The organism is Cytophaga sp. FL35 (assembly GCF_014349235.1).
In the GTDB taxonomy this organism is placed as follows: Bacteria; Bacteroidota; Bacteroidia; order Flavobacteriales; family Flavobacteriaceae; genus Euzebyella.
This window is the reverse complement of the sequence record NZ_JACSOH010000003.1, coordinates 173,015-230,685: the sequence shown is the minus strand read 5'-3', so window position 1 is coordinate 230,685 and position 57,671 is coordinate 173,015. Positions and strand designations below refer to the sequence as shown.

The following is a 57,671-nucleotide window of genomic DNA, read 5'->3' as shown; positions in this document are numbered from 1 at the left end:
GAATCCACTTTTTTACTTTTACCATCAAACCAAAGCCAATTATTCGTTCATATAAAAGTTTATGAAAAAACTTACAAGTATAATAATTATAATTTTAAAGCAAATTGAATTGTACATTTGAGTCATAAAAATCCCTAAAGAATAAAATTTGGGTTTTAAACCGGTATTAATTTCCGGTTTTAATTTGATATAGTAACGTTTTACAATGCTTCTCTATGACAGAAAAGGCAGGGATTAAAGATTCATTTTTAACACTTTCTAAGGATGTTGTTATACTATCATTGGGAATTATTGCGGCAAGTGCCATACCACTTGCTTTGCAACCGTATTTAAAACGCACTTTTACTCCTGAAGAGTTTGGTGCTTATGATGTGTTTTTAAAATGTTTTTCCATTTTGGTTGCCCTATCTTGTTTTAAATATGAGAATGCTATTTTACTTCCAAAAAAAGACACCGATGCAAAACACGTTGTTTATCTCTGTCTTTTTTTAAGTTTACTGGTAGCTTTCGTATTGGGTCTTTTAATCTTATTTTTTGCGGATGAGTTTTTAGCTGGTCTTGAAGGCCTTACACTAGCCGCTTTATACCTTCTTCCATTAAGTTCTTTCTTCTACGCAGTTTTTAATGTTTTTAATTTATATCTGGTCCGTAGGCGCAAATTCATGCTTTCATCTACCAGTAAATTATCAAGAAGACTTACGGAAGGAGGCACTCAAGTAGCGCTAGGGGAATTAAGGAGCACTAATGGACTTGTGATAGGAGATGCTGTAGGAAATTTTGTTCAAGGATTATTCGCCTTTTGGAAGGCGAACAAGCTTAGCAGGTTTAAAATACTCAGCCAAAAAAAGTTGAGAAAGGTTTTTGTAGAATATAGGGAACTGCCCATATATACACTTATACCAAATGTTCTGAATACGTTTGTTACTGGGGCGTTAACCTTTTTGATATTAGACAACTTTGATATTGTTGAGGTGGGTTATCTAGAATTTACACAGCGAATTCTGTCCGTGCCTTCCGTCTTTGTTTCTGTAGCAATTTCACAAGTGGTATTTCAAAGGGTAAGCAATCTAGTGAATAGGAGAAAAAAAATTATGCCTCTAATTCTTTCCGTAATGGGGTTATTATTTTTTGTTTCAAGTTTGTTTATACTATTCATAGAGTTTTTTGGGGAGAGGGTATTTATTTTAATTGGTGGTGAAGGCTGGGAAAAATCGGGCCAATATGCTAAAACATTGGTTTATGCGTCGGCTGTAATATTAGTATTTTCTCCTTTGGGAAAGGTTTTAATTGCCTTAAAGAAATTTAAGGTAAATTCGCTCTGGGAGTTAGCAAAATTCGCGGCTATTCTTTACCTTTTCTTTTTAAAGGGTTTTTCAATTCAGCAATATTTGTGGATATACACTATAATTCTAATTTTCTTTTACGCCGTTTACGGAGTACTAATAATACATCAATCCTATAGATATCAAGTTGAAAATACCGCTCAAACATAACAAAAGGAGTGTTTTATTATTAGAATCAATAACCTTCATAATTATAACCAGCGTTTATGTTTTTATAATTAAGGACATGTATGGTTATATGGGGCATGACCATGATATACTTATCGGTAAAGTAATAATAGGTTGGTTCTTTTTTATCCCTATGGTTATAATAGGAACCAAGGTCAAAGGAGATTTTTTTTATACTATTTGGCATGTTATATTCATTCTCTATTTTTTTGGACAGATAATTTACTATCAGTTTAATGACGGTTTAATACAACCGATGGCCTCCAATGCAATTCTGTTGCTAGTACTTTTTTCGTGTTCTTTCTTTCGAATGGAATTTAAGATAATACGACTTAAGGGAGAAATGCTGACCATAGTATTACTGATCTCAGTTATTTTGTTTGTGCCAATCTTCATAAAGTATTTACCGCATGTAAATTATAGAAATTTAATGTTATCGGATGTTTATGAAACAAGATTGTATTTTAGAGGGATTCAAGATAGCTATTTCGGTTATTTGAGCGCTCCTCTTTCTAGAGTTATACTGCCGTCTTTATTGATTATCGGTCTTTTGAACAAAAACTGGTGGCTAGTTTTATTGGGGGTGTTTATGATTAGTTTTATCTTCTTGGTGGGCGCATTAAAAAGTATATTTATCGGTATGATTGCTGCCATATTTTTCTTTAAAGGAAGAAACTACCTAGATAAACTCCATAATTTGCTTTATCTCTTTTTCGGATTGTGTTTTTTAGGTTTGATAGTTTTCTTAGTTTCGGATAATACATTCTTAGTCAACTCTTTTGTTAGAAGAGTTTTATTTACGCCAGCAAGGATGGATAATACCTTTTATTCGTATTTTGGCAGTAACCCTACGTTTTGGAGCCATAATTCAATAGGCGGTTTGTTTTTCAAATATCCTTTAGAGCAGACTCCTAACTATTATGTGGGAGAGGTTCTTTTGCAGAAGGAAGGATTGAACGCCAATGTGGGGTTGATAACCGAGGGTTATTTTTCAATGGGTTACATAGGGGTTTTGTTGCATTCGCTGTTTATTGGATTTGTTTTTCTTCTTTTGAAACAAATAAAAATGAATCCTATATTTTTTGGGCTAGTGTTTGTATACATATACTACATGAACACGTCATTTTTTACTACACTATTGTTAACTCATGGGTTGGTGTTCTTTGTTATTTTTGCTTATCTTTTTCTGAATAGAAGTTATGCGAGATAAACTATTACAAATTTCCAGTGCTTTTTCAATACAGAAGATATACGTAAACTTGGTCAGTAAGCTGTCGGAGCGGGGATATAGACAAATTATATATGTGCCAGTTAGAAATGCAGATCAAATCAATGGAAATAGGGATGAAAGTATAGAGAATAGTGAATACCATTACTCGCACATACTAAAAAATAACCTTCTGTTTAAGCTGAGGTTCAGAAGAAAAATACAAATCATTTATAAAGATTTATTATCGAAGGTAGACATAGAATCTGTTGGTTTGGTTCATGCCCATTTTTTGTTTAGCGATGGAGGGGTTGCGTACTTGCTTAACAAAGAGTTTGGCATCCCATATGTTGTTAATGTTCGCGCAACGGACCTTTTTTACTTCTTTAGACTTATGGTCTACGAAAGAAGGTTTGGAAATAAAATAATGGAATCCGCGGAGAGAGTTATTTTTATCAACCCAACTTATGTAAACCTTCTTAAGGAGAAATATTTAAGTTCCTTTTTTAAAAATTTTGAGAGTAAAGTGGCCGTCATTCCCAATGCCATTGATGATAAATGGTTCAGTACTGAATCCAGGACCAAGGAATTGTCGCAACCTATTAAACTATTGTACGTTGGCCAAATTATCGAGAGAAAGAAATTGGATATTGTTATTAAGGCAATGAACCTATTTAATTCTAAATCGAAAACGTTGGCAACTTTGGATATAGTGGGGTCCGGACCTTTTCTAAAGAAGGTAGAGATTCTTTTCAATGAAAATGTGAAATATTGGGGCCGAATAAATGATTTTAATTCACTTTTTCAAATATTCAATGATTGCCATATTTTTCTCATGCCTTCTATAAAAGAAACCTTCGGTTTGGTATATATTGAGGCTCTTAGTCAAGGCTTACCAATTGTGTTCTGTAAAGACGAAGCGGTAGATGGCTTTTTTCCTAATTTAAGTACTGGAGTTGCCGTGCCTCCTAATGATGTAAACGAAACTAGTAGAGCAATTGAGTATATTATAGAAAACTATAATGAGATGAGTAAGTCTGCCGTGAAACTGTCAAGTTCTTTTAGGTGGGAAAATGTTGCAGGAAAACATCATGAAATATATGAGAAAATTATTGGTTAGAACAGGTAACGGTTCTCTTCCGGATTTTTTTTGGAATCTACTTTCCTTAGGCTTTTTATTGCTCCCCATAGGGGTGAACATTTCTACTCCCTTTTTTGTTGCTTCTGCTTTTTTAGGAATTGTTCAGATAATTTTAAAAAAAAATAGGTTAAAGAAAAAAGACTTAGTTTTTTTGTGTTTACCCTTACTGTATTTATTAACGGGGGTAAGTTTGGTCTATACGGAAAACTTAAAAACTGGAAGTGATTTAATTGTTAGAATGCTTCCTTTAATTATTTTTCCAATTATTTTTTTGTTTATTGAAGAAGAGAAAGGAATTGTACGTAGACTATTTATTATGCTCCTGTTTGGCATATTAATTTCCATGGCTATCAATTTATTTTATGCCTTTTCTAATTCTCTCAGTATTGTGGATGGATCTCTTGTTTTTGATTCTTCTTTTGAAGGAGGTTATTCTTTTTATGAGTCTTTTAACCATGGAGGCAACCACTTTTTCGGGACAAGATTTGCCAAAACTATACACCCCACTTATTTGTCTTTATATATCTTAACTAGTTTGCTTTATTTTTCTTATTCCCGCATTAGTTTTTTTTATGTCATAATAATATTTTTACTTTTTAGTTTGTTCCTCCTTTCTTCTAGGGCTGCACTAATGATTCTTGCGGTTTACATTTTCTTGTATATTATTCATTCAGGTAATGGAAGATGGAAGAATACAATGACCGCCCTTATTGTTTTTTCCGGAATTCTTATGGTACTTTTAAATCCTAGAGTTAAAACTTTTTATGAAAGAATTGTTGACTTTGGGAAAAAAGAGAACTTTAACTATACTACTTCGGAGCAATCTAGAATTTTAATTTATAAAAGCTGTTTAGAGTTAATTAAACATAGTCCCTTAGTTGGGTATGGGGTCGGAGATGCTAATAATGAGTTGTTCGAGGAATACAGGAAAAATTCTTATCTCGTTTTGGTTAAAAATAAGTACAATGCCCACAGCCAATATTTTCAAACATGGCTTCAGGCTGGAATTTTGACTTTTTTTATTTTAATTTTTCCTTTGGGGTATTTATTGTTTAAGGCTGTAGGGGAGCCTTTTGTCCTTGCTATGTTGTTGACTTTTGTGATTATTATGGCCTTTGAGTCACTACTTGTTAGGTACAATGGCATCATGTTTTATGCTATCTTAATGCCATTTATTTTAAGAAGAGAACGCCATTTATTTAAATGAGATCTATTGTTACTTAACCGAGACTAAATTATAATGAAGATACTTACAATTTTAGGTGCTAGGCCCCAATTTGTAAAAGCGGCCGTAGTAAGCAGGGCAATAGAGGAATATAATGCGCTAAATGAGGCGACGTAATGTACTATGCTTCCCTTTATTATACAGATAGGGCTGTACGACCTAATGATGTGGTAGAAACGGAAAGTTTTGTATTGTCTAGCATTCATCGGCAAGAGAATACGGACCATAAGGTTAAACTAACTGCGGTCTTTGAAGCCTTGGCGAAAATAGCCCAAAAACAAAAGGTGGTTTTGCCATTACATCCAAGAACCGTTAACAAGCTTCAGGATTTTAATATTGTTGTCAATAAAAATATCCAAATATTGGAGCCTGTAGGCTATTTTGAGATAATCTGGCTGTTGTTGAACTGCACTTGTGTCATTACCGATAGCGGAGGCTTGCAAAAGGAAGCTTTTTTCTTTAAAAAGCCCTGTATTACGGTTCGTGAGGAAACGGAATGGGTAGAGCTGGTGAAGAATGGGGTAAACTTTCTTGTAGGGCCAAATAAAAAAACCATTGTGAACACATATACTGATTTAAGGAATATTGTATTTGATTTTAAGGAAAACTTATATGGTATGGGAGAGACGGCGAAAAAAATAATAAATACGCTTGTAGACTATAAATAACGTAGTTCAACGCTTTTCAAGCTTGCTTTTGCTTTGATTTATGGGAAAAATTAAAAATAACATTTGGATTATCAATGAACACTTAACTTCGCCAGATCTAAGTGAAAATGGTCATAGCAGGCATTTTACCCTTGGTCAAGAATTTATTAAAAATGGTTATGATGTTACCATGATTACCTCTTCCTTTTCACATAACCCCAAAAGAAAAGTGCCGTTAAAGGGTTTAATGAGAATTGTTAAAGGTAAGATTAGAACGTTGGTTATAAAGGGTTTTTCACATGAGTCCTCTAGCAGTATAGTAAGGATTATTAACTGGGGACTTTTTTTTGTACTGCTTTTCTTTGCCCCTTTAATGAAGTTACCTAAACCCCATATTATTATTCTCTCCTCAACTCCCATGTTGCCTGTGTATAATGTGCTTTTCTTTAAATTACTTTTTAGAAAGACCCAATTTGTATTTGAAACTAGGGACTTATGGCCGCTAACTCCAAAGAGTATCGGTAATTATTCCGAAAACAGCCTGTTTATTCAACTACTTTCCCATCTAGAGCATAAATGTTATTCAAATGCGGATTACGTAGTATCGGTCTTAAAAAATTCTGACCAACACATCAGGTCCATTTTGGGTAACAAAAGTTTTAGGTTTAAATGGATTTCCAACGGAATTGACCTAAAGGGTTTTGCCAACAATCAAAAAAACAATGAGTGGGATTTTAATGGAACTAGGTTACAAGAAGGTGCTTTGGTGATTGGTTACGCGGGAACTTTAGGCAAGGCCAATGCCATGGAATACATAATAGAAACTTTTAATAAATGGTTTAAGGGGTCTAATTGTTATTTGGTAATGGTAGGTGAGGGAGGTGAAAAGCAAGCCTTGGTCCAGCAGGCAAAGGAAAATGGGAACATTCTGTTTTTAGATCCTGTAAAACGGGAGTATTTAATGTCTTTTTACCAAAAATGCGATATGCTTTATCTCAGCTGGAGAGATTTGGAACTTTATAAGTATGGGGTTTCGGCCAATAAATTGTTTGAGTATATGTATTCGCAAACCCCTATTTTAATGTCATGTAACATTCCTGGAAATATAATAGAGGAGGCTAAGTGTGGTTTGATTTCTAATGCGGAAGACCCAGAAGACATAAAAAATAAAATAGAACTTTTTAAAGAGCTTTTGATTTTAGACCGAAAACAGTTGGGAATCAATGGCCGGGAGTATGTTGTGGAAAACCTTACGTATGCCAAGTTGGCACAGGATTATATGGAGGTTTTTAAAGAACTTCTTCCATAGCTAGACTTATCTTGCCCTAAGCCCTTGTCTAGATACTAGGGGGATTAATGTTAAAAGAGTGTTTTGTTTTACTATTTTTGATTAAAATATAGACTCTTGTTTTTCCTAGAAACCGCCATATCAATTTTTATTGGGGCATTTTTGCTTACTTATTTAACTATTCCTAAAATTATTAAGGTAGTTGAACATAAGCGGTTAATGGATGATCCAAATCATCGAAGTTCTCACACCAATAAGACCCCGACCTTAGGAGGGGTTTCATTTTTTTACACATTAGTTTTTGCCTTGTTCTTCATAAAGAACCGTGATCAGTTTGATGAGGTGATGCATATAATACCTGGTCTAACCATTCTCTTTATTATGGGGCTGAAGGATGACTTGGTAGTTATTTCCCCAGGGTCCAAACTTTTGGCTCAAGTATTTGCCATAATTTTCGTTTTGACCAATCCCAGTTTCACCATACATTCCCTAAATGGCTTCCTTAACATCAATGAAATACCTTATTATCTATATCTAATTATTGGAGGTTTTATGATGTTGACCATTATCAACTCCTATAATTTAATTGATGGAATTGATGGATTAGCCTCTGTAGTAGGTATGGTTATTATGGTGATTTATACTACCATTTTTTACATGACAGAAGAGTATTTTTTTGCTTTGGTTAGTATTACCATGAACGCAAGTTTAATGGCTTTTTTAGGGTTTAACCTATCCTCGGATAAAAAGATATTTATGGGGGATACCGGCTCTTTGATAGTCGGTTTTATTATTAGTGTACTAACCCTAAAATTTTTGGCATTAAGACCAGTGGCATATACAGACCTTCCGTTCTTATTGGAAAATGCACCTTTGATTGCTATTAGTATCTTAATTGTTCCTTTATTTGATACGGCAAGGGTATTTGCAATTAGAATAGCCAACAAGAAAGGCCCATTTTCTCCCGACCGTAATCATACCCATCATGTTTTAATTGATTACTGGGGCCTCTCCCATAAACAGGCGAGTTTTATCATTGGCTGTTTTAATCTTCTTTTTGTGATGTTGTTTATCGTATTGGGAAGTACGGCCAAAAATTTAGGAATGGTAATTATGTTGGTCTCCGTCGTAATTATTCTCGGATATATTTTCTTTAAATACAATTACAATTTTGCGACTTTAAAGCAAAAGATTTTATTGAAGAGAAAGGTTGAAAAGCTTAAATCACGAGTTGACGATAAGAGTGGTAAGAAGAAAAAATCTCTTAAAAGTGAAAGCCAAAAAACCAATAGTTCAGGTATTCGTCCGGTAAATGGTGAAAATAGAAGGGAGGATAGAAAAGAAAAACACTCTATTGACAGTGAGTAAATCGTATACGAATGATTTGTACTTCCTTATAATGATTTCACAAGTATTTCATCGAATAGGTCTTCCAGTTAATTCTTAGAAAAGGTTTAGGTAAAATATATCACATAATCATTCCGGCTATTTTAGTTCCATACCTTATTTTTGCGCAAATCCCAACTAAATGAATATTCTAATACTTGGCTCCGGAGGTAGGGAGCATACCATTACTTGGAAATTAAGTGAGTCTTCTCAAGACGTCAATCTATTCGTAGCTCCTGGAAATGCTGGAACAAAAGAAATCGCAACTAATATACCGGTAAGTGTAAACGATTTCGAGGGTATCAAAGCCAGTTGTTTGGATAATAGAATTGACTTGGTGGTCGTGGGTCCTGAAGATCCCTTGGTAAACGGTGTTCACGATTTTTTCCTGAATGATGCTGAGATCAAGGATATTCCGGTAATCGGCCCACAAAAGGCTGCAGCCGAATTGGAGGGCAGTAAAGAATTTGCCAAGGAATTCATGATGCGCCACCATATTCCTACGGCTGCCTATAAAAGTTTTACCAAGGATAGCCTGGAAGAGGGTTTTGCTTTTTTAGAAAGCCTACAAGCCCCTTATGTGCTAAAGGCAGACGGACTAGCCGCAGGTAAGGGTGTTCTTATCTTAAATGACCTTGATGAGGCCAAGCAAGAACTTAAGAACATGATGGTGGACGCCAAGTTTGGTTCTGCGAGTACCACAGTTGTTATCGAGGAGTTTTTGGCGGGTATAGAACTTAGCGTTTTTGTGCTTACAGATGGCGAGGGCTACAAAGTGCTTCCTACTGCAAAGGACTACAAGAGAATTGGAGAAGGTGACACAGGATTGAATACAGGCGGTATGGGGGCCATTTCCCCTGTTCCTTTCGCCGATGAGGAATTCATGGGAAAGATACACGACCGAATTGTTAAACCGACCGTAGAAGGCCTTAAAAAAGATAAATTGCCTTATAAGGGCTTTATTTTTATTGGTTTGATAAAAGTGGGAGACAACCCTAAGGTAATTGAATACAATGTACGAATGGGCGACCCGGAAACAGAGGTAGTGATTCCACGAATCAAAACCGATTTAGTAGAGGTCTTTCAAGCCGTAGCCGAACAAAAACTAAACGATATTGAATTAGAGCTGGATGAAAGATCTGCCGCAACGGTGATGTTGGTTTCCGGAGGTTATCCAGAGGCTTATGAAAAGGGAAAGGTAATGACTGGCTTTGATACTGTAAGTGATTCTTTGGTGTTCCATGCAGGAACTACCAATAAAGACGATAAGGTAGTAACAAACGGAGGCAGAGTGATGGCCATTACTTCTTTTGGGGACGACTTTAAAGAGGCCTTGAAAAAGTCATACGAGAATGTTGATAAAATATCCTTTGAAGGAATGAACTACCGAAAAGATATTGGTTTTGACCTTTAAAAAATAGAATAGGTAGAAAGAAAAATGGCTTCCAATTTGGAAGCCATTTTTTATAAGTACGAGTGAGAACTGATTGATTTGTCCTCTTCGTTGTTTTCGTTGAATTGTTTCAATTGTAGCATCCAATATACAAAGGCCACAAAGCCAATGAGCATAAAGATCCAATTTAGGAAATTCGCTCCCCACCAACTTTCCATAAAGCGCAATTGGTCTAAGGGCCAAAACAGATAGTCTACAAATAATTCCTCTATTCCTTTAAAAAATGAAGTCATCTTATTACCTATATTTACCTGCAAAAGTATAAAAAGTCCGGATGATTTCAATCATTTTTGGTAAAACAAAGCCAATTAATTACATCATTGTACTCACCTTCCTGTTTATTTTCTATTGGATAGTGCATTTCATGCTATTCGGTAAAATTTATGGCCCTGAAGAAGTTATCGGGCAACTACTTGTGGTAAGTATACTTTTTTTCAGCTTCTTTTTGGTCAATTTTATAGTTAAACGAAATAAAATCACGGGTACCAATTCCTTTGCCATTTTGTTCTATGCACTCTTGATGGTTATTTTTCCTGAAACCTTGGCCGACTCTAACGCCATTTTTTCAAGTTTTTTTTTACTCTTGGCCTCTCGGCGCCTATTGAGCATGCGCTCACTAAAAAACATCAAATTCAAGGTTTTTGATGCAACATTGTGGATTTTGGTTTCTACCCTTTTTTACGATTGGGCAGTTCTTTTTCTCTTACTGGTTTTCATAGCCGTTTACTTTTACCAGCCCAAGATCAAAAAGAACTGGTTGGTTCCCTTTTCGGCCATTTTTGTTTTTTTGATGATTACCCAATGTGTGCTCATACTTTCCAATAACCAAGATTTTTTATTGAACCATTACGAGTTTAAGTTTTCGCCCAATATGGTGTATTTCTCGTACTGGGGCCATTCCACCAAACTAATTTGCTATGTATTGGGTGCCTTTGCCGTAGGTCTTATTTCTTTTGTCAAATTGGGAAAGGGAAATATTGGTCAGGTTGTAAACATGCGTTTGATAGCCATGGCATTTGTAATCGGTATTATCCTAAATATTTTGAAACTCTCCGATCACGTATATCCCATCATGGTCACCTTCTTTCCGGCTACCGTATTTTGTACAAAGTACATTGAATCTATACGGCGAGCGAATATCAAAGAAATGATATTAATGGCGAGTATTGTGGTGCCCTTTATCATTTTCTTCAGTAGTATGGCCCTAAAATAGCTTGCCCAATTAGTAATAAGTCAGGTTATTGGTAACTTTGCAAAAAATGTAATTATGTTCAGCGAGTTCGCGTTTAAAATTTTCGAAGAAAGTATTCAGAACTATCACATAAAAGATTCTGTCGATCAAGAGTTTGTAAATCCATACGACCATAATGATATTTCTCATCTGTTGTACCGAAAAAATTGGATTGACACGGTACAATGGCATTATGAAGATTTAATCCGTGACCCAGAAATTAATCCAGTTGCCGCTCTTAAATTGAAGCGTAAAATCGATGCCAGTAATCAAGATCGAACCGATTTGGTGGAGTATATCGATAGTTACTTTTTAGAAAAATACCGTTCGGTAGATGTTTCTAAGGATGCCACAATCAATACGGAAAGTCCCGCCTGGGCTATTGACCGGCTTTCCATTTTGGCCTTGAAGATATATCACATGCAGGAAGAAGTTGATCGCAAAGATGCCTCAGCTGAACATATTGAAAAGTGCAATGAAAAGCTGAATGTTTTGCTAGAGCAACGAAAAGACCTTTCTTCTGCCATAGACCAACTGCTGTACGATATTGAAGTAGGCAAAAAGTACATGAAAGTCTATAAACAGATGAAAATGTACAACGATGATGAAATGAATCCCGTTTTACGTGGACAAAAATAAACGGACACATATTCTGGTCATCCGTTTGTCCGCCATGGGCGACGTGGCAATGACAGTGCCTGTTTTGAACGCATTTGTTCAGAAGTATCCTGATGTAAAAATAACGGTGCTTACCCGAGGATTTTTCACTCCCCTCTTTTCACAATTACAGAATGTATCGGTTTATGAAGCGGATGTAAAAGGAAGGCACAAAGGCGTTTTCGGACTTTGGAAGCTGTATCAAGAGCTTAAATATGAACGAATAGATAAGGTAGCCGATGTACATAACGTACTCCGAAGTAATATTCTAAAAAAGTATTTCCGGTTTGGAAAAATTCCCGTAGCTCAAATAGATAAAGGCAGAAAGGATAAAAAAGCGCTGACTTCTAAGAAAATATTCCGGCAATTGAAAACCACCCATCAGCGGTATGCAGATGTGTTCGGTCAACTTGGTTATCCTATTGAATTAAGGGAAGCCATTCCCTTGAAAAAGGAGAAAATGCCTTCTGTTGACTTGCCTATTAAAGATGCTGATTTACTTATTGGCATAGCTCCTTTTGCAGCTTTTAAGGGTAAAATGTATCCCTTTCATCTAATGGAAAAGGTGGTACAAAAACTTTCTGAATCAGGCAGATATAAAATTTTACTTTTTGGAGGAGGGGAAAACGAAAAGCAGAAACTACAATCCTTAGTTGACCAATTCCCAAATTGTTATAATATGATTGGAAAACTACGATTTGCTGAGGAGTTATCCATCATCAGCAATTTGAAATTAATGCTATCCATGGATAGCGGGAACGGGCACTTGGCTGCCATGTACGGAATTCCAGTTGTTAATTTATGGGGCGTAACCCATCCGTTTGCTGGTTTTGCTCCTTTGGGGCAACCAGCCGATTACGTCATTACTTCGGATAGAAACCAGTTCCCTATGATCCCTACCTCTATTTACGGTAATAAAATGCCGGAAGGTTATGAACGGGCCATGGAAACTATCCAGCCGGAAATCGTTGTTGCTAAAATCAACGATATCCTACAAAAAATTAATTGACATTCCCGAAGACAGCATTCGGGTTCAAGCTGTTTTCTCCTTTTGGCTCAATTGATTTAAAATATTGTCTTAGCTGAGACATAAAACGATATTTTCTGGCACTCGGAGCGGTTTCCACCATTAGGGTTCTAATGCCCATATAGGAACTCATCAAGAATACAGCTACCCCTTCACTATCTACGTGCCTATCTATAAAACCATTGAATTTGCCTCTTTGTACCGCCGAAACAAGGTTGGCTTCCCAAATTCTTAAAATGTCATTCAGGTGCACCATAATTTTTTCGTTCTTGCCGTTGAACTCGTTCACGAAGTTACTTAACACAAAACCAAAATCAAGTTCGTTATGAACGGCTGTCTCCAAGGCTTCCTCAAAACAATTGGTAATCAGGTCCAAGGTGTTCTCATGTCCTTCTATAGGTTCAATAAGCATACTGTACATCTTACGAACCAAAAGGTTTTCTATAATTTGAATGAAGAAATCTTCCTTTGAATCAAAATGATAGTAAAAGGCGCCTTTTGAAAGGGAAAGTTCTTTTAGAATATCGTCAACACTGGTATTGTAATAGCCTTTTTTATAGAAAAGTTCCAATCCGGTTACTTGCATACGTTGCATGGTTGCCATGCGTTTTAAAGTCTTGTCCATTTTAATAAGATTTGGGTTTACAGACCGTTGAGTCTAATACAAAGAACCGCTGTATCTCATTTTGGTTGATTGTAATTGGTCAAAAGAACCATAATTATCGCCCAAAGGTCAAAAATCCGGTGAACAACAACTTTTTTAAAGATTTTTACAGACTGGCCGGTCGGTTAAAGTGTCTGTTTTTGAGGATGAAATTGAAGTAAATAAAGAGGATATTACGCCACCGTTCCTTGGCAACTACTCCCCGCACCTGCGGTACAACCATAACAATGCTGGGAAATGATGATATTTCTATCATTAATCAAATCCTCATTGTAATCTTTAATGTGCTTTATTTTATTGGCGACTTTTAAGCCCAACATCTGATTAAAATCACAATCGTATAGCCAACCATCCCAACTAACGGAAATAGTATTGGTACACATAACACTGCTTACCGCAGACGGGTTGTAAGCTTCTACCAAAGAATACATATAATCTTCGTAATTGTCAGATGCTATTAAATAATCCAAGAAACGGGAAATGGGCAAATTGGTAATGGCAAATAGATTATGAAATTGAATGCCAAAATCTTCGTCCAATGCCTTTTTAAAATCGCGCTCCAAGGCCATTTGGTCACCAGGTAAATAGGCTCCAGACGGGTTGTACACTAAATCTAATCGTAAATCACTATCGGGCATTCCATAACCCACTTCGTTCAATAGTTGTAACGCTTTAATCGATTTGTCAAAAACCCCGTCGCCACGCTGTTTATCTGTTTTTCCACGGGTATAATGCGGTAGGGAAGATACAACGTGTACATTGTGTTTTTTAAAGAATTCAGGTAGGTCATTGAATTTAGGATTTGCCAAAATGATGGACAAATTAGACCGCACGATAAAATCCTTAATACCAGCTTTGGAAGCCTCTTCTACAAACCATCTAAAATTAGGGTTCATCTCTGGTGCGCCACCGGTTAAATCCAAGGTATGCGCTCCAGTATTTCTTATCACCTCTAGGCATTGCTCCATGGTTTCCACCGTCATGATTTCCTTTCGGGTGGGGCCCGCATCTACATGGCAGTGTTCACAGGTAATGTTGCACATATACCCTACGTTTATCTGTAGAATTTCCAATTTATTTGGGCGAAGGGGAAATTGTCCTATCTCACTAATTTTATCCTTAAAATAAGGTAATTCACCATCGGCAAATAGACCTCCGTTTAATATCGCCAACTGCTTATTGGGTTGCGCAAGGTCGTTTTCCCGGGCTTGTAGCGTTTTTAGCTTCGGTTTTTTCGCCTTCTTCAGGTCATTCATGATACTCTTTTCCATTAGTGCGATAGTTTATTGTATTTGTTCATCATTTGTACACCATGTACCAAGGTGGCTCCACTTTCAATAGCAGCGCCAACATGCACGGCTTCCATCATTTCTTCTTTGGTAATTCCCTTTTGTAGGCCATCTTTGGTATACGCATCAATGCAATACGGACATTTAACCACGTGAGAAACGGCCAAGGCAATTAAAGACTTTTCTCTAGCAGTTAGTGCGCCTTCTTCAAAAACCTTACCGTAATAGTCAAAAAATTTGGTGCCAAGCTCCTCGCTCCATTCTGTTATTTTTCCAAATTTTCTTAAGTCTGCTGGGTCGTAATAGTTATTTGCCATGGTATTTTGTTTTGTGTTTTTATTTAAGTTTGAATTTGCATTAAAATCGATAGGAATGCCTTGCGCCATTTTTTCTAATTCGGGCAAGATTTCCATATTGTCCCAAAGTCCGGTCTGGAGGGTATCCGCGTAGGCTTCGGGTAAAAAGTTAATGTGCATTAGTTGCTTAGCCGTGTGGTAATCGTACTCAAAAGAACGATGGGTATATTTTAATTTGCCTTCTACCTCTTCTAGCAGCATATACCAAACACGCGGGGTACCGTCATTCGCCGGCATACCAATAACACCAGGATTTAACCACAATTTATTGTCAAATGCATGATGAAAGGGTAATCCGCAATGCCCAGCAAGAATAACATCGCTTTGCGATGCACTAAAACTGGCTTGTTTTTTATCTACTGAAGTGGACTCAAATATAAAGTCGGACACCTGTTCGTATGAACCGTGAACTACGGTAATTTTTTTACCAGCAAACGTGAATTGTAGATGTTCTGGAAGCGTCCCCATCCAATCTATGGAATCTTGAGACAATTGTTCTTTTGAAAATGGAAACCATGTTCTGGAAAAAACATCGCAACGGCTACCTTCGGTAAAATCACAGCCACAATCGTCGCTTCCGTCTGCCAACTGCTGTTCCACATTCCCAGAAATACTCAATGCGCCCCATTCTCTAAACAGTTGAACGGTTTCTTCTGGTTGCGCGCAATAACCCACAATATCTCCGGTACAAATGCAGTGTTCTGGCGCGATACCCTCTGCTTCTGCAATGCTTTTTAGCTCTTGCAAGGCCTGTAGGTTGCTGTAAACCCCACCGAATACCATTATGCGGTCGGTTTGGACATTTAGTTCCATTATTTTCTTCTCCATAGCGGTATTAAATATAAGAGGAAACACACGAGAATACCCCAAAAATTAACCCAAAGTAAATCGGCATATTTGCCATGGGTAAAAATGAGGGCATTTGGGAACACCCCAAAAACCAATAAAAATCCAAAGACTAGACCGCCAATAACACTCAAATAGTAATTGGTAGTAGAAACTTTCTTTTTCCACAATACAAAAACCGGAGTAAGGCCAATAACCATGGTACCACTTATGGTAGTGGCCGATAAAATTTCCGCATCCATAAAAATGGGCAACGTACCTAAAACAGCAATGATCACCATTGCCCATCTGCCAAAGCTTAAGCTTGTTCCCAAATTCAAATCTAAGGTGGCGAGTTTGGAAAAAGAAGAAAAGGTAGAATCCAGTGTTGAAGCTGCAGAGGTGATCATAATAAAGTTAATGACCAATAAGATAATAGCACCAAAAGCTTTAGCTACCTGCACGGCAGCTTGGCCTTCCATATTTTGATGTTGTGCATATATGCCAATTATACTAAAGAGTATAATGCATAATCCGCCAACCAATCCTGCCCACAAAAAGGCTTTTAAGGTTGTTTTTGGTTTACTAATAAAGCCACGGTCTGTTAGAACCGGGTCGTGAAACGGATAACTAAAGGATTGTAGCACGGCAGCTAGGAGAAGATTTAATCCCATCTCCCATTTCCACTCTCCAGAAGTAATTACCGTAGCTGTGGTAAAATTATTTTCCGATGAAAAAATGGTACCAAGAACTACAAAAAGCAAAACAGCAAATAAGACCATCTGAATTGCATCCGTAAAAATACTACTACTCAATCCTCCTTTCAAGGCATAGACCAAGGTTAACACCGTAAAAACTAGGATGGAACTGTAATAGGGCAGGCTACCTATTTCTCCAAAATAGGAACCAATGACCATGGTATTGCTCCATACCTCGTTAAAAAGCCGAATAGCGATAAGAACCGAAAACAAGAACATGGCGCCTTTACCAAAACGGGTAGTCAAAAATTGGTGTATACTGGTAAATCCGCCTTTGGTTCGCATTTGATAAATAACATAACCAGCAACTATAAAACTAAGGTAATAAGCCGCATAGGCAACACCGCCTACCAAACCATAGGCCAATCCCAAATTGGCCGCATTGGTAATGCTTTTGGCAAATATCCAAGAGATAACCAAGCTACCCATAAGCATAAAGGTATTGGGCGCTTTATGGTTGACCTGAGCCTTAAAAAACTGTTCGGTATTTTTTGCTAGTGGTGACAATAGGATGAATGCCAAGCTAGACAAAAGCACCAAACCCCATTGTAGTACACCAATACTACCGGGGTTAAGATTTAAAAGTGCTATGTCTAAATTGGGCCGCATGTTATTCGTTATCCCACCAAACGGGGGTATTTATACTGTTATCATTGGTATTGGCCGCCGCCGCCTCATAATTTTCTGCGTTTAGTGCCTGCTCTTCTGCTGGATAAGGCATACGAACGGGAATTACATCGTTATTTAAACTAGCGGATATTGTTCGTAACTGCGGAAACCCAGTTCTTCTAAACTCTATCCAACCTTCATACCCATTAATAGTATTGGCAATCCATTTTTGGGTGATGATTTGCTGCAGGGCATCGCCATTGGCTAAAGCGGCGGGTCCTGCTAGGTAGGTGTCGGGCAAATCGGTGCCCCAATAGGCAAAGGCTTGGGTAACGGCAGTGTTATACAATTCTGTACTATTGGCGGTAATCCACCCACGTTCGGCTGCTTCTGCCCATAAAAAATGGGTTTCCCATGCCGTCATAAAATTGGCGTCTAATCTGCCAGTTTCCTCCCTAAAAATAGTTCCTGCCAAAGAATAATCCGCTAGGTTAATAGAGGTTTGCGAAGCATCGATACCATTGAGTAACCCGTTAAAATCTGCGGAATCACTATTGGCAAAAGGTCTATAAAAAGTGGCTATGCGTGGGTCTTCCAAATCCTTTAAAATATCTTCCATAGTTTCGGAAAGCACAAAATTGTTAAAGTCGCCAATACGCAAGCGCGCCAACCTAAAATTATTGGGTTCTCCGTTGGTAAAATCGAACACTGCATTTTCTTCGTTCAGGGAAATAAAATTTCCCGCATCGAACAACGCTTGCAATTCCGTACTTGGGTCTTGTTGACTTCCAATACGTACCAAAGCTTTTAATTTTAAAGAATTCGCAAAGCGAATCCATCCCTCTAAATCGCCTTCAAATAAAATATCGCCTTCCAAAGCAATGGTACCCTCATAATTTTCTAAGGCGGCAAGACCTTTATCAATATTATCCAGAATGCCTTCTTCACCTAAGTAAATGGTTTCTTGTGCGTCATAGGCTGGGGTAACCGTAGCTGCATCGCCTCGAAAAGCCTCATAGTAAGGAACATCTCCAAACAAATCCGTCAGGGCCATCGCCATATAGGCTTTTAATATCCTAGATGGTCCTTCATAAACTTCATGGGTAGGGTTTTCCAGAGCCAGTTCTAAAATGGTCTCATTATCCCTTAGATTTTTGTAAATAATTGGCCAAGGATTACCCCCCAACTGAGGAGATTTTAAATCGTGACGGTCAAAAAGATTAAAATCTAAGGCGGTGCTATATTGCCCCAACAAATTACCAGCGGTAAAACCCTCATAAGACATTTGTTCGCCATAATCATAAATAACTTGGCGAAGCAACAAATTGGGTTCTACAGCAATGGGCTGATTGGGGTTGGTGTTGATGCCTTCAAAATCTTTGGTACAAGCTTGGAATAAAGCGGTAGAAAGCACCAAAGTAAATACTATACTAATTGTTTTATTTCTATAATTCATTTGGATACCTTCTTAAAAATTAAAACCTGCTTTAAAACCGATACTTCTTGTGGTGGCGTAAGACATGTCTTCTACACCACCTATGAACCCATTACCCTGTACGGCAAATTGCTCAGGGTCAAAATGTGGGTTTTCTGTAATAGCAAACAGATTACGACCAATTAACGATAGGCGCAAACTGGCATTTTGTTGTAAAAAACTCAAGTTTTTAAACGTATAGCCCAAGGCTACTTGGCGTAACTTTAAGAAGGAAGCATCATACACATTGTTTTCTTCATGGTTACGGTCATAAAACTGGCGGTAGTAACTTTCTGGGGTTACCGCTACCGTATTCTCTACATAAACAGGATTTTCTGCCGTACCGGTATTAACTACGCCTTGTGGCACAATACCTTCTTCTGGCCTAAATGCGGTTTCTGCCAACTGACCGCCCACATTGCCTAAAGCACGCGTACGGGATACGATAATACCCCCTTGACGCCAGTCTAACAGAAAGCCTAAATCCCAATTCTTATAACGGAATTGGTTGTTGAACCCTAGCATAAAATCTGGATTGTAATTACCCAGTTTTTGTAAGTTATTATCTGGGATGTAGCGGCCTTCTCCGGTTAGGATAAAATCGCCATTTTCATTTTTTAAATAACCCGTGCCGTACAAGTCGCCTATACGGCCGCCTTCTTCCACTTGTAAAAATACCGTTTGGTTTTGACTATCATAGATACGGGAATACGCCAAGGTTAAACGCCCATCTTCCTGTGGTAAATCTTCTACGGTAGTTCTAGAACGGCTAAAATTTAAGGTGCTGTTCCATTTAAAATTATCGGTAACTATTGGCGTAGCATTCAAAATAACTTCTAGCCCTTTGGCACGTACTTCACCACCATTTACTACTTGTTGGCTAAAGCCCGAGGCAATACCAATGGGCAGTGATAAAATCTGGTCTTTGGTCAATGCATCGTAATACGAAACATCAAAATTTAAACGGTCGCCAAAAAAACGAATATCGGCCCCAAATTCTACGGCCGAGGTTTGCTCCGGACGTAGGTTGGGATTGGCGATAAAATTCTGTTCACTAAACGTTGCTTGTCCTAAATAAGGGGTCTGTGCCACAAAAGCACCGGAAGTTTGGTAAGGATTGGTATCGTTACCTACTTGTGCCCAACTGGCCCTAAGTTTTAAAAAGGAAATAGCTGAAGGCAGTGCTGCAACCTCCGAAAGAATAAAACTAGAAGACACGGATGGATAGAAAAACGAAACATTGTCTACCGAAAATGGCGTAGCCAAGGCACTGGACCAATCATTACGACCGGTAATATCTAAAAACAGAAAATCTTTGTAACCTATTTTGGCCAAACCATACAAGCTGTTGATGCGTTTATTGGATTCAAATTCAAATACTTCAACTGGGGATGCTGCATTACTTAACCTAAAAATACCTGGTTGTGCCAAACTGGTGGTTTGGGACTGGCTCGTAAAGGCTTTTTGGTCCAATCGGTTACCACCTAAGGAAATAGCTACTTTTAAATCGTTAAAACGATTGGTATAATTTAAAAGAAAGTCCGTATTGATTTCCCTAAAAAACACATCGTGTTCCGCATAACCTCCGTTTTGAAATCGGTTAGAGCTATAAGCGCGCCGCAGTTGCCGGGTTTCATTGGAATAATCCATACCGCTGCGCACCGTAGCGGATAGTTGTGGAGTAATTTGATATTTTGCCGAAACATTCCCAAAAACTCGATCTCGGTTAAACGAGTTTCGATTCTCATGTAGAATAAAGAAGGGGTTATCAAAAAAAGTATAGTTAAAAGAATATTGCTGTCTGCCCTCTAGGCCGGGTTGCCAGTAATCCCTAAGACTATCAATGTTTAGGGAACGTGGACCCCATGCCACCAAAGAGTAATTTACATTTTCAGAACCGTAACCATTAGAGGGGCGGTTATCGCTTTGCGAATTTACATAGTTGATGGATGAATTAATTTGAAGCTTATCCGTAGGTCTAAAATTGAGTCGAGCAGCAACTGTTTGGCGGTCCAAGTTTACTCCCGGAATAATGCTTTCGCTACGCAAATCAGTAAACGATAAACGGTAACTGCCCTTATCAAATCCGGAAGAAATAGCCAAGTTGTTAATGAAAGTGGTACCAGTTTCATAAAAATCCTTGAGGTTATCTGGGTTAGAAACAAAAGGTGTTGCCGTAATGGGCAAACCATTGTAAAGTGCAGTATCACCACCGCGTACTACCGTGCCGTCCGCAAGGGTCACAGGACTATCGAACTGTGGAAGTAAAGTACCTTGGTCTAAGCGCGGTCCCCAACTGTAGGTAATATTGTCATTAATACCGCCGCCAAGACCATCTACGTATTCAAATTGGCCAGAATTTCCTTGGCCGTAGCTGTTCTGAAAGTCGGGCAACTGAAAAGCACTTTCCAAAAATAGGCTAGTGTTGTAGCTAATACCCAATCCTTTGCTTTGGCTACCGTTTTTAGTAGCTATTACCACCACGCCATTGGCTGCTCTTGTACCATACAATGCGGCGGCACTTGGGCCTTTTAAAACAGATACTTCTTCAATATCATCTGGATTTACCTCCATGGCACCGTTACCAAAATCGACCTCTTGAAAACCAGCTGCCGCCTCATTGGTAAAGTTAAAAACGGTGTTGTTGTTTATAGGTACGCCGTCTACGATAAACAGTGGATTGTTATTGCTGAAGGAAGCTTCGCCCCGTATGCTAATGCGACTAGAAGACCCTACACCCGTAGGTCCTTGGTTAATGGTTACCCCGGCTAATTTACCGGTAAGGTTATCTAAAAAGTTTACCGATTTTACCTCGGTAACCCCTTGGGCATCCAAACTTTGTACAACATAACCCAATTCTTTGGTTTCGCGTTCCAAACCAAGTGCGGTCAAAACAACCTCATTGAGCAATTCTGAGCTTTCTTCTAATGTAATATTGAGGTTGTTGTTAGCACTGGTAATGGAAATGGTTTTGGACGTAAAGCCCAATAGCGAAAAGCGCAACTGACCACCTTCTGCGGGTAGTTCCATAGAAAAGTTGCCATTGGGATCTGTAGTAGCACCAATTGTAGATTGTAAAAGTATGATATTGACAAAGGGTAAGGGTTGCTGATTGGCATCGGTAACCGTACCGCTTATATTGATTTGTGCATGGGTAATTGTGCAAACGCACAATAATATACCCAAAAGTATATTTTTCATTTGTGATGTTGAGATTTCTTAAATGTAGGTAGGGGACAGTTTATTTAAACTGTGGAGAACCTTTGTTATAGAAGGTAGACGGGTAGTGTGTTATATAGCTATGGTGTGTGTACGTTTTAGGAGCTGCTTGTCTGGATAGGCCAAGCACTAAAGCTCTTTTTAAAGACTGTGTGATGGGTTTTTGGAGTATCTCAAGAATATCGGTTTCCGAATCAACATCGTTTAAAGTTTCTAACTGATGAATTTCACCGGCTAAGCCAAAAGATTCGGAAATACGTTTAAAAAGCGAAATACGTTCCCAAGGCAAGCGCTTAAAATCGTTGTATCTGAAATGGTCTTTATGAATACCAATTAGGTATACGCCGCCATCCGTAGAAGGACCTAAAACTGTTTTGCCCTTGCAGATTTGCTTGTAGGCCTGTTTAAGTTTGGATACTGTTAGATTAGGGCTATCGTTACCAATAGAAATTACATTTTTATAGCCCTTTTTGAAGACTGTCTGTAATGCGTTAGAAAAACGTTCGGCAAAGGTTTCGCCAATTTGTTTTTCTTCGTCCCAAACCAAATAGGGTAAGCCAGTGGCCTGGACTATGGAAAGCGTTTGCTTGTTTAAGGCATCAAATACCAGCTCACCATTACGAATGGGTTTACGTAAGGCTTCTAATTTTGCACTTTGTGCAAAGATTAAAATAGCGGTATCCTGTCGGTTCTCGTTCAACAAAAAGGCTTTATGCTGGTTTTTCTTTAGTACGGATAAGGAAATCGAACATTACAGCTTAGGTTCAAAAAAAGATTGGTTCTAAGTAAAATACCAAGCTTTTATTTAAATGTAAGAATTATAGTTCAGGAAATCAGCATATGTTGGACACTAAGTAATATAGGGTTTAAAATGTAAGTCACAACTACAATATAAATGGATGCAGTCTTCAATTTGTTGAGAAAATTTAAAGGCACAGGCGTTTCGCATTTAAATTAGGTGCTTCTTCGGTCATTCGTATACGATTATTTACTACTGTTCTCGCTCTAATTTTGAATGCTGAGACGTCCTATTTCAGCTTTTGTTGGTCAATGGGGAAGGGTAGAATGTCGATTTGTTAATAAACTTCACAATTGAGCTCTCTTTGAGCCAATTTTTTAAAAATAATTTATGAATTGTCAGTTTGCTGTTGGCACAAGAATTGAAAACAAAGAGGTGTTTAGTTAGTTTCTTAAATTTTTTAGATAATATGGAAAAGTTAACAGTTTTAATGATGATAAGCGGCTTGGTCTATCTAGGTTTTTTGGTATTTACTATGAGAACCATTTTAAAAGACTATCTTTTTAATAAGCCGGTACCGGTACGTGTTCGAAAGAAGAACAATCGGGTAAGGAATTTTTAATGGCGGACCAGGACAAAATGTCCGTTTCTCTGACAAAAATTCCCGAAATGATAGAATATCGAAAGGAAGTTTAATATATATACATGGTGAAAAATGACAAATAATTCAAGAAGCACTTCCAACTGGAAAGTGTATTTGTTTTCAGCAATTATTGCGTTGGCAGTTAGTTTTGCTGTCATTAAGGGGTATGAGTTCACCCAAAAAGACAAGGTAACCATTACCCAAGTAAAAGGAGTGGAGGGCAAACAAGTATTGTACACGGCAGATGAGGATGGAAATATTAAGCCGCTAGATTTTACCGATACTAGTAAGGAAGTTTTGGATGCTGTAGTGCATATCAAATCAATTCAAACGCGCTCGCAGAGTATGGGTGGCGCTCGCGAACTACCAGATCCCTTTAAGGAGTTTTTTGGTGATATGTTCAAAGGACAAATTCCTGAAGGGGGCATGCAATCGCAGCCAATGGTGGGCACCGGCTCTGGTGTAATTATCAATGAGAAAGGCTATATCGTTACCAATAATCACGTGATTGATAATGCCGATGAGGTAGAGGTTACCCTTTACAACAATGAATCGTACAAGGCCAAGGTTATCGGTACGGACCCGACCACTGATTTAGCCTTGATTCAGATTGATGCGGACGACCTAAAAACTATGGCATTGGTGAATTCTGATGATGTAGAGGTTGGTGAATGGGTGTTGGCCGTAGGTAATCCGTTAGGATTAAATTCTACCGTTACTGCCGGTATTGTAAGTGCAAAAGCCAGAAGCATCCATATCAATAAGGAAAAATTCGCCGTTGAAAGTTTTATTCAGACCGATGCTGCCATAAATCCTGGTAATAGTGGAGGAGCCTTGGTGAACTTGGAAGGTAATTTGGTGGGTATTAACACAGCAATTGCCAGTAGGACTGGGACCTATACGGGATACGGATTTGCAGTGCCTAGTAATATTGTGACTAAAGTGGTGGAAGATTTATTGAAGTATGGAAATGTGCAGCGTGGTATGTTGGGCGTAAGCATCAGAACCATGGACGGCTCCTTGGCGAAAGAAAAGGATGTTGAATTCTCCAAAGGGGTATGGATTGAACAGGTTGGTGAGAATAGCGCTGCTGATAAAGCTGGAATAGAATCTGGGGATATCATAATCAAAGTTGATGACGTTTTGGTAGGAACTTCGCCAAGATTACAAGAATTAATCGCTAGCAAAAGACCTGGTGACGAAGTACGTATTACGGTAAAAAGAAAGGGTAAAGAGAAGGAGTTTGATGTCGTGCTTGAAAATGCCAACGGTACAACTGACATCGTAAAGCGTGAAAAGAAGGAAGTGCTGAATCTTTTAGGTGCCGATTTTGAAACCTTGAATTCCGAGTTGGCCGAAAAGCTAGATTTGGATGGGGGAGTACAAGTGACGAGGTTGTATCCGGGAAAGATTAGAAAACAAACCCAGATGCGCGAAGGTTTCATCATTACCCATATAGACGGGAAAAAAGTGAAGGATGTGGAAGATGTAGCCAAAGCTCTAGAAGGGAAGTCAGGCGGAGTAATGCTACAAGGTACATATGAAGGTTCTTCGGAGACCTATTACTACGCCTTTGGAATGGACTCCTAACTTTAATTTTCATTTTAAGTAATTTTAATGCCGCATTGAGCTCTTTTCAATGCGGCATTTTGTATTTTTTGCGCAATGAAAGCAATTCCGAATAAATCCTTAGGCTTGATTCTGTCAGGTGGTGGCGTTCGTGGAATGGCCCATATTGGTGTCATCCGAGCCCTGAACGAATATGATATTTCTGCCAACGTCGTAAGCGGCAGTAGTGTAGGAGCCTTGGTTGGAGCGTTGTATGCCAATGGTAATTCGGTAACTGAAATGTTATCTTTCTTTAAAGAGACCCCTCTGTTCAAATATAACTTTTTGACCATCGTAAAACCGGGTTTTATTGATACCGATAGGTATTTTGATGTTTTTCGAGTGTATTTTCCTGAGGATAGTTTTGAAAAGTTAAAGCGCGAATTGCACGTTGTGGCCACCAATCTGCAAAATGGGGAGCTGTCTTATTTTTCCGAAGGAGAACTAATCGGTCCTTTACTGGCATCAGCCGCATTACCGCCGGTTTTTAGTCCTGTAGAGTTAAATGGACAGTTATATGCCGATGGCGGAATCATGAACAACTTTCCTTCGGAACCCGTAGAAGGAAAGGTTGATTTTTTGCTTGGGAGCAATGTATCTGTGGTTAGCCATCTTGAAAAAAACGCTTTGAAGAATTCTTTGCAATTGACCGGACGCGTAACCGGATTAATGATATATGCCATCAACCGAAAAAAACTGGAATCTTGCGATATGCTTCTTGAATTTAAGGGACTGGAACATATTGGTGTGCTAGATCGTAAGGGAATTGAAAAGGCGTATGCCATAGGATATGATCAAGCGAGGGCATCGTTGGACACGTTACTTTCCCAAAAATCATAACATACTACTGAGAAGAAGAGTTCCCACAATCCACAAAACTACGGAGATAACACCTCCAATAATGGCAAAATGTTTGAATTTATAAATGCCCATACTAAAAATCAAGGCGTTGGTTTGGTAGCCCAAGGGCGTAAAAAAGCTAAAATTTGCGGCGAACATTACTGCCAGGATAAAGGGCTTTGGGTCAAGGGCTAGTCCGTTTGCCAAGGATATCCCTATTGGGGCCATGATAATGGCCGTGGCATTGTTAGATACCACCCCGCTGAGGAGCATTGTTGTAAGAAAGAGAATGCCAATGTTGACCATAGGTTTTTGACCATCCATGAACTGAAGTAGTTCTTTGGTAATCCAGGCATCTGCTTCCGCATTGGTCATCGCTATTCCCAAGGGGATCATTCCTGCCAATAGAAAGATGATTTGCCAATTGATTTTTTCATAGATGTGATTCAGCTCCACACATTTAAATAAAAGCATGGCCAACGTACCGGTAATAACACTGGTCATTACCTCGAAAATTCCGGTAGCTGCCATGATGATAGTACCAATTAGGATGATGATTGACAGATTTCTTTTGTAGCTGGAAGAGGGAGGCCTGCCTTCAAATTGGTTGAGTACGGCCAAATTGTTACTATTTTCAAAATTGGGCACGTAGCTGGCATCGGTTTGAATAAGGAGTCGGTCTCCCACCCTAAGCCTAGTAAACTCTTTATTGTTTTGGTACAACCTGTTTTTTAGGTTGGTGAGTTTCTTACGCTTGTTCACCGCCAAGGGTATCGCTCTAGGAACGATCATCCTTCGTAGCTGTTCCAAGGTCCTACCTATAAATCGGGAACCTGGTAAAAGAATTAGCTCCAAAAGCACATCGGTTTTTTCCTCTTCTTCTGCTTTATCTTTCTTGGAGCCTACTTTTTTAATGGGATAATCGCTTTTGTTTTCGAGGTCATCCAAATGGTCTACATCTTCTTCAAAATAGCCTTCGCCCCGCATCCACTGTAAATTTTCCAGACTGCAATGTAACAGGAGCACATCACCAGATTTTATTTGTAGGTTCTTATGGATTTGCTGGTCCATGCGATTTCTGGTCAGACGCAAAATGGTAATCCCTGATTCTTTGAACATAAAGGAATCCCCTAGTTCTTTTCCAATAAGGGAAGATTCGGGGTCCACTGTCAGTGTCATCAAATAACGGTCTAAATCGTATTTATCCGATAGTCCCTTGGCATCCTTAGGTAGGAAGCGGTAGAAAAGAGCGATGATACCTACGGATATTCCCAAAAAGGTAATCCCCATCAAACTAAATTCAAAAAATCCCAGCTTTTCTCCTGTGTAGCGGGAAGAAATATTATTGACCAAGAGGTTGGTTGAGGTACCCATAAGGGTACAACTTCCCCCAAGAATACTGGCAAATGAAATGGGTAAAAGTAATTTTCCGGGAGGTAGCTGGTATTTTTCCTTGAGCTCTGCCACAATTTTAATGAAGACAATGACAACGGCGGTAGAACTTACGAAGGCGGAGATACTCCCTGCTATAAGCATGACAGCGAGCATAGCCAATACTACAGGCCAATTCTTGAGTACTTTCAGTCCTTTGGCCAACCACGAAATAGCGCCGTTCTCTTCTAGCCCAATGGCTAGGATCATAAGGCATAAAATGGTAATGACCGCCTTATTAGAGAATCCACTCACCGCTTCTTCAGGAGAGACAAGCCCCGTAAGCAACAGCACGGCAATGATGCAAAAGGAAATCTTGTCAATAGGGAAAATCTCAAAGGCAAATAAGAGAATGACCCCCAAAATAATCAGGAACACTAAAATGATTTCCCACGTCATACCTTAATGGTTAGCAATTCTAACAAAGGTAGGTGGAAGGCGGGACCGTGGTAACCCAATCCGTTTTTTTACGGACTTAAAACAAAGTGTTTGGCAAATTGCCTAGACGTCATCAAAATCAACGGTTAAATTGGGAGTAATGGGCAATGCTTGGCAAGTAAGAATAAAGCCTTCCTCAATTTCCCCATCCGTAAGAATTTGATTTTTTACCATTTCTGCCTTTCCATCGGTAACCCTTGCAATACAACTACTGCAAACCCCACCTTGACAAGAATAGGGGGCATCGATATTTTGTTTGAGCACCGCATCTAATACCAGCTCTTTTCTATCCATGGTAAGGTTGAACTCCTCATCTTCCAAAATGACCTTTACATTGGTTTGTCCTTCGGCATTGACCGGCATATCATCTAATATCTCGGTAGTGGTAAAAAGTTCAAAGTGAATTTTGTCCTTAGGTATTTCATTATCCTGAAGGGTATCGGAAACCTGATGGATCATTGCCTCGGGCCCACATAGGTAGAAAGCATCGAAATCAACATCCTTATGCTTGTTCTTTAGGGCATAGTTGACGGTAGAAACGTCAATACGACCAAAAAGGGAGTTGTCTTCTTGGGTTTGGCTATTGATAAAATAAGCGAAAAATCGATCCGGATAATCGAGTTCCAACTTGGCCAAATCCGTATAGAACATGGTTTCTTTTTGCGATTTGTTCCCATATACCAACACAAACTTGCTGATGGGGTTACTGCCCAAAACAGCTTTTGCAATGCTCATAATAGGGGTTATTCCACTACCTGCGGCAAAAGCGGCCACATTTTTAGGGTTTTCGGTAGGGGCAAAGGTGAACCTGCCTTCTGGTGGCATCACTTCTAGAACATCTCCTACGGCCAATTTGCTGTTGGCGAAGTCAGAAAAACCGCCCCGCTCCACTTTTTTCACGCCAATAGTAAAGGAATCACTCTTGGGCGACGAGCAAATGGAATAGGCCCTGCGTAATTCTTTTCCTTTTATTTCCTTTTTGATGGTGATGTACTGACCCGGAATAAAGTCGAAAGTCTGGATCAAATCTTTGGGAACCGAAAAAGTTATGGCCACTGAACTAGGTGTCAATGGCTTTATATGCTTGACCGTAAGGGAATGAAATTTACTCATGAGATGTTTTTATCGCAAAATAGACTGCAAAATTAAGCAATGGGACCGCTATTTTAAGGAGAAAACATAAAAAATCATACCTAAAAATCATACCTAAAAATCTTATGCATAAGAAAATTATGTATATTGGGAAGGATTAAATTGGCGAACTGATTATGGCGAATTCTAAACTCTATAAGGGAAGTTTAAATACTATCATCCTAAAATTATTGGATGAAAAGGGTAAAATGTACGGATATGAGATTACCCAAAAGGTAAAGGAACTCACTAAGGGAGAACTAAAGATTACTGAGGGCGCTCTGTATCCAGCACTGCATAAATTGGAAGCCGAAGGGCTTTTGGATGTGGAAGTAGCCAAGGTGGATAATCGTATACGAAAGTATTACAAACTAACGGATCGGGGGGAAAAGGAGACCGTAAACCGACTGGCAGAGCTGGAAGAGTTTATAAGGAGCATGCAAAACTTGGTAAATCCTAATTGGAGTATTCAGTAGTTATGAAATTATCAGAATCACAAATACAGCGAATAGAAAATTATCTCGATAGAAAGGAACTTTTTCAATTGGATGTTCGTGGGGAAGTTCTGGACCATATTATTGCGGGAATTGAAAAAGCCATTCAAGAAGAGGAAATTGATTTTGAGTCGGCCTTCGCGATAGAAAAGGGGAAATGGCACAGAGACCTAAGTGGTTATTCGAGTTCGTGGATAGGTTGGGTTTGGAACGGACCTAAAATTGTTATCAAAAAATGCGAAAGCTGGATAAAGAAGACATATTTAATCAGCTTCATATGTGTGCTGTGTATTGGTTTGCCTATATATTTCTGGATTGATGGCCTTACGGAAGCAATAGTAAGAGTGATCAATATGGTAATAGGTATAGGTTATTACGGTTTTATATTATGGTGCATTTGGGCCTATTATAGAATGAAAAAGGGGGCATTCAAAACAACTTATCTTTATTTGTTTGGAGTGCAAAGCGTAGGTGCTCTTTTTTTATATCTGATGTTCAACCCTCTTTTTTCTCTTAAGGGATACGATTTAATGCTCACTGGCAGATTTTCACCTACGTTGTTTATACATATTTTCCTTTTTGTTAATGCTTACAGAGTTTATGGGCTTTATAAAATGTACTTAAAATTTAGTAAAAAATTTGTGGTATGAAACTATCCGAAGTTCACATACAAGAACTGTATAAATTTACTCGTAGGCGATTGGTAGAACATTACGACCTACAAACCGAATTGGTCGATCATTTGGCCCACGGTATAGAACAAGGATGGCAGAAGAATCCAGAGCTTTCTTTTGACGAAGCCCTACAAAGAGAGTTTGAGAAGTTTGGTCATTTTGGTTTTCGGTCCGTAATTAAGGCGCGTAAAAAGGCAATGAAAACCAAATACAATACCCTGCTCTTCAATGAACTAAAACAATGGGTTTCTTGGCCTAAAATTTTATGGGTTTTGCTTTCGCTACACTCTTTAATGATAGTTCTGAAGGTACTCTCTCAAGAATATAAATGGATTATCCTGGCCATTTCCCTATTACCTGGGGTAGCCTATTTTATATACGAAGGCTATAAGGTTAAAAAGAGATACCGGAATAAAATTGGCGTTGCCAAGCGTTGGTTGTTGGAGGAAAGACTTCATTCGGTTCAAGGAGTGTCATTGAGTTTTTTGAATATATTTCAGATTATCAATTGGATGGCCATACTTTCCAAACCAACGGACACCTTGTTTTTAGACCTTATCATTAGTATTTCAATTGTTGCCGGCTTTGTTATTAATTATGTGGTAATAAAGGTTCTCCCAAGTCGTACAGAACTGATTTTGACCCAAACTTATCCGGAGTATAAATTAGTGTCCTAATCGTGAAGCTAACACAAGACCACATACAAAAACTGTTTAGGTTTACCCGTAAGCATTATGTGGAGCATTATGACCTACAAACTGAATTGGTAGATCATTTGGCCCATGGTATAGAAGAACAATGGCAGAAGAATCCCGAGCTTTCTTTTGACGAAGCCCTACAACGAGAGTTTGAGAAGTTTGGTGTCTTTGGGTTTATGGGAGTGGTAGAGGAAAAATCGGCGGCTATGCGGAAGAAATACTTAATAGTTGTTCTAGGTTTCTTTAAAGACTTTTTTAAGTTGCCTAAAGTTTTACTTACTGTCTTTTTGGTAGGTTTGGTTACTATAATAATTTGGAATATACCTATTGGTTTCAGGTATGGTTCTGTTTTAGGCATTCTGTTCGCCCATGTAATTGTGGTGTTTTTTGTCCTCTTCAAAAACAGAAGTAACAACGAATTGGAAATGGTAAAGCAGGGTAATAAGTGGCTGCTCAAAGACCAAATTTATAGTTATGGCAATTGGGTAAATTTTTTGAATCTCTTTCCCATACTATTGAATACGGGTATTTTAAGAGGCGCTATGCCCATGGATACTATTTGGGTGATTTTAGGTTTTGCCACACTTATCGTTCTAACAGGAATACCTACTTACATTATTCTTTACATAGTTCCCTCCAAAGCAGAAGAGCTATTGGCAAATACCTACCCAGAATACAATTTTGAATACGTACTGTAACATTTCGTACATTTCCTATACTCATTGAAAACAAGCAAAATAAAGGCGGATGTTCAAAAACTTTACGGGCTTACAATGGAAATCTTTCTTTAGGTCATCCTCACTGGGAAAAAGTTTGGGCATTAAGATTTTTATGGGTTTTATGGCGGTCTACTTGGCCGTCTCTTTAATTATGTCCGGTATCGGTGCCTATTTTGCCCTTGAGAAGATTTTTCCTGAAAGCGGTCCGTTTCAAATCATCAATCGGTTTTTAATTTACTATTTCTGCCTTGAGCTATTTATCAGGTACTTTATGCAGAAGCTTCCGGTGATGGATATCAAACCATTTTTGATACTACCCATTAAAAAGAGCAGCATCACCCATTATATTTTGGGTAGATCTGCCGTCTCTTTTTATAATTTTTTGTCCCTTTTCTTTTTCCTGCCTTTTTGTGTCGTATTACTTTACAAAGGTTTTCCTGTGCTGAACGTTCTTGGCTGGCTTATGGGAATCATCGCCTTGGTGTTGACCATTAACTACATTAATTTTTTGGTCAATAAGAGCGATAGAATCTTAATTGCTGTTGCAACTATTATAGGAGCGTTCTATGCCTTAGAATATTTTGATATAGTCTCTATTACGGAGTACTTCGGCGCATTGTTCTATAGATTGTATGAACAGCCATATCTCGTCATTATACCAATTGGTCTTGTGGTGTTGGTATACTGGCTCAACTACAAATTTTTGCGAACCAAGTTGTTTTTGGATGCCACATTGGAAAACAAAACAAAGGAGGCGCAAACCTCCGATATGGCTTGGACACGTAGATTTGGGAAGATTGCACCCTTTTTGCAATTGGATTTAAAGTTGATATGGCGCAACAAGCGCACCAAGACCCAAGTTTTCATTTCCTTGGCCATGATTTTGTACGGACTTATTTTTTACACCATGAAAGATTTTGGTCCCACTTCACCCATGTTAGTGTTCGTTGGAATTTTTATGACAGGTATTTTTTTAATGAACTTTGGTCAGTTCATTCCTGCGTGGGACAGTGAATATTATAGTATGATGATGTCACAGAACATACCGCTACGAGATTATTTGGAGTCGAAGGCCGGACTTATTTATGTAAGCGTGGTAGTGATGTTTCTTTTATCTATTCCCTACGTATATTTTGGTTGGGAAGCGTTGGCCATCAATTTCGCCTGCGCCCTATACAATCTGGGTGTTAACGTGCCTGTCATTCTCTTTTTTGGCTCCATGAACAAAAAACGGATCGATTTGGCCAAGAGTGCCATGGGAAATATGCAAGGGGCCAGTGCAGCTCAATTTCTGGTAGGTATTCCCTTATTTGGTCTGCCCATGATATTGTTTGTGGTTCTTTCGTGGGTGGGATCATTTCAAATGGCAATTTCGGTTATGGCCCTATTGGGTATCTTGGGTTTCGCCCTTAGAAAGCCCATTCTGGATAACATCACCAAAATATATGCAAAGAAAAAGTACGGTATGATTGCCGGATTTAAAGAAAAGAATAGTTAGGAAGCCTTAAATTATAAATCGATGGTTCAAATTGAAAATCTTACTAAAAAATACAGTTCCAAATTAGTGTTGAACATTCAAGAATTGAACATCCCTAAGGGACAAAGTTTTGGTTTGGTTGGTAATAATGGGGCAGGTAAAACCACATTGTTCAGCTTGTTGTTGGATTTAATTCAGCCAAGTACCGGGCACATTAGCAATAACGAGGTGAGGGTAGACCAAAGTGAGAACTGGAAAACCTATACTTCTTCTTTTATTGACGAATCTTTTTTAATTGGTTACCTTACCCCAGAAGAGTATTTTTACTTTATTGGCGAGTTAAGAAATAGAAACAAGTCTGATGTTGACGCTTTATTGGCCAAATATGAAGACTTCTTTCATGGAGAAATCCTAGGTCAGAAAAAATATTTAAGGGACCTATCCAAAGGAAATCAGAAAAAAGCAGGAATTGTCGCCAGTTTTATAGGAAATCCGGAAGTGGTCATTTTAGACGAACCTTTTGCCAATTTAGACCCCACGACCCAAATTAGGCTCAAAGGGATTATAAAGGATTTAGCTGCCCAGCAAGGAGTAACCGTTTTAATTTCCAGCCATGATTTGAGTCATGTTACCGAGGTATGTGAACGAATTGTAGTGCTCAATAAGGGAGAAGTGGTAAAAGACATTCAAACTTCTGCACAAACACTACGTGATTTGGAGGCTTTTTTCTCTGGAAATACGTCCGTTCAGGTGACTGATTTAAATACATCCGAAGAATCGATTTAAAAAAGAAAACCGACCCATTGGTTGGTTTGGTTTACGTCCGTTTAAAACCACCAATATTCTTTCTTGGGTGTACGGTATCAAAACGTCCGTAAACAGAAGTTATCACTCCAATAGTAATCAGGTTTTTAAAAGCACCAACTGATTAGTTGGTATGTCTTAGGTCAAGTAAATGGTTTCTTTCCTCTGATAGATCCATAATATCCTTTAAAAAAGTATGAAAGCAAGGTTTGGAGTCATTGTGGTGGTTGTTTGTTCGGCTAAATGAATTTTAACACCTTTCAGATAAATATTTTATCGATGAAATACATAATATTCCCGCCGTTTTTAAGTTAGAGTTACGTACACAGATATACAATTTTGAAACTACATTCTAAACTGGTCTTGAATTTGGTACTTGGGGGCATCGTACTAAGCGCATGTTCTACCAAGAAAGATACGTTTGTCAACCGCAATTGGCACGCGATGAATACCAAGTACAACACGCTTTATAACGGGAACATAGCTTTTGAAGAAGGCAGGGAAGAACTCAATAACAGCTACCATGATGATTATTGGGAAGTACTACCGGTGGAAAGATTGGAGGTTTCAGGAGAAATTAAATTAGATTCAGAAGATAACAATCCCAACTTTATCATAGCGGAGGAAAAAGCTACCAAAGCCATACAAAAGCATAGTATGGATATTAAGGACGAAGAGCGAAATCCGCAGACAGATGAAGCTTTCCTTCTTTTAGGTAAAGCCCGTTATTTTGATGAACGATATATTCCCGCTTTGGAAGCCTTCAACTATATCATCAATAAATACGATTATAGTGATAAACTAGCTGAAGCTCGTATTTGGCGTGAGAAGGTAAATATTCGATTGGAGAATGAAGAATTGGCCATTAAGAATTTAAAATGGCTGATGAAGTATGAAGACCTAAAAGAACAAGAGTACGCAGATGCCCGTGCGATGATGGGTCAGGCCTACATTAATCTTGGGGTTTTGGATACCGCCGTTCAGCAATTGAAAATAGCTTCGTACCTCACTAAAAAGAACCCGGAAAAAGGTAGGTACTACTACATTATTGGGCAGTTGTACAATCAATTGGGCCATAAGGACAGTGCCAATTATGCCTTTGACAAGGTAATTGATCTCAACAGAAAGTCGCCACGCGTCTATATGATCAATGCAGAGATTGAGAAAATAAAAAATACGGAGGTCACTGCAGAAAATAAGGAGCTGATGCTGGAGCATTTGACCGAATTGGAGGAAAATCGTGAAAACAGACCTTTTTTAAACATTATTTATCGCCAAGTGGCCGAATATCATTTAGCGGAAGAAAACGATAGCATCGCTTTGGCTTATTTCAATAAATCCTTGCGCGCTACAGAAAACGAACCCAAGCTTAATGCGCTTAATTATGAAAATCTGGCCATTTATAATTTTGATGAAAACGAATACAAGTTGGCAGGGGCCTACTATGATAGTGTATTGACCAATTTAGAGGAAAACACCAAAAAGTATAGGTTCACAAAAAAGAAACTGGATAACCTGGAAGATGTTATCAAATATGAGGACATCGTTCAATATACAGATAGTGTCATAACCTTATATGAAATGCCGGAGGAAAAGCAACTGGCCTATTTTGAGGACCATATTGCAAAACTTAAAGCTGAGCAAGAAGCACAGGCCAAGAAGGAGGAAAAAAGGCGTAATGCGGGTTTTGCACAATTTGGAAATAGCAAGGGCGGAAAAGATAATAAGGGTAAGTTCTATTTTTATAATGTGACCAGTCTAGGGTATGGTAAAAATGAGTTTTCCCAAAGATGGGGTAAAAGGGAATTGGCAGATAACTGGCGGTGGAGTGATAAATCCAGGTCGCTGCCGGTTGATAATTCCAATACTGTGGCCACAAACGAGAGCGAAGGTACGGCGGAAGAGATGAACGATGAATTGTCAACGGATTTTTATATGGCCCAACTTCCCAAAGATGTTGAGGTAATCGATAGTTTAAGAACGGAAAGAAATTTTGCCAATTATCAGTTAGGACTCATTTATAAAGAAAAATTCAGGGAAAATTTATTAGCGGCCGGTAAATTGGAAAAAGTTCTGGCGTCCAATCCAGAGGAACGCTTGGTGCTTCCGTCCAAATACAATTTGTACAAAATTTACGAAGAAGAAGGTAGTCCGCTATTGGCTTCTATGAGGGCCGATATTCTTAAAAATCACGGTGCTTCCCGTTATGCAGAAATTATTTTAAATCCCAGGGCTGTTTTGGAAGGTGACGCAGATAGTCCAGAAGCACGGTACGCCGCTTTATATAGATTGTACCAAAATCAGGAATTTTTAAGGACCATCACCGGTGCAGAAGAAAATATAGAGAAGTTTACAGGGGAGGCCATTGTTCCCAAGTTTGAAATGTTAAAGGCGAATGCTATTGGCAGACTTAATGGTTTTGAGCCTTTTGAAGAAGCATTGAACTATGTTGCCTTAACGTACCCCAACAGTCCCGAAGGCAAAAAGGCAGAGGCTATTGTATCTGAACAACTGCCAAAATTAGCGGTTACCCAATTTTCTGCCGAAGAAGGCTCAACAGGCACGGATAACTGGAAAGTGGTCTTTCCGTTTAGAAGGAGCAATAATCAGATTGCTTTAAGGGTGATGAAGGAATTGGAAGATGCAATTGTTGACCTTAGGTACAAAAATGTGGTATCCAAGGATATTTATACGCTAGAAGAGCAGTTTGTAGTGGTACATGGGTTTAAATCCAAGGACTATGCACTAGGCTTCGCTGAGCTTATTAAATTTAACAAGGATTACCTTATTGACAATGAGAATTTTGTAATTTTATCAAGCAACTATAAAATTGTGCAAGTACACAAGAACCTACAAGATTATAAGAATCAGATTTTAACCCCAAAACCTTAACAAATGTTTTCCGATAACAAAAAACCTAGAACTATGAACGAAATAGGCGCACAACCCAACAGAATCTCAAAGCACACTAAAATTAAAGGTGATATCATTTCAGAAGCCGATTTTAGAATTGATGGTAAATTAGATGGTAACGTAAAGACTACCGGTAAGGTAGTTATTGGAAAAGATGGTTACATTCATGGTAAAGTAGAGTGTGTAAATGCAGATATTGAAGGTAGCTTTAATGGAGAACTATTGGTCTCTGATTTATTGTCCTTAAAATCGTCAGCTGTTATAGAAGGTACCGTTTCCGTTTCTAAATTAGCGGTAGAGCCTGGAGCAACGTTTAACGCTTCTTGTACCATGAAGGGAAAAGGAGGGGCAGCTTCCAGTTCCAACAGCTTTAAGTCTACCGTAGGTAGTTCTGCCAATGAACCAGCAAAAGCCTCGTGATAATTCACGCCTGATTCGCAATGCGGCAAGCCTTTCCGGTATTGCCATTCAAATGGGGGCAACCATTTATTTGGGGAATCTTTTAGGGGCGTGGTTAGATGTTAAGTTTGAAAAAAACTACTTAGAGGATACGGTTACTTTAATTGCCGTATTTTTGTCCATGTATTTAGTGATTAAAAAGGTAATCAACCTTAACAAATAGATGGCGTAGTGTTTAAAACAATCATATTATATATAGTCGTGTTCACCCTTGTGGGCACGACTTCTTATTTTATACATAATCAACTTCTAGGAACGGAGCACTTTGAGCTAAAAGCACTCTTGAAAAAGGCTTATTTGTTTCATGCTATTTTCTCTTTATCGATTATAATAGCGTTTCAACTGGCATCAAATTTTGATTCGGTTTTTCCTCAATTAGGATTTATTTACATGGGACTGCTCGTTTTTAAGATCATGGTATTCACCATGATGTTTTATCCGCAACTCGTGGGAGATCAGATGGTATCGAGGTTTTACAGGGGCTCTATTTTAATTCCAGTTGCTATTTTTCTAATATTGGAAGTTGTTTTTGTTACAAAAATCCTTCGTCGTAAATAAAGGCAGAATTTTATACTCTTTTTATACTGTTTATTAAAGTAAGATTGACTACTTTTGCGCCAAATTTTAGGAGCTTAATTTTTTGATAAAGAACCCATGAAGGAAGTATCAAGATCGTTCAGAACCTTATTACTATTATTTGCACTTTGTTTTTCGACTCAAGGTTTTGCCTCATCAGATCCTGAGGGAGAGGTTGAAGGAGCGGTTAGCTCTAAAGAAGAGGTGGATGCCTACATTCAGCATCACATAAAAGATTCACATGATTTTCATTTGTTTTCCTATACCAATAGTGAAGGGGAGCGCAAGCATGTTGGTTTTCCGTTACCGGTTATAATTTGGTCGAGCAATGGTTTGGTGACTTTTATGTCATCTGAGTTCCACCATGATGATTCTGGTCATGTGATCGTTGAAAAAGGGGGTGCTAAGTTCACTAAAATTCACAGTAAGATATATGAACTGGAAGCAGGTGCAAGTGAAGTAAAGTTCGATGAAACGCACCATGCCACCAATGCTCATAAAGTATTGGATTTCTCCATCACTAAAAGTGTTATGGGTATTTTGTTGGTAGGTCTTTTTATGCTGTTTGCCTTCTCTAGCTTGGCAAAACAATACAAGTCTAAAAAAGTACCGACCGGTTTTGGCCGCGTATTGGAGCCGTTGGTAATTTACGTACGTGATGAAATCGCCAAACCGAACATCGGCGAGAAAAAATACAGGCAGTTTACAGGTTACTTGTTGACGGTTTTCTTTTTCATTTGGATTTTGAACCTTTTAGGCCTAACTCCTTTTGGGTTCAATGTTACCGGTCAGTTAGCGGTTACCGCAGCCTTGGCAATTTTCACTTTGGTTATCTATACGTTTAGTGGAAACAAAGATTATTGGATGCACATGTTATGGATGCCGGGAGTTCCTGTGTTGATACGTCCGGTACTTGCCATCATCGAATTGGCAGGAGCATTTTTGATCAAGCCATTCTCGTTATTGGTTCGTTTGTTCGCTAATATTTCCGCGGGTCACATTGTGGTTATGAGCCTTATTGCTATCATGTTTACTTTAAAAGATAGTTTAGGTGTTGCGGGAGCGACAGGTTTGTCTTTGGTATTATCGTTTTTCATCACCTTGATCGAGGTGTTGGTTGCCTTTTTACAGGCATATATTTTCACCATGCTTTCGGCATTGTTTATTGGAATGGCCGTTGCGGAGCATGACCATGACCACGAGCACGATGCACATGGCCACGAAGTGCCGGATGCGGAAGACGTTCGTGAGAATTTTATTTAAGAATTGAGTTTTTTATTTAATATATAAATCGTTTACTATGTACAACTTAATTGGAGCAGGTTTAATCGTGATCGGAGCAGGTATCGGACTTGGTCAAATTGGTGGTAAGGCAATGGAAGGTATTGCCCGTCAACCAGAAGCGACCGGAAAGATTCAAACTGCAATGATTATCATCGCTGCACTTTTGGAAGGTTTGGCATTTGGTGCCTTGTTCTTAGGAAAATAAGAATAGAAAAACCTTAAAGCATTTTCCTGTAACGGTTGGTTACAGGAAATGCTTTCATTAAAAACTAGCATTTTAAGATATTATATATGGAAACTTTAATAAACGATTTTTCACCAGGCCTTTTTGTTGTTCAGACCATTCTATTGTTAGGTCTAATTTTCTTGTTGGTAAAGTTTGCCTGGAAGCCTATTTTAACTTCTCTTAACGAAAGGGAAGAGGGAATTCAAGGAGCATTGGAAGCTGCGGATAAAGCACGTAAAGAAATGCAGAATCTTCAGGCGGACAATGACAAGCTTTTAAAAGAGGCTCGTGCAGAGCGTGAAGCTATGTTGAAAGAAGCTCGTGAAATCAAGGAAAAAATGATTTCTGACTCTAAAGAGCAAGCGCAAATAGAAGGTGATAAGTTGTTGAAGCAGGCACAAGCTGCCATCGAAAGCGAAAAGAAAGCAGCCGTTGCTGATATTAAAAATCAAGTGGCCGCACTTTCAGTAGAGATAGCGGAAAAAGTACTTAAAGAGCAATTATCCAACAAAGACAAGCAATTGAAGCTTGTGGAAGATATGTTGGGCGATGTTAAATTGAACTAAGAAACCTCTTTAAGTTTAACTACGAAACAATACGATAATGAGCGATTCTAGAGCAGCCTTACGATATGCAAAAGCAGTTTTGGCATTTGCAGTGGAGAAAAAAGCGGCCAATGCGGTTGAAACCGATATGCGTTCCATTGTAGCGACTATTTCCGAAAGCAAAGAGCTTAGAAATATGCTGCAAAGTCCGATTATTAAGGAGGAAACCAAAAAGGAAACTTTGGCTGCCATTTTCAAAGGGAGCAGCGAGATTACTTTAGGTCTTTTGGGTACTTTGGCAAGCAATAAAAGAACTGCACTTTTAAATGAGGTGGCCTTAAAATATATCATCCTTAATGAAGATTTAAAAGGTGAAGGAGTAGCTCATGTGACCACTGCGGTTCCGTTAACGGCAGAATTGGAAAAGAAAGTTTTAAAGCAAGTAGCGCAATTGACCGGTAATGAGGTAACCATTCAAAATAAAGTGGATGAGAGCATCATCGGTGGTTTTGTGTTGAGGGTTGGCGATTTACAATACGATGCTAGTATTGCCAACAAACTGAATAATATTAAAAGAGAATTTACGAATAGTCTATAAATAACAACCTCGGAAGAAAGAATGTCTCGATTCTTTTTTCTTAGGAATAATGTCTAAACAAATGGCAGGAGTAAAAGCCGCTGAGGTATCAGCAATTTTAAAGGAGCAATTATCAGGAATTGAAGCCACCGCCACATTGGATGAGGTGGGAACTGTATTACAGGTCGGTGATGGTATCGCCCGCGTTTACGGTCTATCAAATGCCCAGTATGGGGAGTTGGTAGAATTTGAAGGCGGTTTGGAAGGTATCGTTCTTAACCTTGAAGAAGACAACGTAGGTGTGGTACTTTTAGGTCCATCAAAAGAAGTTCTTGAAGGTGCTACTGTAAAGCGTACCCAAAGAATTGCTTCCATTAAAGTAGGTGAAGGCATCGTTGGTCGTGTGGTGGATACCTTGGGTAACCCTATCGATGGTAAAGGTCCTATCGCCGGTGACACTTATGAAATGCCATTGGAGCGTAAGGCCCCTGGAGTTATTTATAGAGAACCAGTAACCGAGCCAATGCAATCAGGTATCAAGGCTATTGATGCAATGATTCCAGTGGGAAGGGGACAAAGAGAGTTGGTAATCGGTGACCGTCAAACGGGTAAGACTACGGTTTGTATCGATACCATCTTGAACCAAAAAGAATTTTTTGATGCGGGTGAGCCTGTTTACTGTATCTACGTTGCTGTAGGACAGAAAGCCTCTACCGTTGCCGCTATTGCCAAAACCTTGGAGGAAAAAGGAGCTTTGGCCTATACGACTATCGTAGCGGCTAACGCATCGGATCCTGCGCCAATGCAGGTATATGCTCCCTTTGCCGGGGCTTCTATCGGAGAATATTTCCGTGATACAGGTCGTCCTGCATTGATCATCTATGATGATTTATCAAAGCAAGCGGTTGCCTATCGTGAGGTATCTCTTCTTTTGAGAAGACCACCAGGACGTGAGGCATATCCAGGTGACGTTTTCTACCTTCACTCTAGATTATTGGAGCGTGCTGCAAAAGTGATCAACGATGATAAAATCGCCCAGAACATGAATGATTTGCCAGAGGTGTTGAAGCCGATGGTAAAAGGTGGCGGTTCTTTAACGGCGCTTCCTATCATTGAAACACAGGCAGGTGACGTTTCCGCCTATATTCCTACCAACGTAATTTCGATTACCGATGGTCAGATTTTCTTGGAACAAGATTTATTCAACCAAGGGGTGCGTCCTGCGATCAACGTAGGTATCTCCGTATCTCGTGTGGGTGGTAGTGCTCAGATAAAGTCAATGAAAAAGGTTGCCGGTACATTGAAACTGGATCAAGCCCAGTTCCGTGAATTGGAGGCGTTTGCGAAATTTGGTTCCGATTTGGATGCTGCTACTTTGAACGTGATCGAGAAAGGTCGCCGAAACGTGGAAATCTTGAAGCAGGCACAAAATGATCCTTATACGGTAGAAGATCAGGTAGCCATTATCTATGCAGGTTCTAAAAACTTGTTAAGGGATGTACCTGTTGAAAAAGTAAAGGAATTTGAAAGAGACTATTTAGAATTCTTGAATGCGAAACACAGAGGTACTTTAGATACCCTGAAAGCCGGTAAGTTGACCGATGAAGTAATCGACACACTTACAACAGTTGCAAAAGAGCTTTCTAGTAAGTATACAAGTTAATAGTCTAGAGTTATGAGTTATGAGTAAACTTGGAGAAAGTCCTGTTAGGATAAAAGTTTTCAGTTTGCTTGTGACGTTGTTCACTTTTGTGATAGGTTAAAAGATAAAAAGGATTTTGAGTTGGCTTCTCAGTTGTTAAGAAGCGGAACGAGTATCGGCGCGAATACACGTGAGGCACAGAGAGGAGTTGGTAAAAAGGATTTTAAAAATAAATTTGGTATTGCTCTTAAGGAAGCTGATGAAACCATGTATTGGTTAGAAATATTAGAGGCTACCGGAAGGGAAATTCCTAAAGATATGAAGTTGAAGTGTGAGGAGTTGATTCGAATGTTGGTTTCAATAGTCAAAAACTCTTAACTCTTAACTTTAAACTCATAATTTGAAAAATGGCCAATTTAAAGGAAATACGAAATAGAATTTCATCGGTGTCTTCAACCATGCAGATTACGAGTGCCATGAAAATGGTATCCGCTGCCAAATTGAAGAAGGCACAAGATGCAATTACTGCTATGCGTCCTTATTCTGATAAGCTTACGGAGCTTTTGCAAAGTTTAAGCGCCAGTTTAGATGCTGATAGTGGTAGTAAGTATGCCGACAACCGAGAGGTTAAAAAGGTTTTGGTGGTTGCCATTACTTCCAATAGAGGTTTGGCAGGTGCTTTTAACTCCAATATCCTAAAGCAAACTACCGTGCTTTCAAACGAAACGTATGCCGGTAAGCAGGTGGATTTTGTAGCTATCGGAAAAAAGGCCAATGATTTCTTGACAAAGAAGAGTTCCGTAATTGCCAATCACAGTCCGGTTTTTGACGATCTTACGTTTGATAATGTTGCCGAAATCGCTGAGTCATTGATGGAATTATTTGTGTCCGGCAAGTACGACCGTATCGAGTTGGTTTACAATAAATTTAAAAACGCCGCTACCCAACTGGTAATGACGGAGCAGTTTTTACCTATTGTTCCTGCGGAAGGTGGCGAGGCTATGGGTACAGACTATAAATTTGAGCCATCAAAAGCAGAGATTGTAGAACAGTTGATTCCTAAATCCTTAAAAACTCAATTGTATAAGGCTATAAGGGATTCCTTTGCCAGTGAGCACGGAGCAAGGATGACGGCCATGCACAAGGCTACCGATAATGCTAAAGAGCTAAGAGATCAATTGAAATTGACTTATAATAAGGCCAGACAAGCGGCTATTACCAATGAAATCCTAGAGATTGTTGGTGGTGCCGAGGCTTTGAACAATTAGTCAAGTTCTAGGATAACAATTTATATAAATTTAAACCTCACAGAAATGTGGGGTTTTATTTTTTAGTCGATTTTTGCCATCGATTATGAAATCAAAGAAAACAGCCCTCCTATTTATTTTCATCACCATCTTGGTCGATGTCATCGGTATCGGAATCATCATTCCTATTATACCAGATCTGATTATGGAACTTACAGGTGAAGGTACTGCCCAGGCGGTAATTTATGGTATGTGGCTTACTACTGCATTCGCTGGGATGCAATTTTTGTTTTCCCCTGTTTTGGGCGAAATATCTGATCAGTACGGTAGGCGTCCCATTCTTTTAATTGCCTTATTAGGGTTAAGCGTAGATTATTTAATACATGCATGGGCTCCTTCCATAGCTTGGTTGTTTTTAGGTCGGTTTTTAGCAGGTATAACTGGAGCTAGTTTTACGGTGGCTTCGGCCTATATAGCCGATATAAGTACCAAGGAGGAAAAGGCGAAAAATTTTGGATTGATAGGTGCAGCTTTTGGTCTTGGGTTCATTATTGGTCCGGGCGTGGGTGGATTTTTTGGAGAAATTGATATCCGATTGCCGTTTTATATTGCAGCCGGACTCACCTTTGCCAACTTCCTTTTTGGATGGCTTTTTGTACCTGAATCCCTTCAGAAAGAAAACAGAAGACCTGCCCAATGGTTAAAAATGATACCAGGAGTTTCTTTGGTAAGTCTGAAACATTACAAAGGTGTACTCACCTTAATTTTTGCTTTTTTTCTTGCGAATCTAGCAGGTCAAGCTCTGCCCGCCACTTGGTCATATTATGGTATTGAACGCTATGACTGGAGTCCAAAGGAAATAGGGGTTTCGCTAATGGTTGTTGGTTTATTGGTGGCTTTGGTTCAAGGAGTTTTGGTTGGCGTTTTGGTCAAAAAATTTGGAAGAAAAAGAGTAATTGTGGTAGGTTTTGTTCTTTGGACTTTTGGCATGTTTCTTTTTTCATTGGCCACAGAACCTTGGATGCTCTATGCCTTTTTAATCCCCTATGCCTTGGGAGGTATAGCAGGCCCCACAGTTCAAGGGGTTATATCCAATCAGGTATCTGAAAAAGAACAAGGAAATCTGCAAGGGGCCATAACAGGGTTGTTGAGCGTAACTTCTATTCTGGGTCAACTAATTTTTTCTCCGGTATTCTACTATTTTATACGCCCTGAGGGTGCCGTCTATTTTCCTGGGGCACCATATACTCTAGCGGCTTTATTTCTCTTTACAGCGCTCGTTTTTGCTTTATTGGCCATGAAAGGCCTGTCTTTGGAAGATGCGGAAGACTAATTGCTATATATCTTGATAGTCTACAACAGAGGTTTTTGCGTATTTACTTGCAAACCACTAAAAGAACACTATGAAAATCAATATATATTTTCTGTTTTTTACTTTGATGGTAGTTTCTTGCTCCAGTTCTAAGAAATTGGAGAGCATTGCACCCTTTGACCTTGGTGAACCTTTTGCCCAAGAATGGAAAACCGCAGATGAAAGTGAGCAGGGTTTCGAACTAATCATTCCTATTACCAGTTTGGAACTCAAGGAGGCAGAGCTCAAGAACTTATATTTTCAGGGTAAGATGGCCCCGGTAGTGATTACTCTGACGGAATTGGGTAATGTAGCCATTGCCGAATTCGGCCAAAAGAGCACAAAAACCGGACCTTTAAATCCGTCGGAGCCTTTTCCTTTTGAATTATTGGACACTCAGGCTGTAATAAGCTATGTGAGCAACGATAAAGTAAAGTATTATAAAGTGAATGGTGTTAGCCAAAAAATACCTATTACTTACAGCGATCTAGAAGCCAAGAACAACAGATAGCGTTAAAACTATCTTATAGGTAATTATACTTACTTTGCCACATCCCTTTAAATAGGTACTTTTGAGCATTAAACTACGTGTTTGAACCCACTTAAAAAATTATTTAAGCAGACAGCTATTTATGGACTCGCTACGGTTCTTCCGCGGATGATGTCCTTTTTGTTGTTGCCGCTTTACACGGGGGTTTTGGCAACTTCTGGATATGGGGAGGTCTCCATTATTTTTGCCTGGTTCGCTATTTTTAATGTGATTTTGGCTTATGGTATGGAAACCGCTTTTTTTAGGTTCTACCATAGTAAAGAACATAAAATCAAAGTAGTGACTACTTCCCTTTTGTCCATTGTTGGGAGCACCCTTCTTTTTGTTGTTTTGGCCCTTTCTCTTCAAGATTTTATGGCTTCCGCCACTGGAATTGATGCGGAATATATCAGGTACACCATTTTTATAATTGCTTTAGATGCCTTGGTCATCATTCCCTTTGCATGGTTGCGGGCCAACGAACGCCCCATGAGATATGCCATTATCAAAATATTAAACGTGGGTGTCAATTTAGGGTTGAACATTTTCTTCCTGTTAGCATTGCCATCAATGGTAGGAAACAATCCAGATTCTTCATTTGCGGCTCTGTATAAGGAGAATTTTGAGGTTTCCTACATCTTTATATCCAACTTAATTGCAAGCGGTCTCACATTAGTGTTAATGGCCAATTTGTATATTCGAAAGGATTATGTTTTTGATACGGATTTATGGAAACGAATGATGAAATACGCGTGGCCTGTTTTGGTGGCAGGTATAGCTTTTACCATCAATGAGGTGTTTGATAGGATTTTATTGGAAAATCTATTGCCTGAGGATATTGCAAAAAGTGAAGTAGGTAAATACTCGGCCTGTTATAAGCTGGGCCTTTTCATGACGCTTTTCGCAACAGCTTTTAGAATGGGGATTGAGCCCTTTTTCTTTAGCCATGCAGGAAGTGAAAACCCTCAAAGGGCCTATGCACAGATAACCAATTATTTTGTAGTGTTGGGAAGCATCATTTTATTGGCGGTAATAGTCTTTGCCGATGTTTTAAAAGTTCTATTTGTACAGAACAAAGACTATTGGGATGCCATGGCCATTGTACCCCCCATTATTTTAGCTAGCTTTTTTCTGGGTATTTACCATAACCTCTCCGTATGGTATAAAGTTACGGATAGAACCCGCTACGGAGCCTTTATATCTTTAGCTGGGGCATTGGTAACTATTGGTGTAAATGTGGTGTTTATACCATCAATAGGCTATATGGCATCAGCGATTGCCACCTTAATGGCCTATGGAACTATGATGGCCTTGTCCTATTATTTAGGAAAGTCTAGATACCCTGTGCCCTATAATTTTAGAAAAATCACTTTTTACTTGGGTGTTTCCATTTTGTTTTCTGTGCTTTCCTTCTATGTTTTTGATAGAAGCTTGATTATCGGTATCCTTTTACTGATTTTATTTTTAGGGTTGGTATACAAGATGGAGAACGATAAGCTAAAACAGATTTTTTTAAAGAAGACTGCCTAGGTGTAATTAAGAATCGTAAATTAAAAGATAACAATAAGTAGAATGCAAATAAAAGTCATCAATAAGTCGGCCCATGCATTGCCTCACTATGAGACCATTGCCTCCGCAGGTATGGATTTAAGAGCCAATATTTCTGAAGCCATTACGTTACAACCTTTAGAGCGTGCCATAGTTAAGACGGGGCTTTTTATTGAGCTGCCCATAGGTTTTGAGGCACAAGTTAGGCCAAGAAGTGGTTTGGCGGCCAAAAAGGGCATAACGGTACTCAATGCTCCAGGAACGGTAGATGCAGATTATCGAGGGGAAATTGGAGTGATTTTGGTAAATCTTTCCAACGAACCCTTTACTATAGAGAACGGGGAAAGAGTTGCCCAGTTGGTAATTGCCAAGCACGAAAGGGCTGAATGGGAGGTAGTTGAGTCCCTATCTGAAACCGTACGTGGTGAAGGCGGTTTTGGCAGTACTGGGGTAAAATAGATAAAAAGTATGCAAAAGAATTGGATTTGGAAGACGCAAATGCTGGCTATAGTGGTCCTAGCGGTCACTTCCATTTCTTTTGCACAAGAAGGAGGTGAGGAAGAGATCGATGCGCAAAAAAGTGCGGAGCTTTTTCTGGAAAACTATTCTGATGACTTTCAAGAACATTTCTTTGAAGCCCTAAAGCAAAAAGAAATAGAGAACTACGATAAGGCCATTAACCTTCTGTTGGAATGTAAAAAAATTGACCCTGCCAATTTGGTGGTCGATCATGAATTGGCAAGGGTATATCTGAAAGAAAAACAATACCCTTTAGCCGAAGATTATGCGTTCGCAGCTTTAAGTGACGACCCGGAGAATCTTTGGTTTGCAAATACCTATGTAGAAACCCTAAGACAGCAGGGCAAGTCATTTGCGATAGTGAAAGATAAACTTCCTGAAATTACCCAGTTAAACGAAAATTTGGCGCTGGCGTACTTTAAAAAGCGCGATTTTGATACGGCATTGGCAATACTAAAGGAAACCACTACATCTGAGTTCACCAAGGCGCTGTCCTTACAAATTAACGATGCTTTAGAAGAAAAGAAGCAGCATACCGTTTCATCAGGGTTTATTTCTACGGGTAATACAACATCCAAGGATACTGGTTCTTATGAGCATTATAAATTTCAGATAGAAATGTTCTTACGAACGGACAATATTTTGATGCTGGATCAAAAGTCCGAAGAGGCCTTGGAAATGTTTCCGGCCCAGCCCTTGCTATACTATGCCCAAGGTTATGCGTTGAATAGAAAATCCAAACCTAGGGATGCCATTGAGATGCTGGAAACAGGTTTGGATTATCTGGTAGGCGATATTTCTTTGGCCAATAAATTCTATCAAGAGCTGGCCAATGCTTATAATTCCATTAACAATTCAGTCAAGGCAAATATGTATCTTCGTAAGATAAAACCCGGTTTCTAGAAGTAGGTTTAGATTTCAATAGGGTTTTAAAGCGCTGTTGTTATGAAGATATTTTCTCTTATGCCATGTCGGGTTGTTTGGCTACTTTCAATTGCATTTTTGGTGTTCTCCTGTAAATCAAAAAAAGTGATTGGTGATGATAGTGCCAATGCTGCAATGTCTGCAAAATCCATCATCAAAAATCATTATCAAAATTCCCTCGATTTTAAGACGATAAGCGGGAAAATGCGGATTGATTATTCTGATGGGGAATCATCACAAGGCGTATCCGTAAACTTGCGAATGGAAAAGGATAAGGCCATTTGGATCAGTGCGCCGTTTGGTATGGTAAAGGCTTACATTACTCCGGGAAGGGTTTCTTTCTACAACAAGCTTCAAAATGAATATTTTGATGGCGATTTCGTCTATTTGAGCAATTTTCTGGGAACTGAATTGGATTTTGAACAAGTACAGAATTTACTATTGGGCCAAGCTATTCTTAATTTGAACGATATCAAATACGATGCCGCTACGGTAAGCGGAAATTATCAGCTTAAACCAAGAAAACCAATGGAGCTTTTTAAGGTATTGTTCAGCGTTAATCCGGAAAACTTTAAAATGGCTTCCCAACAACTTTCGCAACCTTTAAAGAAAAGGTTGCTACAAATTAATTATACGGACTATCAGCAAGTTAACAAATGGTTATTGCCCAAAGAAATAGCTGTTGCTGCAATAGAAGGCGATGAAAGGAATACGGTTGACATTGAATATAGGAACATCGAGTTTGACAAAACTTTGAGCTTTCCGTATAAAATACCAAGTGGTTTTAAAGAGATTGTAATCGATAATGAGGCCAAGTAATACCTCCTTCATTTTATTTCTTTTTTTGAGCGCTTTCGCTTTTGTGCCTGAGTTTGTCATGGCTCAAGGTCCCACGCAAGAAGAACTGGAAGCAAAACGGGAACGCTTGCAACAAGAAATTGAGCAAATAAACCATTTGCTCTTTGCGCAAAAAGAGAAGAAAGGTACCGTTCTGGATCGGATGGAGGCCTTGGATCAAAAAATAAAGGTGAGGGAGCGGCTTATTGCCGTTACAAATGAACAGTCCAATCTTCTCAATAGAAAGATCAATACTAACATTAATTCCATTTCGGCTCTAAAGAAAGAACTTAATGAATTAAAGGATGATTATGCCACTATGATCCAAAAAGGGTATCAAAGTAAAATACAACAGAGCAAACTGATGTTTTTATTGTCTTCGGAGAACTTTTTTCAGGCATTCAAACGGGTTCAATATATAAAGCAATACACAGATTTTAGACGTCAACAGGGAGAAAAAATTGTAATCAAGACCAACGAGCTTACGGAATTAAATAAGGAGCTTACGGCTCAACGCAAGGAAAAAGATAGACTAATAGCTGCTAACCGAAAGGCTAAGAACGAATTGGATACGGAGAAGAAAAGTCAGCAAGAGCTCCTTCGGTCCATTCGAAAGGACGAAACTAAATTCGCTGCAGAAATTAGGGACAAACAAAATCAAGCAAGGCAAATAGATAGGGAAATAGAGCGTTTGGTACGTGAGGCGGTTGCTAATGCCAATAAAGAAGCCGGAAAAGCAGATGATGACCCAAGCAAATTTCTTTTGACCCCAGAAGCGGCAATTATTGCGAACAGTTTCTCGGCAAATAAAGGCCGATTGATATGGCCGGTTGAAAAAGGGTTTAAAAGTCAGGGCTTTGGTGTGTATAGTGATGCCATATATCCAGGGATCAAACATCAGAGTAATGGCGTTATCATAACCACGGATAAGGGGGCCAAGGCACGCGCCATTTTTAGGGGAGAGGTCATTGCTATACTGTCAATTCCGGGGGGAAATAAGGCCGTTCAACTAAAGCATGGTAACTATATCAGCACCTACTATAATCTATCCGATCTCTATGTAAAAAAAGGGGATCAGGTGGAAGCTAAAACCGAATTAGGTGAAATATATACCAATCGGTCCAATGGTCAGACGCGATTAAAATTCTATTTACATCAAAACACCTCAAAGTTAAATCCAGAGGAGTGGGTGTATCAACTATAAAACTTTAAAAATTTGAGAAGATGAGTAATATTACAGATATACAAGGAACCTTCACATTGCATAACGGAGTTAAAATGCCCTACTTTGGCTTGGGCACCTACTTAGCAGATAACGATGAGGAAGTAGTTGAAGCGGTCAAATTTGCTTTGGAACATGGTTACCGTCATATAGATACCGCAGCAGTCTATAAAAATGAAGTGGGAGTTGGTAAGGCGATAGCGGAGTCTGACGTGGACAGGAAAGATATTTTTGTTACCACCAAGGTATGGAACAGTGACCAAGGTTTTGATAGTACGCTTAAGGCTTTTCATGAAAGTTGTAAACGTCTAGGAGTGGATTATGTTGACCTATATTTAATTCATTGGCCAGTAGCCGGAAAGTATAAAGAAACCTGGAGGGCCTTGGAACAACTTTACAAACAAGGGCGTGTAAAAGCTATTGGAGTCAGTAATTTTTTAAAGCACCACTTAGAGGATTTACTAGCGTCTGCGGAGATTGTTCCTATGGTTAATCAAATGGAGTTTCATCCTTATTTGGTACAACAGGAGTTGTTGGATTTCTGTAAAACGCATAAAATTCAATATGAGGCATGGTCTCCTTTTATGCAAGGCAAGATTTTTAAGTTGGATATTACCAAGGATTTGGAGGCCAAATATGGTAAAAGTGCCGCCCAGATTGTACTTCGCTGGAACTTACAAAAGGGCGTGGTTACCATTCCAAAATCTGTCCATAAGGATAGATTAACTTCCAATTCCGACCTTTTTGATTTTGAGTTATCTGAAGATGAAATCAACTATCTGGACAGTTTTGATAAAGGAGAACGGATAGGTCCAGATCCAGATAATTTCGACTTTTAACAACGTTAGTCCTGTAGGAACAAAGCCTTTAGTTCCGTAGCTTCATTTGGTTGCATTTTTCCAGCAAGAACCAAGCTTAACTGCTTTCTTCTTAAGGCCGCATCAAACCTCTGTTTTTCCAGATCTGTCTCTGGAACCAAGGGCGGAACTTCTGTGGGCCTACCGGTATCGTCCACGGCAACAAAAGTGTAAATAGCTTCGTTGGCTTTGGTGCGCTCTCCACTAAAACGGTCTTCCATCCAAACATCAAGATAAACCTCCATGGAGGTCTTAAAAGCTCTTGAAACGGCCGCTTCTACCGTTAAGACACTTCCTACGGGTACGGATTGGTTAAAGGCTACATGGTTTACCGAGGCCGTAACCGTTATCCTTCTACTATGTCTTCTTGCCGCAATACTGGCAGCGCGGTCCATACGAGCCAATAGTTCACCGCCAAAAAGATTATTTAGAGGGTTGGTCTCACTGGGGAGAACCATGTCCGTCATTGTTGTTCTGGAGTCTTTCGGGTTTTTGCCCTGCATAACGTGCTTTTTCGGCAAAGATACATCCTTCTAACGGAAATGTAGAAGTATGTTTACAGGACAAAAAAGTGATTTTATTTGATGGTCTTTAACCAGGCATCCTTCTGGGTCTGCTTAATTTCTCGAAGGGCCGTCAAAGCTTCGTTGGCATCGGTAAAACTATCATAAGCTACCATGTACAGGCCAAACGGATTGGTGCCAATATAAGAAGGGTTATAGCCCCTTTCTTTCAATTGATCTATTTTTCTGTCGGCATTGGTCTTATATCTAAAAGCACCGGCAATGATATGGTGAACTTTTTCTCCGGAAACTTTTTCAATTTCAGCCGCCTCTTCCTTTTTACTTGTTTTTAGGGTAATGGCCGGAAGTTCTAAAGGTGTAGTATCAAAAAAAGTGGCCTGTTGAATACGTTTGGATACCTGAACTTGCGCATCCTCCCAAGCCAGTTGTTCGTTGGCCTGGTTGGTTTGATAGTATTTGTAACCACCAAAACCTGCGGTTAGTGCCAATAGTACCGCCGCCGCATATTTTAGGTAAGGGCGGGAAGATTTCTGGGCTCTTTTTTCTGGAGTAAAGGCAATAGGCATGCGCTCCTCCATTTCGGTTACCTCGGTCTTTAGCGCTTCTCTTGTTACGGGAGCATTAACAAAGGAACTCATACCAAAAGAGCTGGTAAGATAATTTACGCTGCTAACGGATAGGAATTGTATTTTGCCTTCCGGGCCTAGCCAAAGGTTGCCAATTTCCGGTAGTCTTAGGTGTTCGCCATTTTTTAACCTACCTTCCCATTGGTTAACCTCCTCCTTTACTAGGGTTAGCATTTCTTCAAAACTTACCTTTTGCGCTTCCGCGGCATAGGAAACCAAAAGACCATCATTGGTGACCAATTGCTGGTTGAATGATACGGTCTTTGTGGGAGGATAAAAAGTATTGGTAGTCTCTTGGATTACGGCAGATTTTTCTTGGGTAAGAAATGCCCCAAACCCTGGTATAACTACACAATTATAACGGTAAAGTAAATCTTTTATATAGTGTTCTAAGCCCATACACCGCAAATTTTAGAAAAATTTATTCGCTAAAACAGGCTTTAGGTAACTTTTTATTAACATTATTTTTTGTGTATTTTGTGGATAACTCTAGACTTGTTTTAAATGACTACGGATGAATTACTTGCAGTTTTAAGACTTCAACATACACCATTTATTGGAGATGTTACTGCCAAAAAATTAATCTCTTATTGTGGAAGCCCATCCGAAATTTTTAGAACAAAGAAGGAGCATTTGTTAAAAATAGATGGGGTAGGAACGTATGCACTGCAAGGTTTGTATGATGGAGAGCATATAGAGGCCGCTGAAGACGAGTTGCAGGTTATTCAAAATAATAATTGGGAATGGTCTTATTTTATGGACGACAGCTACCCACCTTACCTAAAACACTGCATAGATAGCCCCGTTCTTCTCTTTAGACGAGGGAATATGGAGTTGGATGGCCGTAAAATCATTAGCGTAGTGGGTACAAGAAAAATTACCAGTTACGGACAAGCATTTTGCGACCAGTTTATTGAAGAGATTGCACCCTTAGACCCAATTATTGTTAGCGGTTTTGCCTACGGCGTTGATATAGCCATTCAAAAAGCAGCAATACGCAACAATTTGCAGACTATTGGCTGTTTGGCCCACGGACTCAATCAGCTTTATCCAAAGGCACATGCCAAGTTCAAAGCCGAGGCAGAAAAAAATGGGGGTTTCTTAACGGAATTTTGGAGCACCAGTAATCCGGATCGGGAAAATTTCTTGAAACGAAATCGGATAATTGCAGGTATGAGTGAAGCTACAATAGTGATTGAATCTGCCGATAAGGGTGGTAGTTTGGTAACCGCGGACATTGCACATAGCTATAATAGGGATGTTTTTGCGGTGCCCGGACGATCTAATGACAAGTATTCCATGGGCTGTAACAATTTGATCAAACAGCAGAAAGCGCATATGCTTACCTCTGCGGCAGATCTGGTCTACATGCTTAATTGGGAAATGGAAAAAAAGCAGCCAATGATTCAAAAACAGCTTTTTGTTGAACTGGACTCCAATGAAAAAGCCATATATGATTATCTTCAAAAAGAGGGAAAACAGTTGTTGGATAGCATAGCGTTGGAATGTCAACTTCCTATTTTTAAAACATCGTCCACTTTACTGAATATGGAGATGAAAGGAGTGATTAGACCGCTACCTGGTAAGCTGTTCGAGGCTATTTGATACTTCTATCTTTTAAAGTTTTGGGGTTTTAACCGACTGTCCGGTTGGTACTCTCAGCCTTTTGTCGATTGGATGTCTAGTTTAAGTAGCTTATCGATGAATAACATCTGTAAAACGGTGCTGGTTTATGTATCTTTCTTTTAGTAAAGCATATAAACCAACCTGCCGGTCGGTTCTTAAAATTTAGATCAAATCACCATGGAATTACTAAAATCGATTAGAGATTTATATTTGCCAGTGCAACCTACCGTAAAGCAGACCGGTGAAAAGGTAGTCTATAGAGAGGTGGTGCCCAGCGAACAACTTAGCCCGTTTATTTATTGTTATTGGCAGCTGAAAACCATTTCAAGTCTGGATGAAAATTTTATCTATAGGGTGGTGGCAGATGGGTGTATAGATATCTTTTTTGAGTTGGAAAGGCCTCAAGAAAGTTTTGTAATGGGTTTTTGTAAAAAATATACGGAGTTCCCCTTGGAACCTGAATTTCACTATGTAGGCATTCGGTTTCTACCCACCATGTTTCCACAACTGTTCGGGGTCGATGCTTCTGAACTTAGCAATCGATATGAGGATTTAATTCTTATACATAAAAGAACACAACAGTTCTTGAGTCAGAGCATGAATCAAAAATTGTCTTTCGAAGAAATAAAAGAACGGCTTGATGTCTATTTTTTAAACCATTTAGCAGACGTGGAATGGAATTTAGATTCGAGACTTTATGCCGCCATTAACCAAGTATTGAAAACACAAGGGTTACTACGTGTTCAAAATGATTTGGATGTAGGCCTCAGTGAGCGGCAACTTCGGAGGCTATTTAAGTATTACGTTGGCGATTCGGTAAAAACTTTTAGTAAGGTGGTTCGCTTTCAGAACATTTTAAGGGCAAAACCTTCTGTACAGAGTCTAAAGCGTAACAAATTATTTTTCGATAGTGGCTATTATGACCAATCGCATTTTATTAAGGAATTTAGAAATCACTACGGAGTGACGCCTTCCAAGGCTTTTGGCAGATAGAATGTCCGTTTTTTACTATGTTCGGTTTAGTATATCAAGGAAATTTGAATCAAATAAAATGAACATGAAAACAACGGTACTATTTCTATGTTTTTCGGCCATAGCACTACAAGTTCAGGGTCAGGCCAAAAACACACACCTAAAATCAAAAACAATGAAATTAAATGCAGGAGTCATCACTGAAAAATTGGCGGAGACCAAAGAATTCTATACCTCGGTATTAGACTTCGGAGTCACCTTTGAAAACGAATTCTATATTTTGATGCACACACCCAATAAAGAGGCAGAATTGGGATTTTTACTACCCAATCACCCTTCACAAAAACCCTTGTTTCATCAAAAGTTTAACGGAAAGGGAATGTATCTCACCATTGAGGTAGATGATGTGGATGCTCTTTACGAAAAAATTCGAGCTAAAGCAGTGGAAATAAAAATCCCCATCAGGGATGAGCCTTGGGGCGATCGGCATTTTGCCATTCAAGACCCCAATGGTATTGCCATTGATTTGGTTACTTATACCGCTCCTGAGGACTAATTTCTAATCTTGTGGAATAAATTCCATACGATAATCGGTGGAGGCAATTTTAAAGATAGTGGCGTAGATATAATCGCATATTTTTTTTTGTCCTTCAAAATTAATGAGCTCGATGGTGTCTTCTGGGGTGTGGTATTGCGGATGTCCACCAGTATGCATTCCTAAAACAGATATGTTCTTTTTGTAAAAGGAAACGTGATCGCTCCCTCCAACGGAGCCGGCATGAACCACAGGGTTAAGACCAGCATCTTTGCCCAATTGGGCCATGAGTTCTTGTCCGTTAGGGAAAGTGCCCGCACCGCCCATATAGACCTGTTTTTCATTATTGAGGCGGCCTACCATATCCATATTGATCATAAGTTGGATGTCTTCCAATGGTACTGGCGAATTTTCAACAAAAAACTTACTGCCCAATAGACCTTGTTCTTCGGCACCAAAGGCAATAAAAATGACACTTCTTTTCAATTTATCCTGAGTCGCCGATAATCGTTCTGCGATTTCCAATAGGGCCGAAGTTCCACTGGCATTGTCATCGGCCCCGGGATGAACCGTATTTTTTTTATCCGACTTGGAACTGGGACCACCGTGCCCTAAATGGTCATAATGCGCTCCAAGTACGATATATTCTTTTTTTAAACCCGGATCGTTGCCTTCAATAAAACCCACTACATTCCAAGTTTTGACCTTTGGCTTCTTTTTTTCGTCTTTGGCAACTCTTAGGGATGCCTTAAACTTTTGCAAATAGGATTTTGACAACGGCTTTATTCCGGCTTTTTCAAAGTCTTTTGCGATGTAGTCTACAACCGTTTTGTTGATTTTCCCTCCGGGATATCTACCCTCTTTTTCTTGTGTGGTTAGAAAATTAATATGCTGGTATAGTTCGTCTTTGGTAATCTCGGCTTGGGAGAAACCATATAAAGCCCCCAAGGTTACAAGTAATCCCGTAAAAAATTGCTTCATTTTAATACCCAACTTTTGCCCTAACTCGGGAAATAACATCATTTGCCACTTTTCTCGCCTTTGTAGCTCCAACTTCAAGTGCAGCGTCTACCTCTTCCAAATGGTTGGTATAGTACTCGTATTTTTCGCGGGCATCGGCAAACTTGTCCACAATTACCTCATAAAGCGCTTGTTTTGCATGTCCGTAGCCATAATTTCCTGCTAGGTAATTGGCGCTCATTTCCTCAATTTGTTCTTGGGAAGCCAAAATTTTGTAAAGGGCAAAAACATTGTCGTTGGTAGGGTCCTTTGGTTCTTCCATGGGGGTACTATCTGTTTGTATACCCATGATTTGTTTCCTTAGCTTTTTATCCGGCTGAAAAAGGCTGATAAGATTACCGCGGCTCTTGCTCATTTTTTCCCCGTCCGTACCTGGAACATACATGGTCTGTTCGTGAACTTTTCCTTCAGGCATAACAAAAGTTTCACCCATTTTAGCATGAAAACGGGAAGCGACATCCCTGGTCATTTCTATATGTTGAAGTTGGTCCTTGCCCACGGGGACCACATCGGCATCGTAAGCCAGAATATCGGCAGCCATTAACATGGGGTAGGTAAAGAGTCCGGCATTAACATCCTCCAACCTATCTGCCTTGTCCTTAAAGGAATGGGCAAGGGTTAATCTCTGGTATGGAAAAAAGCAGCTAAGGTACCACGCTAGTTCCGTGACTTGGGGGACATCACTTTGTCTATAGAAAACCGTTTTGTCTATATCCAATCCAAACGCCAACCAAGTAGCCGCAATGGCATACGTATTTTGTTTAAGTAATTCAGCATCCTTTATTTGTGTAAGCGAATGCATATCCGCGATAAAAAGAAAAGAATCATTTTCGGGCTTTTCGGCCATTTTTATAGCCGGCATAATCGCCCCCAAAATATTTCCTAAATGTGGTGTTCCGGTACTTTGTATTCCTGTTAGTATTCTTGGCATGACAATGGTTTCAAAGAGGCCAAAGATAAAGAAAGTACTAAAAAAGCTAGGGTAAATTGTTATTTTTGATTTCATGTTTGCACTCATCAAAAAAGTAGGCCAGACCCTTTATAGAATCTGGTTCTACATTCTGGTAGCTTTTCCCATCATTATTTTTTTTCCGTTCTTGCTGTTGACCACACTTTCAGAAAAATGGTATCCCCAATTCTTTTGGCTGGCAAGAAATCTTTGGGCCCGGCCTATTTTATATGGTATGGGCTGCCCTCCGATAGTAAAATGGGAAGAACGCCTAAAAAAAGGAAACAGTTATATGCTGGTGGCCAACCATACCAGCATGTTGGATATCATGTTGATGCTGCACATCAGTAAAAATCCTTTTGTATTTGTTGGTAAAAAGGAATTGGTGAAAATACCCATATTCGGTTTTTTCTATAAAAGGGTGTGCATTATGGTAGATAGGGAAGATACCAAAAGCAGAACGGGAGTCTACAGACGTGCCCAACGGCGGTTGAACCAAG

Annotated in this window: 57 protein-coding genes and 2 pseudogenes (2 of these 59 running past the window's edge); 43 read left to right on the top strand and 16 right to left on the bottom strand. The window is 39.2% G+C overall.

The window, feature by feature from the left end:
* Positions 1 to 25: the 5' portion of an acyltransferase family protein gene (locus tag BIZ36_RS03530; RefSeq protein WP_502709162.1), read on the bottom strand. It extends 1,889 nt beyond the left edge of the window; only the first 25 of its 1,914 coding nucleotides appear in the window; it begins with the start codon at positions 23 to 25; its stop codon lies off the left edge, out of view.
* A 190-nt stretch (positions 26 to 215) separates the two neighbouring features.
* Between BIZ36_RS03530 and BIZ36_RS03525 the strand changes: the two genes are divergently transcribed.
* The 8 genes from BIZ36_RS03525 to purD all read left to right on the top strand — a co-directional run bounded on the left by BIZ36_RS03525 (position 216) and on the right by purD (position 9,819).
* Positions 216 to 1,493, top strand: a complete 1,278-nt coding sequence (locus tag BIZ36_RS03525; protein ID WP_187456481.1) for a lipopolysaccharide biosynthesis protein — start codon at positions 216 to 218, stop codon at positions 1,491 to 1,493.
* Positions 1,494 to 1,569: 76 nt separating this feature from the next.
* Positions 1,570 to 2,721 carry a hypothetical protein gene (locus BIZ36_RS03520; protein WP_187456480.1) on the top strand — a complete coding sequence of 384 codons (1,152 nt, stop codon included), beginning with the start codon at positions 1,570 to 1,572 and terminating at the stop codon, positions 2,719 to 2,721.
* Positions 2,711 to 3,838, top strand: a complete 1,128-nt coding sequence (locus tag BIZ36_RS03515) for a glycosyltransferase family 4 protein (RefSeq protein ID WP_187456479.1) — start codon at positions 2,711 to 2,713, stop codon at positions 3,836 to 3,838. The genes BIZ36_RS03520 and BIZ36_RS03515 overlap by 11 nt, the downstream gene beginning before the upstream one ends.
* Positions 3,819 to 5,066 (top strand): O-antigen ligase family protein, encoded by a 1,248-nt coding sequence (locus BIZ36_RS03510; protein WP_187456478.1) that lies wholly within the window; start codon positions 3,819 to 3,821, stop codon positions 5,064 to 5,066. The genes BIZ36_RS03515 and BIZ36_RS03510 overlap by 20 nt, the downstream gene beginning before the upstream one ends.
* A 134-nt stretch (positions 5,067 to 5,200) precedes the next feature.
* Positions 5,201 to 5,752, top strand: a complete 552-nt coding sequence (locus BIZ36_RS03505) for a UDP-N-acetylglucosamine 2-epimerase (protein ID WP_187456477.1) — start codon at positions 5,201 to 5,203, stop codon at positions 5,750 to 5,752.
* A 40-nt stretch (positions 5,753 to 5,792) separates the two neighbouring features.
* Complete coding sequence (locus tag BIZ36_RS03500) at positions 5,793 to 7,040, top strand: glycosyltransferase family 4 protein (RefSeq protein ID WP_187456476.1); 1,248 nt, start codon at positions 5,793 to 5,795, stop codon at positions 7,038 to 7,040.
* Positions 7,041 to 7,238: 198 nt separating this feature from the next.
* Positions 7,239 to 8,387 (top strand): MraY family glycosyltransferase, encoded by a 1,149-nt coding sequence (locus tag BIZ36_RS03495; RefSeq protein ID WP_222937203.1) that lies wholly within the window; start codon positions 7,239 to 7,241, stop codon positions 8,385 to 8,387.
* Between the two features lie 160 nt (positions 8,388 to 8,547).
* On the top strand, positions 8,548 to 9,819 hold the full coding sequence (purD, locus tag BIZ36_RS03490; protein WP_187456474.1) for a phosphoribosylamine--glycine ligase: 1,272 nt from the start codon (positions 8,548 to 8,550) through the stop codon (positions 9,817 to 9,819).
* Positions 9,820 to 9,869: 50 nt separating this feature from the next.
* On the opposite strand, the gene BIZ36_RS03485 is transcribed toward purD, so the two are convergent.
* Positions 9,870 to 10,091, bottom strand: coding sequence for a DUF6341 family protein (locus BIZ36_RS03485; protein WP_187456473.1), 222 nt, complete (start codon positions 10,089 to 10,091; stop codon positions 9,870 to 9,872).
* A gap of 41 nt (positions 10,092 to 10,132) precedes the next feature.
* Here BIZ36_RS03485 and BIZ36_RS03480 point away from each other — a divergent pair, with 41 nt between their 5' ends.
* The 3 genes from BIZ36_RS03480 to BIZ36_RS03470 are packed head-to-tail and all read left to right on the top strand — an operon-like array spanning position 10,133 to position 12,755.
* Positions 10,133 to 11,071 (top strand): hypothetical protein, encoded by a 939-nt coding sequence (locus BIZ36_RS03480; RefSeq protein WP_187456472.1) that lies wholly within the window; start codon positions 10,133 to 10,135, stop codon positions 11,069 to 11,071.
* Positions 11,072 to 11,125: 54 nt separating this feature from the next.
* Positions 11,126 to 11,728: a DUF4254 domain-containing protein gene (locus tag BIZ36_RS03475; RefSeq protein WP_187456471.1), complete on the top strand. Its 603-nt coding sequence runs from the start codon at positions 11,126 to 11,128 to the stop codon at positions 11,726 to 11,728.
* On the top strand, positions 11,715 to 12,755 hold the full coding sequence (locus BIZ36_RS03470; RefSeq protein WP_222937201.1) for a glycosyltransferase family 9 protein: 1,041 nt from the start codon (positions 11,715 to 11,717) through the stop codon (positions 12,753 to 12,755). The genes BIZ36_RS03475 and BIZ36_RS03470 overlap by 14 nt, the downstream gene beginning before the upstream one ends.
* On the opposite strand, the gene BIZ36_RS03465 is transcribed toward BIZ36_RS03470, so the two are convergent.
* From BIZ36_RS03465 to BIZ36_RS03430, 8 genes and pseudogenes are all read right to left on the bottom strand, one after another.
* Positions 12,748 to 13,398, bottom strand: a complete 651-nt coding sequence (locus BIZ36_RS03465) for a TetR/AcrR family transcriptional regulator (protein WP_187456470.1) — start codon at positions 13,396 to 13,398, stop codon at positions 12,748 to 12,750. The genes BIZ36_RS03470 and BIZ36_RS03465 overlap by 8 nt on opposite strands.
* Before the next feature lie 212 nt (positions 13,399 to 13,610).
* On the bottom strand, positions 13,611 to 14,708 hold the full coding sequence (gene arsS / locus BIZ36_RS03460; protein WP_169630322.1) for an arsenosugar biosynthesis radical SAM (seleno)protein ArsS: 1,098 nt from the start codon (positions 14,706 to 14,708) through the stop codon (positions 13,611 to 13,613).
* On the bottom strand, positions 14,708 to 15,043 hold the full coding sequence (locus tag BIZ36_RS03455; protein ID WP_010516278.1) for an arsenosugar biosynthesis-associated peroxidase-like protein: 336 nt from the start codon (positions 15,041 to 15,043) through the stop codon (positions 14,708 to 14,710). Before BIZ36_RS03455 ends, arsS begins: the two co-directional genes overlap by 1 nt.
* 243 nt (positions 15,044 to 15,286) lie before the next feature.
* Positions 15,287 to 15,865 (bottom strand): annotated as a pseudogene (locus BIZ36_RS03450) (metallophosphoesterase family protein); the annotation flags it as partial.
* Between the two features lie 29 nt (positions 15,866 to 15,894).
* Positions 15,895 to 17,274, bottom strand: a complete 1,380-nt coding sequence (locus BIZ36_RS03445; protein WP_187456469.1) for a sodium:solute symporter family transporter — start codon at positions 17,272 to 17,274, stop codon at positions 15,895 to 15,897.
* A 1-nt stretch (position 17,275) separates the two neighbouring features.
* Entirely contained in the window at positions 17,276 to 18,730 is a 1,455-nt protein-coding gene (locus BIZ36_RS03440) for a SusD/RagB family nutrient-binding outer membrane lipoprotein (RefSeq protein ID WP_187456468.1), read from the bottom strand.
* 12 nt (positions 18,731 to 18,742) lie between these two features.
* Complete coding sequence (locus tag BIZ36_RS03435; protein WP_187456467.1) at positions 18,743 to 21,949, bottom strand: SusC/RagA family TonB-linked outer membrane protein; 3,207 nt, start codon at positions 21,947 to 21,949, stop codon at positions 18,743 to 18,745.
* Between the two features lie 40 nt (positions 21,950 to 21,989).
* Positions 21,990 to 22,667 (bottom strand): TIGR04282 family arsenosugar biosynthesis glycosyltransferase, encoded by a 678-nt coding sequence (locus BIZ36_RS03430; protein WP_187456466.1) that lies wholly within the window; start codon positions 22,665 to 22,667, stop codon positions 21,990 to 21,992.
* A 508-nt stretch (positions 22,668 to 23,175) separates the two neighbouring features.
* Between BIZ36_RS03430 and BIZ36_RS03425 the strand changes: the two genes are divergently transcribed.
* The 3 genes from BIZ36_RS03425 to BIZ36_RS03415 all read left to right on the top strand — a co-directional run bounded on the left by BIZ36_RS03425 (position 23,176) and on the right by BIZ36_RS03415 (position 25,797).
* Positions 23,176 to 23,328: a hypothetical protein gene (locus BIZ36_RS03425; protein WP_187456465.1), complete on the top strand. Its 153-nt coding sequence runs from the start codon at positions 23,176 to 23,178 to the stop codon at positions 23,326 to 23,328.
* Positions 23,329 to 23,421: 93 nt separating this feature from the next.
* Positions 23,422 to 24,939, top strand: a complete 1,518-nt coding sequence (locus BIZ36_RS03420; protein WP_187456464.1) for a Do family serine endopeptidase — start codon at positions 23,422 to 23,424, stop codon at positions 24,937 to 24,939.
* Positions 24,940 to 25,014: 75 nt separating this feature from the next.
* Positions 25,015 to 25,797 carry a patatin-like phospholipase family protein gene (locus BIZ36_RS03415; protein ID WP_187456463.1) on the top strand — a complete coding sequence of 261 codons (783 nt, stop codon included), beginning with the start codon at positions 25,015 to 25,017 and terminating at the stop codon, positions 25,795 to 25,797.
* On the opposite strand, the gene BIZ36_RS03410 is transcribed toward BIZ36_RS03415, so the two are convergent.
* Together BIZ36_RS03410 and BIZ36_RS03405 are read right to left on the bottom strand one after the other, a co-directional pair.
* Positions 25,792 to 27,627, bottom strand: a complete 1,836-nt coding sequence (locus tag BIZ36_RS03410) for an SLC13 family permease (protein WP_187456462.1) — start codon at positions 27,625 to 27,627, stop codon at positions 25,792 to 25,794. The two genes, BIZ36_RS03415 and BIZ36_RS03410, sit on opposite strands and share 6 nt — an antisense overlap.
* Before the next feature lie 102 nt (positions 27,628 to 27,729).
* A complete protein-coding gene (locus BIZ36_RS03405; protein WP_187456461.1) occupies positions 27,730 to 28,779 on the bottom strand; it encodes a ferredoxin--NADP reductase in 1,050 nt (349 codons plus the stop codon).
* Between the two features lie 155 nt (positions 28,780 to 28,934).
* On the opposite strand from BIZ36_RS03405, the gene BIZ36_RS03400 reads away from it, so the two are divergent.
* The 25 genes and pseudogenes from BIZ36_RS03400 to BIZ36_RS03285 all read left to right on the top strand — a co-directional run bounded on the left by BIZ36_RS03400 (position 28,935) and on the right by BIZ36_RS03285 (position 50,901).
* Positions 28,935 to 29,273 carry a PadR family transcriptional regulator gene (locus BIZ36_RS03400; RefSeq protein WP_187456460.1) on the top strand — a complete coding sequence of 113 codons (339 nt, stop codon included), beginning with the start codon at positions 28,935 to 28,937 and terminating at the stop codon, positions 29,271 to 29,273.
* 2 nt (positions 29,274 to 29,275) lie between these two features.
* The gene (locus BIZ36_RS03395) at positions 29,276 to 29,941 is read left to right on the top strand and encodes a hypothetical protein (RefSeq protein ID WP_187456459.1); all 666 of its coding nucleotides are present in this window, start codon (positions 29,276 to 29,278) and stop codon (positions 29,939 to 29,941) included.
* Positions 29,938 to 30,642: a hypothetical protein gene (locus BIZ36_RS03390; RefSeq protein ID WP_187456458.1), complete on the top strand. Its 705-nt coding sequence runs from the start codon at positions 29,938 to 29,940 to the stop codon at positions 30,640 to 30,642. The genes BIZ36_RS03395 and BIZ36_RS03390 overlap by 4 nt, the downstream gene beginning before the upstream one ends.
* Before the next feature lie 2 nt (positions 30,643 to 30,644).
* Complete coding sequence (locus BIZ36_RS03385) at positions 30,645 to 31,361, top strand: hypothetical protein (protein WP_187456457.1); 717 nt, start codon at positions 30,645 to 30,647, stop codon at positions 31,359 to 31,361.
* 49 nt (positions 31,362 to 31,410) lie between these two features.
* Positions 31,411 to 32,880, top strand: coding sequence for a DUF5687 family protein (locus BIZ36_RS03380; protein WP_187456456.1), 1,470 nt, complete (start codon positions 31,411 to 31,413; stop codon positions 32,878 to 32,880).
* Between the two features lie 21 nt (positions 32,881 to 32,901).
* Entirely contained in the window at positions 32,902 to 33,645 is a 744-nt protein-coding gene (locus tag BIZ36_RS03375) for an ABC transporter ATP-binding protein (protein ID WP_187456455.1), read from the top strand.
* A 357-nt stretch (positions 33,646 to 34,002) separates the two neighbouring features.
* A complete protein-coding gene (gene porW, locus BIZ36_RS03370; RefSeq protein WP_187456454.1) occupies positions 34,003 to 36,555 on the top strand; it encodes a type IX secretion system periplasmic lipoprotein PorW/SprE in 2,553 nt (850 codons plus the stop codon).
* Between the two features lie 33 nt (positions 36,556 to 36,588).
* Positions 36,589 to 36,996, top strand: a complete 408-nt coding sequence (locus tag BIZ36_RS03365) for a bactofilin family protein (RefSeq protein WP_222937199.1) — start codon at positions 36,589 to 36,591, stop codon at positions 36,994 to 36,996.
* Positions 36,974 to 37,198 (top strand): AtpZ/AtpI family protein, encoded by a 225-nt coding sequence (locus BIZ36_RS03360; RefSeq protein ID WP_187456452.1) that lies wholly within the window; start codon positions 36,974 to 36,976, stop codon positions 37,196 to 37,198. Before BIZ36_RS03365 ends, BIZ36_RS03360 begins: the two co-directional genes overlap by 23 nt.
* An 8-nt stretch (positions 37,199 to 37,206) precedes the next feature.
* Positions 37,207 to 37,593, top strand: a complete 387-nt coding sequence (locus BIZ36_RS21245; RefSeq protein ID WP_222937197.1) for a DUF6168 family protein — start codon at positions 37,207 to 37,209, stop codon at positions 37,591 to 37,593.
* A 96-nt stretch (positions 37,594 to 37,689) separates the two neighbouring features.
* Positions 37,690 to 38,874, top strand: a complete 1,185-nt coding sequence (gene atpB, locus BIZ36_RS03355; protein WP_187456451.1) for a F0F1 ATP synthase subunit A — start codon at positions 37,690 to 37,692, stop codon at positions 38,872 to 38,874.
* Positions 38,875 to 38,911: 37 nt separating this feature from the next.
* The gene (gene atpE, locus BIZ36_RS03350; RefSeq protein WP_013993139.1) at positions 38,912 to 39,100 is read left to right on the top strand and encodes an ATP synthase F0 subunit C; all 189 of its coding nucleotides are present in this window, start codon (positions 38,912 to 38,914) and stop codon (positions 39,098 to 39,100) included.
* 86 nt (positions 39,101 to 39,186) lie between these two features.
* Positions 39,187 to 39,687: a F0F1 ATP synthase subunit B gene (locus BIZ36_RS03345; RefSeq protein WP_187456450.1), complete on the top strand. Its 501-nt coding sequence runs from the start codon at positions 39,187 to 39,189 to the stop codon at positions 39,685 to 39,687.
* A gap of 37 nt (positions 39,688 to 39,724) precedes the next feature.
* On the top strand, positions 39,725 to 40,264 hold the full coding sequence (gene atpH / locus BIZ36_RS03340) for an ATP synthase F1 subunit delta (protein WP_187456449.1): 540 nt from the start codon (positions 39,725 to 39,727) through the stop codon (positions 40,262 to 40,264).
* A gap of 61 nt (positions 40,265 to 40,325) precedes the next feature.
* On the top strand, positions 40,326 to 41,906 hold the full coding sequence (atpA, locus tag BIZ36_RS03335; protein WP_187456448.1) for a F0F1 ATP synthase subunit alpha: 1,581 nt from the start codon (positions 40,326 to 40,328) through the stop codon (positions 41,904 to 41,906).
* A 63-nt stretch (positions 41,907 to 41,969) separates the two neighbouring features.
* Positions 41,970 to 42,263, top strand: a pseudogene (locus BIZ36_RS03330) (four helix bundle protein); the annotation flags it as partial.
* Positions 42,264 to 42,292: 29 nt separating this feature from the next.
* Positions 42,293 to 43,153 (top strand): ATP synthase F1 subunit gamma, encoded by an 861-nt coding sequence (atpG, locus tag BIZ36_RS03325; RefSeq protein ID WP_187456447.1) that lies wholly within the window; start codon positions 42,293 to 42,295, stop codon positions 43,151 to 43,153.
* A gap of 85 nt (positions 43,154 to 43,238) precedes the next feature.
* Positions 43,239 to 44,465: a TCR/Tet family MFS transporter gene (locus tag BIZ36_RS03320; protein WP_187456446.1), complete on the top strand. Its 1,227-nt coding sequence runs from the start codon at positions 43,239 to 43,241 to the stop codon at positions 44,463 to 44,465.
* Between the two features lie 70 nt (positions 44,466 to 44,535).
* Positions 44,536 to 44,994, top strand: a complete 459-nt coding sequence (locus tag BIZ36_RS03315) for a hypothetical protein (RefSeq protein WP_187456445.1) — start codon at positions 44,536 to 44,538, stop codon at positions 44,992 to 44,994.
* Between the two features lie 81 nt (positions 44,995 to 45,075).
* Positions 45,076 to 46,542 (top strand): lipopolysaccharide biosynthesis protein, encoded by a 1,467-nt coding sequence (locus BIZ36_RS03310; RefSeq protein WP_187456444.1) that lies wholly within the window; start codon positions 45,076 to 45,078, stop codon positions 46,540 to 46,542.
* Between the two features lie 42 nt (positions 46,543 to 46,584).
* Positions 46,585 to 47,019: a dUTP diphosphatase gene (gene dut, locus BIZ36_RS03305; protein WP_187456443.1), complete on the top strand. Its 435-nt coding sequence runs from the start codon at positions 46,585 to 46,587 to the stop codon at positions 47,017 to 47,019.
* Between the two features lie 9 nt (positions 47,020 to 47,028).
* On the top strand, positions 47,029 to 47,982 hold the full coding sequence (locus BIZ36_RS03300) for a tetratricopeptide repeat protein (protein WP_187456442.1): 954 nt from the start codon (positions 47,029 to 47,031) through the stop codon (positions 47,980 to 47,982).
* Positions 47,983 to 48,024: 42 nt separating this feature from the next.
* Complete coding sequence (gene lolB1 / locus BIZ36_RS03295; RefSeq protein ID WP_187456441.1) at positions 48,025 to 48,822, top strand: lipoprotein insertase outer membrane protein LolB1; 798 nt, start codon at positions 48,025 to 48,027, stop codon at positions 48,820 to 48,822.
* Positions 48,823 to 48,847: 25 nt separating this feature from the next.
* Complete coding sequence (locus BIZ36_RS03290; RefSeq protein WP_222937196.1) at positions 48,848 to 50,044, top strand: murein hydrolase activator EnvC family protein; 1,197 nt, start codon at positions 48,848 to 48,850, stop codon at positions 50,042 to 50,044.
* Positions 50,045 to 50,064: 20 nt separating this feature from the next.
* Positions 50,065 to 50,901, top strand: a complete 837-nt coding sequence (locus BIZ36_RS03285; protein WP_187456439.1) for an aldo/keto reductase — start codon at positions 50,065 to 50,067, stop codon at positions 50,899 to 50,901.
* A 5-nt stretch (positions 50,902 to 50,906) separates the two neighbouring features.
* Here the strand turns inward: BIZ36_RS03285 and BIZ36_RS03280 are convergent, their stop codons facing one another.
* Both BIZ36_RS03280 and BIZ36_RS03275 read right to left on the bottom strand, forming a co-directional pair.
* Positions 50,907 to 51,422, bottom strand: a complete 516-nt coding sequence (locus tag BIZ36_RS03280; protein ID WP_187456438.1) for an acyl-CoA thioesterase — start codon at positions 51,420 to 51,422, stop codon at positions 50,907 to 50,909.
* 74 nt (positions 51,423 to 51,496) lie between these two features.
* The gene (locus BIZ36_RS03275; RefSeq protein WP_187456437.1) at positions 51,497 to 52,468 is read right to left on the bottom strand and encodes an HU domain-containing protein; all 972 of its coding nucleotides are present in this window, start codon (positions 52,466 to 52,468) and stop codon (positions 51,497 to 51,499) included.
* A 105-nt stretch (positions 52,469 to 52,573) separates the two neighbouring features.
* Between BIZ36_RS03275 and dprA the strand changes: the two genes are divergently transcribed.
* From dprA to BIZ36_RS03260, 3 genes are all read left to right on the top strand, one after another.
* Entirely contained in the window at positions 52,574 to 53,674 is a 1,101-nt protein-coding gene (gene dprA, locus BIZ36_RS03270) for a DNA-processing protein DprA (RefSeq protein ID WP_187456436.1), read from the top strand.
* A gap of 198 nt (positions 53,675 to 53,872) precedes the next feature.
* On the top strand, positions 53,873 to 54,688 hold the full coding sequence (locus BIZ36_RS03265; protein ID WP_187456435.1) for an AraC family transcriptional regulator: 816 nt from the start codon (positions 53,873 to 53,875) through the stop codon (positions 54,686 to 54,688).
* Positions 54,689 to 54,752: 64 nt separating this feature from the next.
* Entirely contained in the window at positions 54,753 to 55,223 is a 471-nt protein-coding gene (locus BIZ36_RS03260; protein ID WP_286174535.1) for a VOC family protein, read from the top strand.
* A gap of 3 nt (positions 55,224 to 55,226) precedes the next feature.
* On the opposite strand, the gene BIZ36_RS03255 is transcribed toward BIZ36_RS03260, so the two are convergent.
* Together BIZ36_RS03255 and trpS are read right to left on the bottom strand one after the other, a co-directional pair.
* A complete protein-coding gene (locus BIZ36_RS03255; protein WP_187456434.1) occupies positions 55,227 to 56,183 on the bottom strand; it encodes a M28 family metallopeptidase in 957 nt (318 codons plus the stop codon).
* A 1-nt stretch (position 56,184) separates the two neighbouring features.
* The gene (gene trpS / locus BIZ36_RS03250) at positions 56,185 to 57,153 is read right to left on the bottom strand and encodes a tryptophan--tRNA ligase (RefSeq protein WP_187456433.1); all 969 of its coding nucleotides are present in this window, start codon (positions 57,151 to 57,153) and stop codon (positions 56,185 to 56,187) included.
* 73 nt (positions 57,154 to 57,226) lie between these two features.
* Here trpS and BIZ36_RS03245 point away from each other — a divergent pair, with 73 nt between their 5' ends.
* On the top strand, positions 57,227 to 57,671 hold the 5' portion of the coding sequence (locus BIZ36_RS03245) for a lysophospholipid acyltransferase family protein (RefSeq protein WP_187456432.1). Its footprint extends 314 nt past the window's final position; only the first 445 of its 759 coding nucleotides appear in the window; the start codon lies at positions 57,227 to 57,229; its stop codon lies off the right edge, out of view.

What these genes read in the sequence shown, in the direction of transcription:
- trpS (WP_187456433.1), bottom strand. Translation starts at nt 57,153, where the DNA reads ATGCCAAGAATACTAACAGGAATACAAAGTACCGGAACACCACATTTA.
- purD (WP_187456474.1), top strand. Translation starts at nt 8,548, where the DNA reads ATGAATATTCTAATACTTGGCTCCGGAGGTAGGGAGCATACCATTACT.
- BIZ36_RS03400 (WP_187456460.1), top strand. Translation starts at nt 28,935, where the DNA reads ATGGCGAATTCTAAACTCTATAAGGGAAGTTTAAATACTATCATCCTA.
- BIZ36_RS03345 (WP_187456450.1), top strand. Translation starts at nt 39,187, where the DNA reads ATGGAAACTTTAATAAACGATTTTTCACCAGGCCTTTTTGTTGTTCAG.
- BIZ36_RS03390 (WP_187456458.1), top strand. Translation starts at nt 29,938, where the DNA reads ATGAAACTATCCGAAGTTCACATACAAGAACTGTATAAATTTACTCGT.
- BIZ36_RS03415 (WP_187456463.1), top strand. Translation starts at nt 25,015, where the DNA reads ATGAAAGCAATTCCGAATAAATCCTTAGGCTTGATTCTGTCAGGTGGT.
- BIZ36_RS03255 (WP_187456434.1), bottom strand. Translation starts at nt 56,183, where the DNA reads ATGAAGCAATTTTTTACGGGATTACTTGTAACCTTGGGGGCTTTATAT.
- BIZ36_RS03465 (WP_187456470.1), bottom strand. Translation starts at nt 13,398, where the DNA reads ATGGACAAGACTTTAAAACGCATGGCAACCATGCAACGTATGCAAGTA.
- BIZ36_RS03275 (WP_187456437.1), bottom strand. Translation starts at nt 52,468, where the DNA reads ATGGGCTTAGAACACTATATAAAAGATTTACTTTACCGTTATAATTGT.
- BIZ36_RS03515 (WP_187456479.1), top strand. Translation starts at nt 2,711, where the DNA reads ATGCGAGATAAACTATTACAAATTTCCAGTGCTTTTTCAATACAGAAG.
- atpB (WP_187456451.1), top strand. Translation starts at nt 37,690, where the DNA reads ATGAAGGAAGTATCAAGATCGTTCAGAACCTTATTACTATTATTTGCA.
- BIZ36_RS03505 (WP_187456477.1), top strand. Translation starts at nt 5,201, where the DNA reads ATGTACTATGCTTCCCTTTATTATACAGATAGGGCTGTACGACCTAAT.
- BIZ36_RS03360 (WP_187456452.1), top strand. Translation starts at nt 36,974, where the DNA reads ATGAACCAGCAAAAGCCTCGTGATAATTCACGCCTGATTCGCAATGCG.
- BIZ36_RS03520 (WP_187456480.1), top strand. Translation starts at nt 1,570, where the DNA reads ATGTATGGTTATATGGGGCATGACCATGATATACTTATCGGTAAAGTA.
- BIZ36_RS03500 (WP_187456476.1), top strand. Translation starts at nt 5,793, where the DNA reads ATGGGAAAAATTAAAAATAACATTTGGATTATCAATGAACACTTAACT.
- BIZ36_RS03410 (WP_187456462.1), bottom strand. Translation starts at nt 27,627, where the DNA reads ATGACGTGGGAAATCATTTTAGTGTTCCTGATTATTTTGGGGGTCATT.
- BIZ36_RS03440 (WP_187456468.1), bottom strand. Translation starts at nt 18,730, where the DNA reads ATGAATTATAGAAATAAAACAATTAGTATAGTATTTACTTTGGTGCTT.
- lolB1 (WP_187456441.1), top strand. Translation starts at nt 48,025, where the DNA reads ATGAAGATATTTTCTCTTATGCCATGTCGGGTTGTTTGGCTACTTTCA.
- BIZ36_RS03380 (WP_187456456.1), top strand. Translation starts at nt 31,411, where the DNA reads ATGTTCAAAAACTTTACGGGCTTACAATGGAAATCTTTCTTTAGGTCA.
- BIZ36_RS03280 (WP_187456438.1), bottom strand. Translation starts at nt 51,422, where the DNA reads ATGCAGGGCAAAAACCCGAAAGACTCCAGAACAACAATGACGGACATG.
- dut (WP_187456443.1), top strand. Translation starts at nt 46,585, where the DNA reads ATGCAAATAAAAGTCATCAATAAGTCGGCCCATGCATTGCCTCACTAT.
- BIZ36_RS03525 (WP_187456481.1), top strand. Translation starts at nt 216, where the DNA reads ATGACAGAAAAGGCAGGGATTAAAGATTCATTTTTAACACTTTCTAAG.
- BIZ36_RS03395 (WP_187456459.1), top strand. Translation starts at nt 29,276, where the DNA reads ATGAAATTATCAGAATCACAAATACAGCGAATAGAAAATTATCTCGAT.
- atpG (WP_187456447.1), top strand. Translation starts at nt 42,293, where the DNA reads ATGGCCAATTTAAAGGAAATACGAAATAGAATTTCATCGGTGTCTTCA.
- arsS (WP_169630322.1), bottom strand. Translation starts at nt 14,708, where the DNA reads ATGGAAAAGAGTATCATGAATGACCTGAAGAAGGCGAAAAAACCGAAG.
- BIZ36_RS03455 (WP_010516278.1), bottom strand. Translation starts at nt 15,043, where the DNA reads ATGGCAAATAACTATTACGACCCAGCAGACTTAAGAAAATTTGGAAAA.
- BIZ36_RS03495 (WP_222937203.1), top strand. Translation starts at nt 7,239, where the DNA reads ATGGATGATCCAAATCATCGAAGTTCTCACACCAATAAGACCCCGACC.
- BIZ36_RS03315 (WP_187456445.1), top strand. Translation starts at nt 44,536, where the DNA reads ATGAAAATCAATATATATTTTCTGTTTTTTACTTTGATGGTAGTTTCT.
- BIZ36_RS03365 (WP_222937199.1), top strand. Translation starts at nt 36,589, where the DNA reads ATGAACGAAATAGGCGCACAACCCAACAGAATCTCAAAGCACACTAAA.
- BIZ36_RS03480 (WP_187456472.1), top strand. Translation starts at nt 10,133, where the DNA reads ATGATTTCAATCATTTTTGGTAAAACAAAGCCAATTAATTACATCATT.
- BIZ36_RS03300 (WP_187456442.1), top strand. Translation starts at nt 47,029, where the DNA reads ATGCAAAAGAATTGGATTTGGAAGACGCAAATGCTGGCTATAGTGGTC.
- BIZ36_RS03475 (WP_187456471.1), top strand. Translation starts at nt 11,126, where the DNA reads ATGTTCAGCGAGTTCGCGTTTAAAATTTTCGAAGAAAGTATTCAGAAC.
- BIZ36_RS03320 (WP_187456446.1), top strand. Translation starts at nt 43,239, where the DNA reads ATGAAATCAAAGAAAACAGCCCTCCTATTTATTTTCATCACCATCTTG.
- BIZ36_RS03510 (WP_187456478.1), top strand. Translation starts at nt 3,819, where the DNA reads ATGAGAAAATTATTGGTTAGAACAGGTAACGGTTCTCTTCCGGATTTT.
- BIZ36_RS03285 (WP_187456439.1), top strand. Translation starts at nt 50,065, where the DNA reads ATGAGTAATATTACAGATATACAAGGAACCTTCACATTGCATAACGGA.
- atpE (WP_013993139.1), top strand. Translation starts at nt 38,912, where the DNA reads ATGTACAACTTAATTGGAGCAGGTTTAATCGTGATCGGAGCAGGTATC.
- BIZ36_RS03435 (WP_187456467.1), bottom strand. Translation starts at nt 21,949, where the DNA reads ATGAAAAATATACTTTTGGGTATATTATTGTGCGTTTGCACAATTACC.
- BIZ36_RS03405 (WP_187456461.1), bottom strand. Translation starts at nt 28,779, where the DNA reads ATGAGTAAATTTCATTCCCTTACGGTCAAGCATATAAAGCCATTGACA.
- atpA (WP_187456448.1), top strand. Translation starts at nt 40,326, where the DNA reads ATGGCAGGAGTAAAAGCCGCTGAGGTATCAGCAATTTTAAAGGAGCAA.
- BIZ36_RS03425 (WP_187456465.1), top strand. Translation starts at nt 23,176, where the DNA reads ATGGAAAAGTTAACAGTTTTAATGATGATAAGCGGCTTGGTCTATCTA.
- BIZ36_RS03260 (WP_286174535.1), top strand. Translation starts at nt 54,753, where the DNA reads ATGAAAACAACGGTACTATTTCTATGTTTTTCGGCCATAGCACTACAA.
- BIZ36_RS03265 (WP_187456435.1), top strand. Translation starts at nt 53,873, where the DNA reads ATGGAATTACTAAAATCGATTAGAGATTTATATTTGCCAGTGCAACCT.
- BIZ36_RS03420 (WP_187456464.1), top strand. Translation starts at nt 23,422, where the DNA reads ATGACAAATAATTCAAGAAGCACTTCCAACTGGAAAGTGTATTTGTTT.
- BIZ36_RS03485 (WP_187456473.1), bottom strand. Translation starts at nt 10,091, where the DNA reads ATGACTTCATTTTTTAAAGGAATAGAGGAATTATTTGTAGACTATCTG.
- BIZ36_RS03375 (WP_187456455.1), top strand. Translation starts at nt 32,902, where the DNA reads ATGGTTCAAATTGAAAATCTTACTAAAAAATACAGTTCCAAATTAGTG.
- dprA (WP_187456436.1), top strand. Translation starts at nt 52,574, where the DNA reads ATGACTACGGATGAATTACTTGCAGTTTTAAGACTTCAACATACACCA.
- atpH (WP_187456449.1), top strand. Translation starts at nt 39,725, where the DNA reads ATGAGCGATTCTAGAGCAGCCTTACGATATGCAAAAGCAGTTTTGGCA.
- BIZ36_RS03445 (WP_187456469.1), bottom strand. Translation starts at nt 17,274, where the DNA reads ATGCGGCCCAATTTAGACATAGCACTTTTAAATCTTAACCCCGGTAGT.